Origin of the sequence: Bartonella propinqua, assembly GCF_047263965.1 — a bacterium.
Classification (GTDB): domain Bacteria; phylum Pseudomonadota; class Alphaproteobacteria; order Rhizobiales; family Rhizobiaceae; genus Bartonella.
In genome coordinates, this window is record NZ_JBLEBK010000001.1 from 95,979 (window position 1) to 153,649 (window position 57,671).

General features: G+C 37.5%; 50 protein-coding genes and 2 pseudogenes (1 of these 52 only partly in view). 21 read left to right on the forward strand and 31 right to left on the reverse strand.

Going from position 1 to position 57,671, the window contains the following annotated elements; translation table 11 throughout:
* From ACMFKV_RS00410 to thiD, 3 genes and pseudogenes are all read right to left on the reverse strand, one after another.
* A pseudogene (locus tag ACMFKV_RS00410) lies at window positions 1–1,282 on the reverse strand (hypothetical protein); the annotation flags it as partial.
* Between the two features lie 1,202 nt (window positions 1,283–2,484).
* On the reverse strand, window positions 2,485–2,643 hold the full coding sequence (locus tag ACMFKV_RS00415) for a hypothetical protein (protein ID WP_413154209.1): 159 nt from the start codon (window positions 2,641–2,643) through the stop codon (window positions 2,485–2,487).
* Between the two features lie 1,384 nt (window positions 2,644–4,027).
* The gene (gene thiD, locus ACMFKV_RS00420) at window positions 4,028–4,891 is read right to left on the reverse strand and encodes a bifunctional hydroxymethylpyrimidine kinase/phosphomethylpyrimidine kinase (protein ID WP_413154210.1); all 864 of its coding nucleotides are present in this window, start codon (window positions 4,889–4,891) and stop codon (window positions 4,028–4,030) included.
* A 120-nt stretch (window positions 4,892–5,011) separates the two neighbouring features.
* On the opposite strand from thiD, the gene ACMFKV_RS00425 reads away from it, so the two are divergent.
* The 3 genes from ACMFKV_RS00425 (at window position 5,012) to ACMFKV_RS00435 (ending at window position 8,071) form a co-directional block, all read left to right on the forward strand.
* Window positions 5,012–5,794 carry a lysophospholipid acyltransferase family protein gene (locus ACMFKV_RS00425; RefSeq protein WP_336287570.1) on the forward strand — a complete coding sequence of 261 codons (783 nt, stop codon included), beginning with the start codon at window positions 5,012–5,014 and terminating at the stop codon, window positions 5,792–5,794.
* A 113-nt stretch (window positions 5,795–5,907) separates the two neighbouring features.
* Window positions 5,908–6,984, forward strand: coding sequence for a D-alanyl-D-alanine carboxypeptidase family protein (locus ACMFKV_RS00430; protein ID WP_336287571.1), 1,077 nt, complete (start codon window positions 5,908–5,910; stop codon window positions 6,982–6,984).
* Window positions 6,985–7,003: 19 nt separating this feature from the next.
* Window positions 7,004–8,071 carry a CobW family GTP-binding protein gene (locus ACMFKV_RS00435; protein WP_413154363.1) on the forward strand — a complete coding sequence of 356 codons (1,068 nt, stop codon included), beginning with the start codon at window positions 7,004–7,006 and terminating at the stop codon, window positions 8,069–8,071.
* 217 nt (window positions 8,072–8,288) lie between these two features.
* On the opposite strand, the gene ACMFKV_RS00440 is transcribed toward ACMFKV_RS00435, so the two are convergent.
* The 3 genes from ACMFKV_RS00440 to ACMFKV_RS00450 form a co-directional block, all read right to left on the reverse strand.
* Window positions 8,289–9,017: a murein L,D-transpeptidase family protein gene (locus tag ACMFKV_RS00440; protein WP_336287572.1), complete on the reverse strand. Its 729-nt coding sequence runs from the start codon at window positions 9,015–9,017 to the stop codon at window positions 8,289–8,291.
* A 41-nt stretch (window positions 9,018–9,058) separates the two neighbouring features.
* On the reverse strand, window positions 9,059–10,015 hold the full coding sequence (locus ACMFKV_RS00445) for an acetyl-CoA carboxylase carboxyltransferase subunit alpha (protein ID WP_336287573.1): 957 nt from the start codon (window positions 10,013–10,015) through the stop codon (window positions 9,059–9,061).
* An 82-nt stretch (window positions 10,016–10,097) separates the two neighbouring features.
* The gene (locus ACMFKV_RS00450; RefSeq protein WP_336287574.1) at window positions 10,098–11,036 is read right to left on the reverse strand and encodes a site-specific tyrosine recombinase XerD; all 939 of its coding nucleotides are present in this window, start codon (window positions 11,034–11,036) and stop codon (window positions 10,098–10,100) included.
* Window positions 11,037–11,293: 257 nt separating this feature from the next.
* Between ACMFKV_RS00450 and ACMFKV_RS00455 the strand changes: the two genes are divergently transcribed.
* The 4 genes from ACMFKV_RS00455 (at window position 11,294) to ACMFKV_RS00470 (ending at window position 14,244) form a co-directional block, all read left to right on the forward strand.
* Complete coding sequence (locus ACMFKV_RS00455) at window positions 11,294–11,926, forward strand: shikimate kinase (protein WP_336287575.1); 633 nt, start codon at window positions 11,294–11,296, stop codon at window positions 11,924–11,926.
* Window positions 11,901–13,019 carry a 3-dehydroquinate synthase gene (gene aroB / locus ACMFKV_RS00460; protein WP_336287576.1) on the forward strand — a complete coding sequence of 373 codons (1,119 nt, stop codon included), beginning with the start codon at window positions 11,901–11,903 and terminating at the stop codon, window positions 13,017–13,019. The genes ACMFKV_RS00455 and aroB overlap by 26 nt, the downstream gene beginning before the upstream one ends.
* Before the next feature lie 418 nt (window positions 13,020–13,437).
* Window positions 13,438–13,833, forward strand: coding sequence for an MliC family protein (locus ACMFKV_RS00465; protein WP_336287577.1), 396 nt, complete (start codon window positions 13,438–13,440; stop codon window positions 13,831–13,833).
* 18 nt (window positions 13,834–13,851) lie between these two features.
* On the forward strand, window positions 13,852–14,244 hold the full coding sequence (locus ACMFKV_RS00470; RefSeq protein ID WP_413154212.1) for an MliC family protein: 393 nt from the start codon (window positions 13,852–13,854) through the stop codon (window positions 14,242–14,244).
* 16 nt (window positions 14,245–14,260) lie between these two features.
* Here ACMFKV_RS00470 and mnhG read toward each other — a convergent pair whose 3' ends face one another.
* The 7 genes from mnhG to ACMFKV_RS00505 all read right to left on the reverse strand — a co-directional run bounded on the left by mnhG (window position 14,261) and on the right by ACMFKV_RS00505 (window position 21,014).
* The gene (mnhG, locus tag ACMFKV_RS00475) at window positions 14,261–14,689 is read right to left on the reverse strand and encodes a monovalent cation/H(+) antiporter subunit G (RefSeq protein ID WP_336287579.1); all 429 of its coding nucleotides are present in this window, start codon (window positions 14,687–14,689) and stop codon (window positions 14,261–14,263) included.
* Window positions 14,686–14,967 (reverse strand): K+/H+ antiporter subunit F, encoded by a 282-nt coding sequence (locus ACMFKV_RS00480; RefSeq protein ID WP_332059991.1) that lies wholly within the window; start codon window positions 14,965–14,967, stop codon window positions 14,686–14,688. The genes mnhG and ACMFKV_RS00480 overlap by 4 nt, the downstream gene beginning before the upstream one ends.
* Window positions 14,967–15,449, reverse strand: coding sequence for a Na+/H+ antiporter subunit E (locus ACMFKV_RS00485; RefSeq protein ID WP_336287580.1), 483 nt, complete (start codon window positions 15,447–15,449; stop codon window positions 14,967–14,969). Before ACMFKV_RS00485 ends, ACMFKV_RS00480 begins: the two co-directional genes overlap by 1 nt.
* Window positions 15,446–17,068: a monovalent cation/H+ antiporter subunit D gene (locus ACMFKV_RS00490; RefSeq protein WP_413154213.1), complete on the reverse strand. Its 1,623-nt coding sequence runs from the start codon at window positions 17,066–17,068 to the stop codon at window positions 15,446–15,448. Before ACMFKV_RS00490 ends, ACMFKV_RS00485 begins: the two co-directional genes overlap by 4 nt.
* Window positions 17,068–17,409 (reverse strand): Na+/H+ antiporter subunit C, encoded by a 342-nt coding sequence (locus ACMFKV_RS00495; protein ID WP_336287582.1) that lies wholly within the window; start codon window positions 17,407–17,409, stop codon window positions 17,068–17,070. The genes ACMFKV_RS00490 and ACMFKV_RS00495 overlap by 1 nt, the downstream gene beginning before the upstream one ends.
* Window positions 17,409–20,330: a monovalent cation/H+ antiporter subunit A gene (locus ACMFKV_RS00500; protein WP_413154214.1), complete on the reverse strand. Its 2,922-nt coding sequence runs from the start codon at window positions 20,328–20,330 to the stop codon at window positions 17,409–17,411. Before ACMFKV_RS00500 ends, ACMFKV_RS00495 begins: the two co-directional genes overlap by 1 nt.
* Window positions 20,331–20,537: 207 nt before the next feature.
* A complete protein-coding gene (locus ACMFKV_RS00505; RefSeq protein ID WP_336287584.1) occupies window positions 20,538–21,014 on the reverse strand; it encodes a BA14K family protein in 477 nt (158 codons plus the stop codon).
* A gap of 168 nt (window positions 21,015–21,182) precedes the next feature.
* On the opposite strand from ACMFKV_RS00505, the gene ACMFKV_RS00510 reads away from it, so the two are divergent.
* Window positions 21,183–22,280, forward strand: a complete 1,098-nt coding sequence (locus ACMFKV_RS00510) for a carboxynorspermidine decarboxylase (protein ID WP_336287585.1) — start codon at window positions 21,183–21,185, stop codon at window positions 22,278–22,280.
* A gap of 60 nt (window positions 22,281–22,340) precedes the next feature.
* Window positions 22,341–23,579 (forward strand): saccharopine dehydrogenase family protein, encoded by a 1,239-nt coding sequence (locus ACMFKV_RS00515; protein WP_336287586.1) that lies wholly within the window; start codon window positions 22,341–22,343, stop codon window positions 23,577–23,579.
* 175 nt (window positions 23,580–23,754) lie between these two features.
* Here ACMFKV_RS00515 and lpdA read toward each other — a convergent pair whose 3' ends face one another.
* The 8 genes from lpdA to ACMFKV_RS00555 all read right to left on the reverse strand — a co-directional run bounded on the left by lpdA (window position 23,755) and on the right by ACMFKV_RS00555 (window position 34,894).
* The gene (gene lpdA, locus ACMFKV_RS00520; RefSeq protein WP_413154216.1) at window positions 23,755–25,161 is read right to left on the reverse strand and encodes a dihydrolipoyl dehydrogenase; all 1,407 of its coding nucleotides are present in this window, start codon (window positions 25,159–25,161) and stop codon (window positions 23,755–23,757) included.
* 32 nt (window positions 25,162–25,193) lie between these two features.
* Window positions 25,194–26,408 carry a 2-oxoglutarate dehydrogenase complex dihydrolipoyllysine-residue succinyltransferase gene (odhB, locus tag ACMFKV_RS00525; protein ID WP_413154217.1) on the reverse strand — a complete coding sequence of 405 codons (1,215 nt, stop codon included), beginning with the start codon at window positions 26,406–26,408 and terminating at the stop codon, window positions 25,194–25,196.
* Window positions 26,409–26,440: 32 nt separating this feature from the next.
* The gene (locus ACMFKV_RS00530) at window positions 26,441–29,446 is read right to left on the reverse strand and encodes a 2-oxoglutarate dehydrogenase E1 component (RefSeq protein ID WP_413154218.1); all 3,006 of its coding nucleotides are present in this window, start codon (window positions 29,444–29,446) and stop codon (window positions 26,441–26,443) included.
* Window positions 29,447–29,612: 166 nt separating this feature from the next.
* Window positions 29,613–30,515, reverse strand: a complete 903-nt coding sequence (gene sucD, locus ACMFKV_RS00535) for a succinate--CoA ligase subunit alpha (protein ID WP_336287590.1) — start codon at window positions 30,513–30,515, stop codon at window positions 29,613–29,615.
* Between the two features lie 3 nt (window positions 30,516–30,518).
* Window positions 30,519–31,715 (reverse strand): ADP-forming succinate--CoA ligase subunit beta, encoded by a 1,197-nt coding sequence (gene sucC, locus ACMFKV_RS00540; protein WP_413154219.1) that lies wholly within the window; start codon window positions 31,713–31,715, stop codon window positions 30,519–30,521.
* Between the two features lie 95 nt (window positions 31,716–31,810).
* Window positions 31,811–32,773, reverse strand: coding sequence for a malate dehydrogenase (gene mdh, locus ACMFKV_RS00545; RefSeq protein ID WP_336287796.1), 963 nt, complete (start codon window positions 32,771–32,773; stop codon window positions 31,811–31,813).
* A 309-nt stretch (window positions 32,774–33,082) separates the two neighbouring features.
* A complete protein-coding gene (gene zapE / locus ACMFKV_RS00550) occupies window positions 33,083–34,261 on the reverse strand; it encodes a cell division protein ZapE (protein WP_413154220.1) in 1,179 nt (392 codons plus the stop codon).
* Window positions 34,262–34,345: 84 nt separating this feature from the next.
* Entirely contained in the window at window positions 34,346–34,894 is a 549-nt protein-coding gene (locus ACMFKV_RS00555; RefSeq protein WP_413154221.1) for an AprI/Inh family metalloprotease inhibitor, read from the reverse strand.
* Between the two features lie 240 nt (window positions 34,895–35,134).
* Between ACMFKV_RS00555 and dapF the strand changes: the two genes are divergently transcribed.
* From dapF to ACMFKV_RS00585, 6 genes and pseudogenes are all read left to right on the forward strand, one after another.
* The gene (gene dapF / locus ACMFKV_RS00560; protein WP_336287594.1) at window positions 35,135–35,986 is read left to right on the forward strand and encodes a diaminopimelate epimerase; all 852 of its coding nucleotides are present in this window, start codon (window positions 35,135–35,137) and stop codon (window positions 35,984–35,986) included.
* The gene (mtaB, locus tag ACMFKV_RS00565) at window positions 35,986–37,269 is read left to right on the forward strand and encodes a tRNA (N(6)-L-threonylcarbamoyladenosine(37)-C(2))-methylthiotransferase MtaB (protein ID WP_336287595.1); all 1,284 of its coding nucleotides are present in this window, start codon (window positions 35,986–35,988) and stop codon (window positions 37,267–37,269) included. Before dapF ends, mtaB begins: the two co-directional genes overlap by 1 nt.
* Before the next feature lie 14 nt (window positions 37,270–37,283).
* Window positions 37,284–38,519: a signal recognition particle-docking protein FtsY gene (gene ftsY / locus ACMFKV_RS00570; protein WP_413154223.1), complete on the forward strand. Its 1,236-nt coding sequence runs from the start codon at window positions 37,284–37,286 to the stop codon at window positions 38,517–38,519.
* The gene (locus tag ACMFKV_RS00575) at window positions 38,516–39,202 is read left to right on the forward strand and encodes a septation protein A (RefSeq protein ID WP_336287597.1); all 687 of its coding nucleotides are present in this window, start codon (window positions 38,516–38,518) and stop codon (window positions 39,200–39,202) included. Before ftsY ends, ACMFKV_RS00575 begins: the two co-directional genes overlap by 4 nt.
* Before the next feature lie 70 nt (window positions 39,203–39,272).
* Window positions 39,273–40,033: pseudogene (gene gloB, locus ACMFKV_RS00580) on the forward strand (hydroxyacylglutathione hydrolase).
* A gap of 2 nt (window positions 40,034–40,035) precedes the next feature.
* On the forward strand, window positions 40,036–40,509 hold the full coding sequence (locus ACMFKV_RS00585; RefSeq protein WP_336287598.1) for a hypothetical protein: 474 nt from the start codon (window positions 40,036–40,038) through the stop codon (window positions 40,507–40,509).
* Here ACMFKV_RS00585 and ACMFKV_RS00590 read toward each other — a convergent pair whose 3' ends face one another.
* Genes ACMFKV_RS00590 through rho form a run of 6 tightly spaced genes read right to left on the reverse strand, consistent with a single transcriptional unit; the run spans window position 40,510 to window position 47,443 of the window.
* Entirely contained in the window at window positions 40,510–41,415 is a 906-nt protein-coding gene (locus ACMFKV_RS00590; RefSeq protein ID WP_413154224.1) for a ParB/RepB/Spo0J family partition protein, read from the reverse strand.
* 55 nt (window positions 41,416–41,470) lie between these two features.
* On the reverse strand, window positions 41,471–42,268 hold the full coding sequence (locus ACMFKV_RS00595) for a ParA family protein (protein WP_336287600.1): 798 nt from the start codon (window positions 42,266–42,268) through the stop codon (window positions 41,471–41,473).
* A 6-nt stretch (window positions 42,269–42,274) separates the two neighbouring features.
* Window positions 42,275–42,922, reverse strand: a complete 648-nt coding sequence (gene rsmG / locus ACMFKV_RS00600) for a 16S rRNA (guanine(527)-N(7))-methyltransferase RsmG (RefSeq protein ID WP_413154226.1) — start codon at window positions 42,920–42,922, stop codon at window positions 42,275–42,277.
* Complete coding sequence (gene mnmG / locus ACMFKV_RS00605) at window positions 42,922–44,790, reverse strand: tRNA uridine-5-carboxymethylaminomethyl(34) synthesis enzyme MnmG (RefSeq protein WP_336287602.1); 1,869 nt, start codon at window positions 44,788–44,790, stop codon at window positions 42,922–42,924. The genes rsmG and mnmG overlap by 1 nt, the downstream gene beginning before the upstream one ends.
* A 45-nt stretch (window positions 44,791–44,835) precedes the next feature.
* Window positions 44,836–46,143 (reverse strand): tRNA uridine-5-carboxymethylaminomethyl(34) synthesis GTPase MnmE, encoded by a 1,308-nt coding sequence (gene mnmE, locus ACMFKV_RS00610; protein WP_336287603.1) that lies wholly within the window; start codon window positions 46,141–46,143, stop codon window positions 44,836–44,838.
* 34 nt (window positions 46,144–46,177) lie between these two features.
* Window positions 46,178–47,443, reverse strand: a complete 1,266-nt coding sequence (gene rho, locus ACMFKV_RS00615) for a transcription termination factor Rho (protein ID WP_336287604.1) — start codon at window positions 47,441–47,443, stop codon at window positions 46,178–46,180.
* A 568-nt stretch (window positions 47,444–48,011) separates the two neighbouring features.
* Between rho and ACMFKV_RS00620 the strand changes: the two genes are divergently transcribed.
* The 6 genes from ACMFKV_RS00620 to polA all read left to right on the forward strand — a co-directional run bounded on the left by ACMFKV_RS00620 (window position 48,012) and on the right by polA (window position 54,851).
* Window positions 48,012–48,836 (forward strand): pyruvate, water dikinase regulatory protein, encoded by an 825-nt coding sequence (locus tag ACMFKV_RS00620; protein ID WP_336287605.1) that lies wholly within the window; start codon window positions 48,012–48,014, stop codon window positions 48,834–48,836.
* A 13-nt stretch (window positions 48,837–48,849) separates the two neighbouring features.
* Complete coding sequence (locus ACMFKV_RS00625) at window positions 48,850–49,446, forward strand: Maf family nucleotide pyrophosphatase (RefSeq protein ID WP_413154227.1); 597 nt, start codon at window positions 48,850–48,852, stop codon at window positions 49,444–49,446.
* The gene (locus ACMFKV_RS00630) at window positions 49,439–50,320 is read left to right on the forward strand and encodes a shikimate dehydrogenase (protein WP_413154228.1); all 882 of its coding nucleotides are present in this window, start codon (window positions 49,439–49,441) and stop codon (window positions 50,318–50,320) included. The genes ACMFKV_RS00625 and ACMFKV_RS00630 overlap by 8 nt, the downstream gene beginning before the upstream one ends.
* The gene (gene coaE / locus ACMFKV_RS00635) at window positions 50,317–50,904 is read left to right on the forward strand and encodes a dephospho-CoA kinase (RefSeq protein ID WP_413154229.1); all 588 of its coding nucleotides are present in this window, start codon (window positions 50,317–50,319) and stop codon (window positions 50,902–50,904) included. Before ACMFKV_RS00630 ends, coaE begins: the two co-directional genes overlap by 4 nt.
* 4 nt (window positions 50,905–50,908) lie before the next feature.
* Complete coding sequence (gene dnaQ, locus ACMFKV_RS00640; protein WP_413154364.1) at window positions 50,909–51,616, forward strand: DNA polymerase III subunit epsilon; 708 nt, start codon at window positions 50,909–50,911, stop codon at window positions 51,614–51,616.
* A 328-nt stretch (window positions 51,617–51,944) separates the two neighbouring features.
* A complete protein-coding gene (gene polA, locus ACMFKV_RS00645; RefSeq protein ID WP_413154230.1) occupies window positions 51,945–54,851 on the forward strand; it encodes a DNA polymerase I in 2,907 nt (968 codons plus the stop codon).
* Between the two features lie 6 nt (window positions 54,852–54,857).
* Here polA and ACMFKV_RS00650 read toward each other — a convergent pair whose 3' ends face one another.
* The 4 genes from ACMFKV_RS00650 to ACMFKV_RS00665 form a co-directional block, all read right to left on the reverse strand.
* Window positions 54,858–55,724, reverse strand: coding sequence for an endonuclease/exonuclease/phosphatase family protein (locus tag ACMFKV_RS00650; protein ID WP_336287610.1), 867 nt, complete (start codon window positions 55,722–55,724; stop codon window positions 54,858–54,860).
* A 109-nt stretch (window positions 55,725–55,833) separates the two neighbouring features.
* On the reverse strand, window positions 55,834–56,607 hold the full coding sequence (locus ACMFKV_RS00655) for a Bax inhibitor-1/YccA family protein (RefSeq protein WP_336287611.1): 774 nt from the start codon (window positions 56,605–56,607) through the stop codon (window positions 55,834–55,836).
* Between the two features lie 533 nt (window positions 56,608–57,140).
* Window positions 57,141–57,644 carry a signal peptidase II gene (gene lspA, locus ACMFKV_RS00660; protein WP_336287612.1) on the reverse strand — a complete coding sequence of 168 codons (504 nt, stop codon included), beginning with the start codon at window positions 57,642–57,644 and terminating at the stop codon, window positions 57,141–57,143.
* Window positions 57,641–57,671 carry the final stretch of a TrmH family RNA methyltransferase gene (locus tag ACMFKV_RS00665; protein ID WP_413154231.1) on the reverse strand. The gene runs 818 nt beyond the window's last position, so 31 of the gene's 849 nt are visible here — the last part of the coding sequence; its start codon lies beyond the right edge, outside the window — the gene reads right to left on this strand; its stop codon occupies window positions 57,641–57,643. Before ACMFKV_RS00665 ends, lspA begins: the two co-directional genes overlap by 4 nt.

The window sequence follows — 57,671 nt, forward strand, 5'->3', positions numbered from 1 at the left end:
CATTCAACCCTAATAGGATTTCATTATCCTCGCTTTTCGTAATCTTTATATTATTATTACTTCCAGATGAAAAATCTACTGTACTGCCCGCTTTAACAGCTGTTGAAGTTCCCCCATTAGAAGTTCCCCCATTAACAGAAAGTATCCATTCCCCTCCTCCTCCTTGTAATGCTAATTTTCTTACAGCTTTTAGCTGTGCAACATTTACTGCATCGGTGTCGTTAGTCCCTGCTGCCACACCTATAATCTGCCGTGTCATTTTACCATTCTCACCAACACTAAATGCACCTGCAGTGCTTTTCCATGCAAGTTCCTCACTTGCTGTCAAATTATTCAAGGAGGGATCATAACCCGCAATTTTTTTGGCAGTGTTAGAGATAGATCCCCCACCCACAGCAACACCATCCTCAACAGTTACCTGTGCATTTGCACCAACAGCAACTGCATGAAATTTATCAGTATAAGTATTGGTACCTATAGAAATTGCATCCTTACCAAACGCAAGTGCTTTTCTTTGTGCAATACTATTATCACCAGTAGAGTAACCTTCAGGATCAGTACTACCTATTGCAATAGTACCTTGACTTTTAGCTTCTGCCAGATGGCCTATAGCAATCCCATATTTTCCCTCTGATTTTGATGTTTCCCCTATAGCAACCCCATAGTCCGCCTTTGCATTCGCCCCATATCCTAAAGCGACAGAAGCATAACCCAGTGCCGCTGTACTACCCCCCAAAGCGACAGAAGAAGTACTTTGCGCCACTGCACTTGTCCCTAAAGCGACAGTGTAACCATTCGCTGCCTCTGCACTTTTTCCTATAGCAATAGACAAATTACCACTTGCACTTGCATCAGTACCCATACTAATTGAATCCCCCGATATAGCTCGTGCTTTCCTAATTTTTGCGGGTGCATCATTCACACTAAATACTTTTAAATCATTTCCTACTGCTGGAGATTTACAATCAGTTGCAAAAGCGTAAATACTAAAAATATCGGGCGTAATATTAGCACCATTGCCTGTCAGTACCTCAATATAGCCACCATCACTACTTGTAAGTCCATCACCAGTCAAAGCACAATAATTATCATCATTACTTAAAGTGGGACTGCCATTACTATCTTTAGCATAAATCACATTATGATTACTTGTGCTGTGAATAGCTTGTTCTGTTATAGCATTATTTGCAGAAAAAACAGGAGAGACACTCGATAAGAGTGCAGCCATTGTACTTCCCAACGCAACCGCTTTAACCAAATTGTTTGAATATAATTTTTTCATAAGAACTTTCTCCACCTAAGCCCAACATCATCACAACGCACAAAAACCCTTACGCTTCCTTGCTTTGCGCACCAGAAAAACTAATAAATAAAGACAAAACATCCCCCTCCCTGATACCGACATCCATTACAGCATCATCCTAAAATCTCTGAAAAGACGTTGAATCTATAAAAGTCCCCAACCCTTTTAATTGAAGGGATTCAAGTTAAAAAATGAAGGAAAGCATACAATTTTAAAAATACAAATACTGTATAATCTCCATTCCAAAACATAACGATTTATCTCCTGATACAAACATTGCTCCTACTTAAAGAGCAATTTTATCTTTCAAATAAAGCGGATAAGCAGAATGGCAAGAGTATAAAAATATTTTTTCAGTTATTTATAAAAACATTTCCCAGAAAATACTAAGAAAAGCATTTTATAATATCTGCCCCTATAAGCATAAATTTATGAATTGTTTAAATTATAATACCGTGGGCGAAATACGAAGCAATTATCCTCATCATCGCCATACTCTTAATGTATTTTACCTGCTGCAATCATCATGGTTCCAGTGATATTGTTGGTATTTGCACATCAAACAACGTAACCACAAAAAATTTAACCAGTTTGAGAAAACCCTCTTTCACATTTATTATGAAAAAAGAGCAGCCCAAGCTGCTAAATCTATCAACTTCACAGAACAACTTAAATAAATCCAAAATCAGATGATTTTTGAGACGTTTGACGCTTTAAGTCTGGCAAGTACAGTATAGCTTCTCAATTTATTGCTTCTTATTGAAAAAATTACTACTAAGCTTAAAGCCAAATATCTAAAATAGAATCTCCTCTGAACTCTTGAAAATTCATCCATGTAGACACCATAACGGTTTCAATCGGCATAGTGACTCGCTCATGAATTAAAATTTAGAAAATTTTGTCCAAACCAATCTCAACAATATATTCTTCGATAAAATCCCGTATCTTAACGCAATCACATTCAAAGTTGATGGAATCAATCATGTGGTGAACGTTCATTCTCAATGATCTGATGAATAGCCATGTTGTTCATAGTTACCAGCGCCGATACCTTGTAACAGATCAAATTGTAATTATTACAATATTTGAGCGAGAGCTTACGCAGCTAATTTTCTGTGGCTAAGCGAATACAACCAGTTTTTTGTTTTGTATACCGTATTTGCAATCTCAAATAGATTAATTCAATTATTCGTAGCAGCAAAAATACGATGCGCTCGCAAACGATTAAAAGCTACACCAAGTTGTTTTTTGCAACCACCAACTGTGCACCATCCATTCGTCATTGCGGCAAAAGACACCATTCCAAATTTCAAAACCAGTTGCGATGAAATAACGATCATTACTGTGTAGATCATACCTCAGGAAATTGGAGCACTTGAAAATATCAATTTCCGTTATGTAGAAATCAGCGATTTGTGTGGTATCAATTTTGAGCTGATCTTCCCTTACCATATAATGGACATTATTTGCCCAATCACAGCACATATATACTATATTTTGGGCAATCTTTGTAAGGAACATCGCCTTTAATGAACTGGTCATCAGTCAGGCTGAACTTTCTGTTTCAATGGGCATTGTTATCAACATCAATTGAAGTCAGCAATGGCGCATTTTGTTTTTTGTTTGGCTATTTCCACAAATATGTTGAATACTGGAAAATGGTATGTGGTAAACTTTTTTGCTCTGCCAAGGTCATACTCTGACACGTCATCGCTCGATTAAAATAATATGATAATCCTATTTTTTTGTGATTGTCATAACTTTTTCTCCTGCTAAAATGGATGCTATATATCCGTCTTTTGTGAGATTATACAGTAACTGCCTATAATAATGGGTAGTAATAATGTGATTCATATTTATAATTTATTCAGCCTTAAATATGAGTTTGGGGCACTTTTTGGGTACAACCTGAAAAAAAACTTAAAATCGAACTGGCAAAACGGTTGCATGAAATACGACACATCCTAGGATTCACAGAGTGCAACAGTTTGCCGATCATCTTTTCCTAATATTCGTCGAAAGTACTATCTGTAATTATTATGCAACTGACTTAACTTAAAAAACATCTGTGATGTTATTAAGCTGGCTTATAATTGGCAAAGATGAAATATTTACGGACATGACAAAAGCAAAAGCGGCAAGTTTTAAACTGTCAGCTATTTTCTTTAATTTAATTTCATGAAAACGCTTGAACACGTAGCTCTTATACGATCTATCGTGATTCAAAATAAAGTTCTCTAAGGATATAACAGAGTTAGTGGCAGAAACCTTATGGAAAGCTGCAAGAGCTTGTTTAAAACATCCATGATAGAGAAGAAGTCGAAGCTGCCTTTGCTGCTTTTCAAACTACATTTAAAGCATCAAATTGAAGTTGAAAAAACACATTTAGAAAAGATACAAAATACCGCTTAATAGCCATTGAAAATAAAAAATGAATGTGAAAATCTTTTTGCTTTTTTAGTGATATTTTGTTGATTTTGAAGCTGACTCCACTCTTTCTTCACTCTTTGTTCGATTTTTTTGGTATTAAAATTCTATTTGACAATATACCCATTTAATGAAAGAAATTATGCGTAAAAACAATAGCTTACTATGACTTTCTTTCTAATCCTACTTTTTCCCGCTTAATACAAAACGCTCTGTCAAACTACAACCATTTTAGCGCGTTACCTAACTTGAATTCCTTGAACAATATGTTTTTTTGAAGATTGCTCCTTTTCATCTTCATTTTTCATCCCATAATTCACAAAAATGGTGGACTGGACCGCGCCCTTTTCCCACTTTCAAAACATTTGAAGTTGCTAAAGTATTATTGAGATACTCTTTTGCTCTTTTGACTGCACAAACCAAAGATTCTTTCGGTAAAAGTGCCGCAATTGCAGCCGCAAGAGTACAACCTGTACCATGATCATTGGTAGTTATGAAACGGGGAGCTTCAAGCGTTACAAGACCCTCACAATCACAATAAATATCTGGGCTAGAACTGTCGTGGTTGGTCCCTTCCGTGCGATCAAGAGTGTTTAAGTGCCCACCTTTCAATAAAACTGCACCACAACCAAGTGTTAACAACTGTCTGCCATATTGGTACATAGCATTTAACGACCATTGCACTTTACTTCCCAATAATATAGCAGCTTCAGGCAAATTTGGCGTGATCAAAGTTGACATAGGAACAAGAACGTCACGAATCACTTCAATTGCATCAGATTTTAAAAGAACATCACCACTTTTTGCCACCATCACGGGATCAAAAACGATAAGACGAACCTTATAATAAGCTAAACGTTCTGCAATAATCTGAGCAATTTGAGCATTCGCTACCATCCCAACTTTAACCGCATCAACATGGATATCTTCAAAAACCGAATCAATTTGATCGGCAACAAAAGACGCATCCAATGCGTGAAAAGCGCGTACACCTTGCGTATTTTGTGCAACCACAGCTGTAACCACACTCATGCCATAGGTTTTCATTGCTGAAAAAGCCTTCAAATCTGCTTGCATTCCAGCTCCCCCAGAAGGATCTGTTCCAGCGATAGATAAAATCCGTGGAATAAAAAGTTTATCTTTACCAATCTGTGATGTCATGAATCCTGTCTCTTAACATTTTTAAATATCTAAAAGAAAAATATGTAATTGAAGTATGTTTTTCATGTAAATTGCATTATACATTGGTTTCTTTTTTCAGATACGAAACGGAAAAATACAGTGCTTGTCTTTCGTTCTCTTCTTTTTACATTCGCTTTTTATACAACAACCCTTGTTCAAATGATACTTTATGCACCCTTCTATTTTCTCATGCCACGCAAAAAAGCATGGATTGTACCTAAAACATGGGCACGCGTTACATTATTTTTACAAAAATATATTGCTGGTACCAATTATGAAATTGAAGGCATAGAAAATTTACCAAATGGAGCTTACATCATCGCTCCAAAACATCAATCTGCATGGGAAACCTTTAGCCTTGTACCCCACCTCGATGATCCCGTTCTCATTTTAAAACGTGAACTTACTTGGATTCCCCTTTTCGGCTGGTATATGGCAAAAACGCAAATTATTCCAATCAATCGCACAACCCCTGTTAAATCCCTTAAAACCATAATACAAAAGGCAAAACAAAAAGTAAAACAAGGACGTCAGATTTTAATCTTTCCCGAAGGGACACGTCGCCTCCCTGGTCAACAACCAGACTACAAACCAGGGATTGTTGCCCTCTATAATGAATTGAAGCTTCCTGTTGTTCCCATCGCCCACAATGCTGGTTTATATTGGCCACGCAATAATTTTCGCCGCTATCCGGGAACAATTCGTGTTCGTATTCTTCCTCCCATAGAAGCTGGATTAAATAAACGTGATTTCCTAGATCAATTGATACAAAAAACGGAAAAAGCTTGTGATGAACTGCTCTTACTAGCAGCTCAAGACTCCACTCCTCCCCCTCTGCCTCCCTCTACAATGAAAAAACTACAAACACTCGATCATCATTGAAAATAAACGCGTTTTTAATTAACCACTTGTCCTCTCTTGCATAGACTTAAAATCATTGTATGCTACATTAAAATAATTCTAAATATCTGGTAAAAAGTCATTGGATTTTCTTAATGCGGCAACTATTCTATAACTTGTTTTTGTCTTTCATATTAAGTTTGATGAGCACCCTTACTCTCGCTCATCCCTTTATCTCTGTTGACGTTGCAACTGGACGTATCTTAGAACACAATCAAGCCTTTGAGCGTTGGTATCCTGCCTCTTTAACAAAATTAATGACCGCATATGTCATTTTTCGCGCCATGAGCACAGGAGAAATTTCACCCAATAAACACGTTGTCATCAGTGAATATGCAGCAAAAGCTCCCGCTTACCGTTCAGGTTATAAAGCGGGTTCCATTTTGACACTCGATACCGCTTTAACGATTACTATGGTTAAATCTACCAATGATTTGGCTATTGCCATGAGTGAAGCTGTTGCTGGTTCACAAGAAGCTTTTGTACAACAAATGAATGCTGAAGCTCAGCGCTTAGGCATGTTTGGAACCCATTTTGCTAATGCAAGTGGATTATTTAATCCACACAATTATTCCACAGCACGTGATATTGCTCTTTTAGCAGTTCAAATTCGTCGGGAATTTCCCCAATATGCTCATTATTTTTCCATTCCAGCCATTGATTTTGGTGATAAACGGAAGATTCAGCCTAATTCCAACAATCTCATTGGTCGTTTTGATGGAATAGATGGCATGAAAACAGGATTTATTTGTGCTTCTGGCTTTAATCTTGTTGCTTCAGCAACCCGCAATCAACGCACAATTATTGCTGTTGTTTTAGGATCTCATAACATCAGTGCAAGAGAAAAAAAAGCTGCCCAGCTTCTTGACACAGGCTTCTCACACCAAGGATCGCTCCAGTTAACATTAGCAACACTAGAGCCCTATGGGACAAAAATGGCACAAGCAACCGATATGAGGATACACACATGCACTCCTGAAGCCACAAAAATAAATGTGGATTCTTATGATAATAAAGGAAATATTATCCTTACTTCACCTTTAATCACTGATTCACCTTCTTCCATTCTTCCTTTACCAGTACGACTTATTAGCGCGCCACAAACACATAAAATCAAAGCAAAACCGCTACCACGTCCCAAACCAGTCCCCCCTCCCCTGCCACGAAGATAGAAAACCGTATAAATTAATGATGAATATAAAAACAACGCGCATTCCTATTGCTCTTATTACGGGATTTTTAGGTTCTGGAAAAACAACTTTTCTCAACCGAATGCTGCGAGATCCTCTTTTGGCAGATAGTGCTGTCATCATCAATGAATTTGGTGAAGTGAGTATTGATCATCTTCTCGTTAAAAAAACGACTGAAGGGATCATCGAACTTGCCAATGGTTGCTTGTGTTGCAATTTGCGTAGTGATCTCATTGATACATTGATTGATTTGATTGATCGCATTCATAAAGGACACCTAAAACAACTCAATCGCATTATTATTGAAACAACAGGCTTGGCTGATCCTGCTCCTATTTTACAAGCTATTTTGAGCCATCCTACCTTAATTCAAACATTGTCCATTGATGTTGTTATTGCAACATTTGACACATTAAGCACACTTTCCATACTTGAACGTTATCCTGAAATACAAAAACAATTAGCATTCGCTGACAAAATTATCCTCACAAAAACAGATCTCTCTGACAAAAAAATGCTCTCTGGCACACTCATCAGTGCACTCAAAGCGATTAATCCTACAGCGCAAATCATCGATGCGCATTCTGATCAATGCTTATCAAGTGTATTAATCAATAAAACATTATCAGATGACAAAGGAAAAAATGCTGCACTTAAACAATGGCTTACCACTGCCCCACACGATCACATTCACCATAGAACCATTCGTACCTTTTCACTAGACTGTGATGAACCTATTGATTATGCAACGATAGAAGCTTTTTTAGATACCCTAAAAAACCTTTATGGCGCAAAATTACTACGTATCAAAGCAATTATCGCATTGCGTGATGACCCGCATCGACCATTTGTATTGCACGGCGTACAAACATTTTTTCATCCACCAATAAGGCTTTCAGCATGGCCAAAAGGAATCACACAAACTCGCTTTGTCATCATTGCCGATGGAGTTGAGAAAGAAGCGATACAAAAGCTCTTTGATGCTTTTTTAAACAAACCAGCAATAGATACTGCAGATAAAACCGCTTTATTGGAGAATCCCCTGACTATTCCAGGGATGAAATTTTAATTTTTCCTCAAATTTTTAATGAGTAAAAATTTTTGACAAACATAACAAACATATATGTTATGGCAGATTTCCAAACACGCTCTTCTACGATGATAGCATAAACGCCAAACGCACCCATCCCCTTTTATAAAAAGAAGAAAATATTCTCAAAGAAATAAAGAAACCTCTATCTTTACGATAAAATTACACTCACGGCACTACAGAAGCTGAAACTTTCTTAGTTAGCATCATGACTAAAAATATAACGTTTTTTATTATCAACAGAAATTTTTGGAGGGGTACGCTTCAATTCAAAGAAATCGTAACCTTCCTTTAGCATTACCCAAAACTGATAATGTGGGCTAGCACGATGACGTTCCATATTGGCAGCAGTCATGCGGAAAGGGAAAGCGTGGAACTGAAATTCTCTCTGTCCCCCTCTAAAAGCGTCCCGCGCAAAAGCATAAATCTGTGCCATATTTTTATCACTCATGGCATAACATCCCATAGAACTGCAAGAACCATGAACCATAAGATGACTTCCTGTGCGACCATGCACTTGGTCATAAAGGTTAGGAAACCCTATATTAAAGGAAAGATAATATTTTGAATAAGGATTCATTTGGTCTGCACTAATAGTATAAAAACCTTCTGGCGTTTGACGATCTCCCTCCCTATATTTAGGTCCAAGCTGACCTGACCATTTGCAAATGCCATAGCGAGCGATAAGCACAAAGATCCCTCTACGGTTCTGCTTCCAAATTTCTGCAAAATTTTCTTCCTTAAAAAACCGCATCATAATCGGAGCATATTGATCAACATTGTACAAAATCATTCTATCTTGAACGTCTTGCGGGAGTGGCTGCTCAATTTTATCCTGAACAGAAACTGGTAATCTTACTTCACACGCTGTCAATGTTCCAATCGCAAACAAAATACATATTGCGAAAAATCTGTTTAATATCATCAAATAAAACTCCAATCTCCTAATCTCTCGCAAAAAATGTATTATGCTAGGGATCGGCCAATTTGAAGATATTTCTCCCAACGCTCTTGTCTGATAATTTCACCACTTTTCCCAGCCATAGACTTTAAAGCAGCTGAGATAATATTGCCTGCTGCATCAACCGTATCCTCTTTTCCTCTATGTGCTCCTCCTAAAGGTTCTGGAATAATGCCGTCAATAATCTTTAATTGGTACAAATTTTGGGCAGTAATGTGCATATTCATTGCAGCATCTTTCGCGCGAGTTGAATCGTGCCATAAAATAGAAGCTGCTCCTTCTGGTGAAATAACAGAGTAAATTGAGTGTTCTAACATATACACTTTGTTGGCTGCAGCAATTGCTATCGCCCCCCCTGAACCACCTTCTCCGATAATAACTGAAACAACAGGAACTTTTAAGCGCAAAGTCGCTGCCGTTGATTGAGCAATTGCTTCTGCCTGCCCACGCTCTTCAGCACTCACACCAGGGTAGGCGCCTGCTGTGTCCACAAAAGTCAGCAATGGCAAACCAAAACGATCAGCCATTTCCATGATACGTGCCGCTTTACGATACCCTTCTGGACGTGCAGAGCCAAAATTATAGCGTAAACGTGTTTGCGTATCATGCCCCTTTTCTTGACCTATATACGCAACTGCTTCACCTTTAAAGCGTGCAAAGCCTGCTTGAATCGCTTCATCTTCAGCAAATTTACGATCACCTGCCAAAGGTGTAACATCACTCAATAATCGTGCAGAATAATCCATAAAGTGGGGACGATCAGGATGGCGAGCCACTTGTGTTTTTTGCCACGGTGATAATTTTTTATAAAGATCACGTAACGCTGTTTGAGCACGCATTTCAAGACGCGCGATCTCATCACTCATATCAAGACTGTTTTCTTCTTGAGAAATCTTTTTTAATTCAAGAATCTGCCCCTCAAGGTCAGCAACTGGTTTTTCAAAATCAAGATAATTATACATTGCACCCAACTTACTTGGTATAACTTACATACTCAATAATTAATTTTCTTTATAAAGCATTTTCCAAAATATTACCCTCTTTTTACCCAGCCTCTCGCTCATCAGCAAGTGGATGATGCTCATTAACCAAACGATAAAGCCCTGATTCCAACACATGCGTGTAAATTTGAGTAGTAGAAATATCAGAATGCCCTAACAAATGCTGAACTGCACGCAAATCAGCACCATTTTGCAAAAGATGGCTAGCAAAAGCATGACGCAATACATGAGGAGAAAAGCTATCACTGTTTATCCCAGCTCTTCTAGCAAGACTTTTCAATGCCTGCGCAACAATCTGACGAGCAACATATCCTGTCTGAGAACGAGCAGGAAAAAGATAAAGGCTTTCCGCATCTTTTCCCTGATCGCGCAATATTAACCACTGCGAAAGGACTTGGCGTGCCTTTTTTGATAAGAGCACCATCCGTTCTTTTTTGCCCTTACCACGAACCAAAATACAAGACTCCTTTCCTCGAACAGCCTGCACTGGGAGACTCACCAATTCACTAATGCGTAGCCCTGTTGCATAAAGCATTTCAATCAACAGCTGAAGACGCAATGCGTGGAAATAGTCCTTAGACCCATAATCTGCTTGATTGACTTCCAACTGCGCCAAATCAAGCAATTTTGCTACTGCATCCTCACTTATGATTTTCGGTAAAGGACGCCCTTGACGAGGTGCATCAATACCATGAGAGGGATCATCTACTCTCAACCCCTCTGCATATAAAAATTGATAAAATTGACGCAAAGTCGATAGACGGCGTGCCTGCGAAGACGCGGTAAAACCAAGAGTATGCATGAACGACAAAAGACCAATTAAATCTTCTTTTTGTGCTGAAAAAAGCGAAACAGAATGCGCAGATAAATTATCTTGTGCCCACTGCAAATCACACTGATAAGCTTCAAGTGTATGGGCAGCAGCCCCTCGTTCAGCACTCATCATTTCAAGAAAACGATCTATCACAATATCACTTTTCATTGATTCACTTCCGAAGAAAAACTCAATGAATCCAGAGGAATATCGATATACATATCCACTGTTGTTGGCTCAACCCAAACCACGAGAGAAACCATTATAGTGAAAAGAACAACAAGCAAAATGAAAAAAATCATCAAAAATCTGGTCAATGTTGGCATAAAACAATACACTACCCTTAAAATACTTTACTCTCCTATCATGCCTTATAAAGATTAACAGGAATTGACTTTCACGCAGATAAATACCGAAATAAAATAATGAAAAGCAAACAACTTCAACATATCCCAATGACGCAAATAAAAAATCAAATCTTATCGTCTCTTGAAAAGCGAGCACTTGTATTTGTTGGTCTTATGGGAGCGGGCAAATCAGTGATCGGAAAACATGTCTCTACCATGCTCAATTTACCCTTTTATGATTCTGATAAGGAAATTGAAAAAGCTGCACAAATGACAATTTCTGAACTGTTTAAAATTCATGGTGAATCAGAGTTTCGTGCTTTTGAACAGCGTATTATTCTAAACCTCATACAAAAAAGTCCTCTTGTTTTAGCCACAGGTGGCGGTGCCTACATAAATGAAGAGATTCGAAAAAACATTCATGAAAATGGGATATCCATATGGCTCAAAGCAGATCTTAATACCCTCATGAAACGTGTTTCACGGAACCAAACGCGCCCACTCCTTCAAACAGAAAACCCTAAAGAAATCATGCAAAAACTTATGGAACAACGCTATCCTATCTATGCAAAAGCAAACTTAACAATTAACAGTCATAAAAAAAACCGTCATACCGTAGCTCAAAATGTCATACGGTCTGTACAACAATACTTGTACACAGAAAAAAACTATAGGAATAACAAGCATGCAAGCCAAGACCGTCACTGTTAAACTAGACAAACACTGTTACGATATCATCATTGGCTCAGGTCTGATTACACAAGCTGCTTCACAAATAAAGTACTCTCTTAACCAAAAAGCTCTTCATCAGATGCGCTTGGCTATTGTTACAGATACAAATGTTGCTTCTCTCCATCTGGACACACTACAGGAAGAGTTAACAAAAAATAAAATCCATACTGTTACAATTGTCGTAGAAGCAGGAGAGCAATCAAAATCATTTTCAACCCTGCAAACTGTTATTGATAAAATTTTAGCTGCACGTTTAGAGAGAGGTGACTGTGTTATAGCTTTTGGTGGTGGCGTCATTGGAGATCTTGGAGGATTTGCCGCAAGTATCATACGCCGAGGCATGAACTTCATTCAGATACCCACAACGCTTCTTGCACAAATTGATTCCTCTGTTGGTGGAAAAACTGGGATCAATAGTCAATATGGTAAAAATCTTATTGGTACTTTTCATCAGCCACAATGCGTTATTTCTGATACTTGCATCCTTGATACGTTACCATTACGTGAGTTTCGCGCTGGCTATGCGGAAATAGTCAAATATGGTCTCATTAATCAACCTGACTTTTTTGAATGGCTTGAAAAAAACGGGCAAGAAGTCTTTTCCAATAGCGCAATACGAACCGAAGCCATTGTCCGCTCATGCCAATTTAAAGCCGACATTGTCGCACGTGATGAATATGAAAAAGGCGAACGTGCATTATTAAACCTTGGACACACATTTGGACACATGCTTGAAGCAGCAACTGCCTATGACTCAAACCGTTTAATCCATGGTGAAGCTGTAGCAATTGGAATGGTTTTAGCCCACCAATTCTCTGCGCAATTGAACTTAACAAGCTCCACACTCTCACAGCGCATCGAAACACATCTCAAAGCTGTAGGATTGCCTACACAACTCCAAGATATCCCTGGTACTCTACCAGATGCTGAAAAATTAATGGCTTTTATTGCTCAAGATAAAAAAGTTTCGCAAAACAGTTTGACTTTCATCTTAACACATGGACTTGGTCAATCATTTATTGCGAAAAATGTTTCATCAGATGCAGTTTTGACTTTTCTAAAACAAAAATAAGCGAAAATTGGTTAATTCATATTGAATATAATTGATTCGTTCCTATACTTCCGCTAAAGATAGGTGCGATTGTGTCTGCGTAGCTCAGTAGGATAGAGCACAGGATTCCTAAAGAAATTGGGCGCCTTAAGGAGAAATCCTCAAAGTGGATCTGCTCAAATTCGGGGAAAGCTTCATGGGAAACTATATGCCAATCCCGAGCCAAGCCTCTCTTCAAACGAGAGGAAGGTGTAGAGACTGAACGGGCAGCGCCTAAAAAGTACAAGCTTCAAGGTGAAGAGACAGTCCAGACCACAAACAGTCTATAAAACTGGCGGTGAAAATCGAAGTGGTATGAATCCTGGGGTCGCAGGTTCGAATCCTGCCGTAGACACCATCACATCGGTCACATTATTCTTTTGCTTAATAAGGAAGCATTATGAGAAAAGCTCTACATATTTTAGGATTTTTTGCCACTTTAAATCTATCATTCTTCAACTTAACCAGTACCTTTGCTGGCTCTTTAATCCTTGAGGTACCAGATAATCCAGAACCAATAACGCAAAACCTTACTTATCAATGCGACACAAAAGCAAACAAAGAGCGCATTGAAATCAGCTATTTCAATGCTGGCGATATCTCATTAGCCGATTTCAAATGGAAAGGTGATCGCGTCATAGCTGCCCATGTAACCACCCCCACAGGAAAAAAATACGCAGGAGCACAATATATTTTGTGGAAAACCAGCACAGAAGCCATACTTTATGATCTTGTGCATGACCCAGAAGAAAAGAACCCCCTCCTCTGTAAAGAAGAATCAACGTTATTATTCTAAACAAATCAAGGAAATATTATGAAAAAAACTTCTTGTATTTTACAATTTTTTGCTGCTTTAAGTCTATTACTCTTTGGCTCAATCAGCGCATTTGCTAGCACTTTAGTCATCGATGTACCAGATGACCTAGAGCCAACAACTCAAACTGTTGCCTATCAGTGCAACATGGGAAAAAGTACACAGCGTGTTGAGGCAATCTATCTCAATGCTGGCAATGTTGCATTAGTTGATTTTAAATGGGACGGTAAGCGAATTATTGGTTCTAATGTCATTGCTGCTTCGGGAGCAAAATATGTGGGAGCCCAGTATATTTGGTGGACAACGAAAAATGAAGTTCTCGTTTATGATCTTATTAATGATCCAAAAGAAGAAAAGCCAATTCACTGTGTAGAAGAAGAGAAAAAAAAGTAAAAAAGGCTATTGTACATCAAAAACCGCTCTGGCTTTCATTGCATGATGTTTCTTCTGAAACGGACAATTGTTCTTCCTCCTTATGCAATAAAAGAGCCAGCGGTTTTTCTGAGTATTCTTCTGTTTCTGAGTGTTCTTCTGTATGGTGTCGATAAGCTGCCGCCTGTGACAGCAGCATAGAAGCTACTGGCGCTGTCACAAATAAAAAAATCATCAGCAATATTTCATGAAAAACAAAACGCTGATCCACGAACATTGAATAAAGAAATGATGCAATGAGGATACTGCCAGTCCCCCAACTCGTACTCACTGAAGGCATATGCAAACGCTCATAAAAACTAGAAAAGCGCAACAATCCTATTGTTCCAATCAATGTGAGACCTGAGCCTAATATTAAAAAAACAGTAACAATAATAGCAGCCGCAAGCGATACATCCTCCTTCATTCAATGATTTCCCCACGCATTAGAAATTTTGCTAAAGCGATACTTGAAACAGAACCCAAAAGTCCAATAATGAGAGCTGCTACAAAGTAAATGGTTGTTCCTGAACGAATATCGAACGTAAGAAACAGAAGAATCGTAATAATATAAAGAGCATCCAAACCAATAATCCGATCTTGCGCACGTGGACCACGAATCAACCGAAACAAAGCAAGAAACATTGCCAAGCTTAAAAAAACCTGTGAGAAAAACAGTCCCCAATAAAGGATCACCATACTCATTAAAAAATCTCCAAAAGTAATTGCTCGTATCGTTGTTTAATCAACCGTTGATAATCATATCCATTTTTAAAATTTAATACATGAATCAAAAGCTCACCATTTTTGCTACTATAAGCGACCCAAACAGTTCCTGGAGTTACCGAGAGAATACATGCTAAAACAGCCAAAGCAGTGCGACTTTTAAGCAAAAGCGGCACCACAATAAAACCAGACTGCTGCCCTCGAGACCCCTTTGTTAAAACAAACCAAGCTACTGAAATATTTGAGATTATAGAATCTATAAACACCCGAAAAATGAGACGAAAGACCGCACTCCAGTTTTTAATAGTGACCGTTTCTGGCTCAAGAAGCCGCATCATCCAACCACCAAATAAAGCAATTATAACCCCTAAAAGCAATTGCCCTAGACTAAAACCGTTTAAGATTAGCCACATAAAGGCAATTGCACCACTCAAAAAAGGATAAGGAAAAAAATAACTCATCGATTCATCTCTCTATTTTTTGGAGAAAAATCTGTTAAAACACTCCCAATATAGTTTTGAGGCTCATGCAAATCCTTAGCAGTTTCAGACATATAATGGCTCATAGGACCAGCGAAAATTGTCATAAAAAAACATAACGCAAGGAGAACAGCAATAGGTGCAAATTCTATCACTTGCACACGCGGAACTTTCTCTTCAAGTGAAACCCAAAAAGTTCGGATACCAGTTCGTGTCATAGCAATCAGAGCTGCAAAACCAGATATGGTAACAAAAATCACAAAAAGCCAATCACGGAACATAGGTATAGAAGTAGAAAGCTCTCTTTTACTGTGATTAAAAACTGCCATAAACATCATAAATTTAGCAACAAAACCAGAAAAAGGAGGCAATCCAATAATTAAAATGGCACACATACAAAAACAAGCTCCAAGAATCGCTAAAGTCACGGGAAAATAGGTACCAACTTCCTCTTCCTCTTCCTCTTCATCATCACCATATACTTCCATTGTGACAGCCAAAACATTTGCAGCCACATCTTGGTTGCGTTCAACCAACTCCACTAAAAGAAAAAAAGCACCTAATGCTAAAGTTGAAGAAACAATATAAAAGAGTACACCTGCTATCAATGTTGCATTGCCCATCCCAATCGCTGTTAACAATGTGCCAGAAGATACAAGAACGCTATAAGCTGCCAGACGCACTAAAACTTGGCTAGCTAAAACTCCAATGAAACCAAAGGTCATAGTGGCAAGTCCACCATAAAATAAAATTGTATGACCAAAATTGTTCAAAGATCCGCTTTCAGAACCAAACCATAACAATGTTAAACGTAAAATAATATAAATACCCACCTTGCTCAAAAGCGCAAAAACAGCTCCAACGGGTGCTACAGCTGCACTATAAGTCGGCATCAACCAAAAATTAAGCGGCCACATACCTGCTTTGAGTAAAAAAGCAACACCTAAAAGTGCAATACCTATTTCAAATAAGACAATATCTGCAGAAGCTATATATTTTATTTTAATCGCTAAATCAGCCATATTAAGAGTGCCAACAATTCCGTAAATAAGAGCCGTACCGATTAAAAAAAACAGTGAAGCAACAAGGTTAACCGCTACATAATGCAACCCTGCACGCACACGCAATTGACCTAAACCATGCAAAGCAAGCCCATAAGAAGCTGTTAACATCACTTCAAAAAATACAAATAAATTGAATAAATCGCCTGTTAAAAAAGCGCCATTTATCCCCACCATGAAAAATTGCATTAATGATTGAAAATGTGAACCAGCTTTATACCAATGCGCCCGCGCAAAAACCAGCGCAGCAGTAATCAACAAGCTAGAAAGTAAAAGCATCATAGCGCTTAAACGATCAAGAACCAAAACAATTCCAAAGGGAGGAAACCAATTGCCAAGCCGGTAAACATTGGAAGATGGCGCTACTTCAAGCGCACGCATAATCAATAAAATAGCAATAACAACCGACAATCCTGCTGAAAAAAGACTTATCAATGATTTTAATTTTGAACGACGTTCATCATAGAAAAGAAGGATCGCTCCAGTAATTAATGGCACAAGAATAGGCAAAACGAGGAGATGATGCACCTCTATTTCCATTACTGCACCTCGCGTCCATCAACGTGATCTGAGCCAGTTAAACCGCGTGAAACCAAAAGAATGACCAAAAATAAAGCTGTCGTTGCAAAACCAATCACAATCGCTGTCAAAACCAACGCTTGTGGGAGAGGATCAACGTAATTAGCTGGATTGATCACAGTAGAAGGATTAACAATCGGTGCAGCATTACTGCGCGGTCTACCCATTGCAAATATAAAAAGATTGACCCCATAAGAAATCAAAGACAAACCGAGAATAACTTGAAAAGTTCGTGGACGCAAAAGCAACCAAATACCTGATCCAACAAGAACACCGATACCCAGCGAAAGAATAATCTCCATTAATTTTCCTTCTCTTTTGCATTCGGTCTTTTGCCGATTCGATAACTGCGGATTGATTGATGTGCAAGTGCTATTAAAATAAGAACAGTTGCTCCCAAAACTAAAGAAAACACACCAAAATCAAATAAAAAAGCAGATGCTATAGGCATATTTCCAAGGAACGGAATGTTAATATATTGAAAAAAGGATGTTAAAAAAGGATACTCAAAGAACCAAGATCCCACTCCCGTTATTACTGATAACAATAAACCAAAGCCTATCCAACGCAAAGGCAAAACTCTCAGATGATTCTCCACCCACCGAATATCGCGTGCAAGATATTGCAAAATGAATCCTATCGCTAAAGTCACACCACCAGCAAATCCACCTCCTGGAAGGTCATGTCCCCGCATAAATAAATAAACAGCAAAAGCGATAATAACTGGAAAGAGCCAACACATAATAACAGCAGGCACAGCTAAATAATCCAAGACTGTATCTCCTACATTTCGATCAGGTCGTGTTGTATCAAAGATTGCCTGAATCCGTTGTTGAGAAGGCGCATCAATACTCTCTGGAGCAGGACGAAACCGCCGTAAAAGAGCAAAAACAGTGAGAGAAACACCACCTAAAACGACAACCTCTCCCATTGTATCAAAACCACGAAAATCAACTAACAGCACATTTACAACATTGCGACCACCAGCATCAGAGTAAGCATGCGTTAGAAAAAATTCAGAAATTGTTTTACCTTGAGGGCGCGTCATCACCGCAAAAGAGAGCCATGCTATGCTCGTTCCCCCTACGAGCGCTATAACGAAATCACGAGCACGACGCAAACGCACTAAAAAATGAACAGACTTTGAAGTGGAATCATACAAACGCTTAGGCAACCACCGCAATCCAAGGAGTAATAAGACCGTCGTCACAACTTCAACGACCAATTGTGTTATAGCTAAATCAGGCGCAGAAAGCCATAAAAAGGTCGCGCAAGTCATCAAACCAGCCCCCCCCAACAGCATTAATGACGCAAAACGGTGAAATTTTGCTTGCCAAGCGACTAAAAGCGCACACACTCCGCCAACCAACCATAAAGTAAGAAAAGGAATATCAAGCGGAAAAAGCGGTAACGAACCTGCTAAAATTAAACCATCATACCAAAGTAAAAGACTAACAAATGCAAAACATACCCAAAAAATACAATGCAATTGTGTTTGCAAATGGCGTGTTGATAAAAAAGATTCCACCGCACGTGCCCATTTCCAAGAAATAATTACGAGAATTTGTTCAAAAATGCGTGATCCCTTCAAATGACGAAAAAAGGGAGCTCCATCATCACATGATAAAAAATAACGATGCGCTACAACATAGAGCAATACACCTCCTGATAAAGCAATAAAACTCATAATTAATGGAGTATTAATGCCATGCCAAACAGCTAAATTATAAGGAGATGTCGTTGGTCCTAAAACAGACACAACTGCATTATCCAAAATGGTTCCTATTGTTAAATTGGGTAAAATACCAACTGCCAAACAAATAAACACTAAAAGCTCTATTGGAAGACGCATAAAATGTGGTGGCTCATGTGGAGTTTTGGGTAAATTTACAGGTTTTGGACCTAAAAAGACACCGTGAATAAAGCGTACAGAATAGGTCACACTAAATAAGCTTGCCAGCGTTGCCACATAAGGTGCAACCCAATCTAGCCATGATTCCATATGCGTTTCAACCGCCTCAGCAAAAAACATTTCTTTTGACAAAAAGCCATTCAGCAAAGGGACACCAGCCATTGCTGCACTTGCCACTAAAGCTAAAGTTCCTGTAATAGGCATAAAGCGAAAAAGTCCCGTCAACTTACGCATATCGCGTGTCCCTGTTTCATGGTCAATAATACCAGCAGCCATAAATAAAGAAGCCTTAAAAGTAGCGTGATTAGCCATATGAAAAATTGCCGCAACACACGCAGATGGGCTACCAAGACTCAAAAGCGTCGTAACCAATCCAAGATGACTAATGGTTGAATGCGCAAGCAACCCTTTCAAGTCTTGCTGAAACATGGAAAAATAAGCGCCGAGAAGGAGTGTTGAGAGACCAGAAAAACCAACCAGCCAAAACCAAGATTCTGTCCCAGATAAAACTGGCCATAAACGAACAAGTAAGAACAATCCTGCTTTCACCATTGTTGCCGAATGCAAATAAGATGATACAGGTGTTGGAGCAGCCATTGCATTGGGCAGCCAAAAATGAAACGGAAATTGTGCACTCTTTGTTAATCCCCCCAACAAAATACAAATAAGAACAGGATTATAAAGAGGACTCGATCGGATCATCTCCCCAGACTGCAAGACTTCATCCAAATCAAAACTGCCAACGATATAGCCAATTAACAAAACTCCAATAAAAAGAGCAAAACCACCAAAACCTGTAATCGTTAGCGCCATACGCGCACCCTCACGCGCACTCGCATTATGATACCAATAGCCGATCAACAAAAAAGAAAAAATACTGGTGAGTTCCCAGAAAATAACTAAAAAGATAAGATTACCTGACAAGACTATTCCTGTCATTGATCCCATAAAGGCAAGAAAAAAGGAAAAAAAACGCGGGACAGAATCTGCTGGATCCATATAATAACGCGCATAGACAACAACAAGCAATCCAATCCCTGTAATTAAAAGACAAAAAAGCCACGACAAACCATCCATACGGAGGATCAAATTACTTCCCCATTCTGGAAGCCAAGCAATATCCAAACGCAGCACACGGTTTCCACGAACCGCTGGATAAAGCATCATTGTGAAAAGAAAACTGATAAGGGCAACAATCCCCGCAAACCACGCTTCATTATTTTTTGCTGTCGAACGAAAAAAACCAACAACAATACTTCCACTAAAGGGAAGCAAAACCAGCAATATCAACATTGCTTCCCATGTTGCCATTCTTTAAACTCCGCCCTGTCTTAACATTCTGTCATCAACAAAATGAAAGCTCTATATTATCATCATTACCATCTTTCCAGTTTTTTATGTACCATAATAAGATTTAATAAAACTTAAAAATATGTAAAATTCTCATACCATAATCATTGTGTGAAGAAAAACTTATATCACATAAAGTGCCTAAAAGATTTTTATCTTTAACATTTTTTACCCTTTAAAAACGCTAGAAAAACACTGCTTTCGAGGACCATGAAAAGGCTGATAACTATTGTCATTTTTATTGTAAGACCGATAACGTGCCATACAAGATTTAATATGTTGTTTAAGCATCCATGGCTTTCTTTCCTCTGAAACTGCCCTTTTTTTAAAAGCTGCTGCTGCTTTTCGTGACACATGCTTTGCATCTGAATGTGGAAATGTAACAAACGCCATTTCAGGATACCACCAATCATCACTATATCTACGATAACCACGACGATAATGACGATATCCTTTAAAACCATTAAGCTCTCTACGCCCCGTAACGGTCAAAGGAAGCAAATTTTCTTGGATAGAAGATTGATGAGATACCTTAACTTCAGTATCATTTCTTTTTGCAAAACCAGTAATATTGGTTATTATCATGAAAACATTTCCAATAAGCAAAATAACCAAAACATAATACAAATTCTTCGTCACAAGCATAACACAAATCTCACAACAGCTGAATTACAATTAAATTACAAACAACCTCTCCCTCGTTTAACGAAAATAGATTCTCCTTTAGGATTTTTTCGCTTGAGACAAGCTGTTACTCCATGTACTAAACGTTAATCTTAAGAATAAGATCCTTCAAAAAAGAATGGATAAACAATGATTAAAACTCCCTATTATCTTATCGATAAATCTAAGCTCATAAGGAATATGGAAATCATCGCCCGCCTACGAGAAATGTCGGGAGCAAAAATTTTGCTGGCTTTGAAATGCTTTGCCACATGGAGTCTTTTTGATTTTATGTCTGAGTATATGGATGGAACCACATCATCGTCCCTTTATGAACTGCGTTTGGGAAGAGAAAAATTTGGCAAAGAAGCCCATGCCTATTCCGTTGCTTGGGCAGACAATGAAATTGATGAAGCCTGTAGCTATGCAGATAAAATTATTTTTAATTCAATCCAGCAGCTTCAGCGTTTTTCCCACGCGACAAAAACCATTCAACGAGGCTTAAGATTAAATCCAAGGATCAGCGCATCGAATTTTGATCTCGCAAATCCTTCTCGCCCTTTCAGTCGCTTAGGTGAAACCAATAAAGACGCTATTAAAGAAATTTTGCCTCTCATCAATGGTTTAATGATCCACAATAATTGTGAAAATGCTGATTTTGATCTTTTTAATCAAATGCTCAATCACATGGAAGAACAATTTTCAGAGCTTTTCGCTGCAGTTGACTGGATAAGCCTTGGTGGCGGCATCCATTTTACGGCTGAAAATTATCCTTTAGAAACTTTTGCAAAACGTTTAAAACATTTTTCAAAAACCCATGGCGTCACTATTTTCCTAGAACCAGGAGAGGCTGCCATTACCAACAGCACCACACTAGAAGTAAGTGTTCTTGATACGTTATATAATGAAAAAAAACTTGCCATTGTTGATAGCTCAATAGAAGCGCATATGCTTGATCTTTTAATTTATCGCGAAAATGCCAAATTAGAACCCAATCAAGGCTCTCATGAAATTATGGTTTGTGGAAAATCTTGTCTTGCTGGTGATATTTTTGGAACATTTCAGTTTCCCACTCCCTTGAAAATAGGGGATAGATTATCTTTCCAAGATGCTGCAGGCTATACAATGGTGAAGAAAAACTGGTTTAATGGCGTTGCAATGCCTGCCATTGTCATCAAAGAATGTAGTGGAGCTCTAACAATTCAGCGTCAATTTAACTATGATGATTATCAAAAGAGCCTTTCATAACTCAAATGATACACAAAAAAAATCATCATACGGCAATATTAATAGGGAGATAACCTCAAAATGAAGAAAAATGTTCTCATTATTGGTGCTGGAGGTGTTGCACAGGTTGTTGCGCACAAATGCGCCCAAAACAACGATATTTTGGGTGATATTCATATCGCTTCACGGACACTCCAAAAGTGTGAAGCGATTCTTGCATCTATTAACGACAAAAAAACAATGAAAGTGAAGGGTGTTCTTCAAAGCCATGCACTCAATGCAATGAATGTTGTAGAAACTGTAAAGCTCATCCAACAAACAAAATGCGAAATTGTTATCAATGTTGGCTCCCCTTTTCTTAATATGTCTGTTCTTTCAGCTTGTATTGAAACTAAGTGTGCTTATATTGATACCGCTATTCATGAAGACCCTTTAAAAATTTGTGAAACACCTCCTTGGTATGGCAATTATGAATGGCTCCGACGTCAAGAATGTGAAAAAGCTGGTATAACTGCCATTTTAGGAGCAGGCTTTGATCCTGGTGTTGTTAATGCTTATGCTGCATTAGCGCGCGATGATTATTTCGACACAATCACTGACATTGATATTATTGATATTAATGCTGGAAGTCACGGTCGTTGGTTTGCCACCAATTTTGATCCAGAAATTAATTTTCGAGAATTTACAGGACAGGTGTGGTCTTGGCAAAATAAAAAATGGACTTCCAATCAAATGTTTGAAGTTAGCCATGAATGGGATCTACCCGTAGTTGGAAAACAAAAAGCTTATATGACAGGACATGATGAAATTCATTCATTATCTAAAAATCTTGATGTTCAAAATATTCGCTTTTGGATGGGATTTGGTGAACGCTATATTACTGTTTTCACCGTCCTGAAAAACCTTGGACTTTTATCCGAACAACCCATTAAAACAGCAGAAGGTCAAGAGGTTGTCCCTTTGAAGGTTGTGAAAGCTGTGTTGCCTGATCCAGCTTCTTTAGCACCTGACTATACAGGAAAAACCTGTATTGGAGATCTTATTAAAGGCGAAAAAGATGGTAAACCAAGAGAAATGTTTATCTACAATATAGCTGACCATAAACAAGCCTTTAATGAAACTGGTGCACAAGGCATTTCTTATACAGCTGGCGTCCCAGCAGCAGCAGCAGCCATCCTTATTGCTACTGAAAAATGGGATGTTAAGACCATGGTTAATGTAGAAGAATTACCACCGCGCCCCTTCCTGCAATATCTTAATCACATGGGTCTTTCTACCTGTATCAGAGAACAACAAGAAGATAAAAAATTACAGTTTTAAATTTGTTCTTTCTATAAGATGAAAAACACAGGAAAATCATCTCAATAAGGGATGCAAAAAAAACCGCCTCTCAAAAGGGCGGTTTTTTCAAAAATACATAAATCCATTAAACTGTAAAAATAAAAGGCACCCCATGCTTCTTCAAGAAGTACCATGAATCCTTTTAAAAACTTCTCTAGATATGAAGTGGTTTAGCAAATGTTGCTAAAGCAGCTTCTCGCACTGCTTCTGACAAAGTAGGATGCGCATGACAACAACGCCCCAGATCTTCTGATGAACCACCAAATTCCATTAAAACTGCAATCTCATGAATCATTTCACCAGCACCAAACCCAAGAATATGTCCACCCAAAATTCGATCGGTCTTTTTATCAGCAAGGATTTTAACAAACCCATCACTTTTTTGCATCGCACGTGCACGACCATTAGCCATAAAAGGAAATTTTCCAATATTATAATCAATTCCAGCAGCTTTAAGCTCTTCTTCTGTTTTGCCAACACTGGCAATTTCTGGCTGTGTATAAACAACGCTAGGAATAACATCAAAATTAACGTGCCCTTTTTGACCTGCCAAAATCTCAGCCACAGCAACACCTTCTTCCTCAGCCTTATGCGCTAACATTGGTCCTTTAACGACATCACCGATCGCATAAATTCCTGGAATATTTGTCTGCCAATGCGTATTGATTGCAATAAAGCCACGCTCATCCAATTGAATACCAGCCTCTACCAAACCGAGCCCTTCCGTATACGGAGCACGTCCAGTAGCAATTAATATAATATCAGCTTCTAAAGTTTCAGATGCACCACCCTTGACAGTTTCAAAAGTCACCTGCGCAGTTGAACCAGACTGCGTTACAGCTGTTACCTTTGCACCCATTTTATATTCGATGCCCTGTTTTTCCATTAATTTTTGAAACTGCCGTGAAACTTCACCATCCATCGATCCTAAAACTTTATCAAGATATTCAACAACAGTTACTTTAGCACCTAAACGGCTCCAAACTGAACCAAGTTCTGAACCAATAACACCAGCACCCACAACAATCATGCGCGTTGGTACTTTTTCAAGTGCCAGTGCTCCTGTAGACGACACAATAACCTTTTCATCAATTGCAACATTGACACCTGGAATACCCGAACTCTCTGAACCCGTAGCAATAACAATATTTTTGGTTGCAATCGTTTGTTGGCTACCATCTTTGAGGGTAACTTCAATTTGACCTGCACTTAAAATTTTTGCTGTACCAAAAAAAGTGTCAACTTTATTTTTTTTCATCAAAAAAGAAATGCCACTTGTATTGGCTGTTACAACAGTTTTTTTATGCATCATCATTTGTTCAAGGTTAAGTTTAGGCTTTGAAATAGAAATGCCAAGCGTTTCAAAACCATGCTGTGTTTCAGCAAATACCTCTGAAGCATACAATAATGCTTTAGAGGGAATGCAACCGACATTAAGGCATGTACCACCTAATGTCACACGCTTTTCAATGATCGCTGTTTTAAGCCCCAGTTGTGCTGCTTTAATTGCTGCTACATACCCACCTGGACCTGCCCCAATCACAACCACATCATAAGACATCCACTTTTCCTTTCATCCTGAAAACTGCACTTTTACAAGTCAAGAACAAGGCGTTCTGGATCTTCTAAACTTTCCTTAACACGCACAAGGAAAGTCACAGCTTCCTGTCCATCTACAATACGGTGATCGTAAGAAAGTGCCAAATACATCATGGGGCGGATTACAATTTGCCCCCCAACAACCATTGCCCGTTCTTTAATTGCGTGCATTCCCAAGATACCAGATTGTGGTGCATTCAAAATTGGTGTTGACATCAATGACCCATAAACACCCCCATTGGTAATAGTGAAAGTTCCACCTTGCATATCAGAAACTGCTAATTTCCCATCACGAGCAAGACGCCCTAAGCGACCAATTTCCTTTTCAATTTCCGCAAGTGACATCTGATCTGCACTACGAACCACAGGGACAACAAGACCTTTATCAGTTCCAACAGCAATTCCAGCATTGACATAATTTTTGTAAATAATATCTGTTCCGTCAATTTCTGCATTAACAGCAGGAAGCTCTTTTAATGCATGGCAAACAGCCTTAGTAAAAAATCCCATGAAACCAAGCTTAACACCGTGTTTCTTTTCAAAAAGATCCTTATAACGTTTGCGTAAATCCATCACTGCAGACATATCAACTTCATTAAATGTAGTTAACATTGCCGCTGTATTTTGTGCATCTTTAAGACGACGCGCAATTGTTTGACGCAATTTCGTCATACGAACCCGCTCTTCACGCATTTCACGAACAGGTGCTGCCGAGGAGACAGAAGAAGCAGAAGCAGAATCAACAGAAGCTTTTGTTCCTTGTGCTAACATACCAAGAACATTTTCTTTGAGAATTTGTCCACGCTTTCCAGAACCTGAAATATCACTTTTTTCAATATTATTCTCAGCCATCAATTTTGCTGCTGAAGGTGCAGGAGGCATTGTACTGCTTGACGAAGAGTGCTCTAATCCAGATACCGCAGTTGGAACAGACGTAGCAGAAGTGGAAGGCGATTGAGAAACACCGACAGCTCCAGCCTCCAAAGCTCCTAAGAGAGCATTTACTTCAACTGTATCACCTTCCTTTGCAATGATCTCAGATAATTTTCCTGCAACAGGTGAAGGAACCTCAACTGTTACCTTATCAGTTTCTAATTCAACCAAAGGTTCATCCACAGCTACAGTTTCACCAATTTTTTTAAACCATTTGCCAACTGTTGCCTCAGTAACCGATTCGCCCAAAGTAGGAACACGAATTTCAGTAGCCATAATATTTTTCCATACGTCAGAGTAGTAATAAATTAAGAACTTAACGCATCTTCAAGAAACGCGGCAAGTTGTTCAAGATGTTGTACCATCAACCCAGTAGCTGGTGATGCACTTGCAGGTCGCCCTACATAGCGTGCACGTGAAGATTGCGCATTAATACGAGTCAAAACCCATTCCAAATAAGGTTCAATAAACGACCACGCCCCCATGTTTTTTGGCTCTTCTTGGCACCAAACAATTTCTGCTTGCAAAAAGCGTGATAGCACATTCACCAAATTGTTTGCAGGAAAAGGATAAAGCTGCTCAATACGCAGCAAATAAATATCATCAATTCCTCTTTTTTCACGCTCTTCATAAAGATCATAATAAACCTTTCCTGTACAAAGAACGACACGGCGAATCTTACTATCTTTCTGCAATTTAATAACAGAATCTTTTAAACATTCTGCATCATCAAGCAACAAGGGGTGAAAACGAGTTTCCCCTTCCATTTCACGTAAAGAAGAAACAGCACGCTTATGACGCAAAAGTGACTTTGGTGTCATCAAAATTAACGGTTTACGGAAGTCGCGTTTAATTTGCCGACGCAAAATGTGAAAATAATTTGCAGGAGTTGTACAGCTAGCAACCTGCATATTATCCTCCGCACAAAGTTGCAGATAACGCTCTAACCGCGCTGAAGAATGTTCTGGACCCTGACCTTCAAAACCATGAGGCAATAAGCACACAAGACCCGACATACGCAACCACTTACGCTCTGCAGATGAAATAAACTGGTCAAAAATAACCTGTGCACCATTGGCAAAGTCACCAAATTGCGCTTCCCAAAGGGTCAAACCATGCGGTTCAGTAAATGAATATCCGTATTCAAAACCAAGGACTGCTTCCTCAGAAAGCATGGAATTTACAACTTCATAAATTGCCTGTCCCTTTTTCAAGTTGTTTAAAGGGATATAACGCGCTCCATTTTCTTGATCATAAAGAACTGAATGGCGTTGCGAAAAAGTTCCACGTTCAACATCTTCACCAGAAAGACGAACTGGTGACCCCTCTAAACAAAGTGAACCAAAAGCTAAGGCTTCAGCCGTTGCCCAATCAACACCTTCACCAGTTTCAAAAATTTTAGCGCGATTATTCAAAAAACGCTGAATCGTTTTATGAACATGAAAATCTGATGGAATTTTGATGAGTTTCTGACCAATTTCCTTTAAAGTTTTTAACTCAACACCCGTCGTTACACACTGTTGCTCATCAACATCACTAGAAGATTTAAGTCCCGTCCAACACCCATCAAGCCAATCTGCTTTATTGGGTTTATAAGAAGTACTCGCCTCAAACTCCATTTCAAGCTTATTGCGCCACAGATTTTTTTTCTGCTCAATTTCTTCTGAAGAGACGACACCCTCTGTCACTAACTTTTCACTGTAAAGTTGAAGAGTCGTTTTATGGTTACGGATCGCCTTATACATAAGAGGCTGTGTAAAAGAAGGCTCATCACCTTCATTATGCCCAAAACGGCGATAACAAAACATATCAATGACCACTGGCTTATGGAAAATTTGACGAAATTCTGCCGCTATTTTTGCACTAAAGAAAACAGCCTCAGGATCATCACCATTCACATGAAAAATTGGTGCATCGATCATTTTTGCTACATCTGATGGGTAGGGTGAAGAACGCGAAAAACGTGGATCAGTTGTAAATCCAATCTGATTATTGATAATCACATGAATAGAGCCTGCAACGCGATAACCTTTTAGACCTGAAAGACCAAAAGTTTCTTGAATGACACCTTGTCCTGCAAAAGCAGCATCACCATGAATAAGCAGTGGTAAGACTTTTGCACGCTCACTTAATGGAATAACGTCAGTACGTGTAGGACCCACAAGTTGATCCTGTTTAGCACGTGCCTTGCCAATAACAACTGGGTCAACAATCTCAAGGTGAGATGGGTTGGGCAAGAGTGATAAGTGAACCTGTTTGCCATCAAACTCAAGATCAGCTGAAGTTCCCAAGTGGTATTTTACATCACCAGATCCCTCTACATCATCAGGTTTATAAGATCCCCCTTTAAACTCATGAAAAATAGCGCGATGCGGTTTAGCCAAAACTTGTGAAAGAACATTTAAGCGACCACGGTGCGCCATTCCCAAAACAACTTCCTGCACGCCCAAAGCACTACCGCACTTAATAATCTGCTCAAGAGCAGGGATCAGCGCTTCACCACCATCAAGACCAAAACGCTTTGTTCCTTTATATTTTGTATCTAAAAACTGCTCAAACCCTTCCGCTTCAATAAGTTTATCGAGAATAGCCTTCTTATCTTTCTGCGTAAGAGCAGTTTGCTTATCTTGTCCCTCAATCCGCTCTTGAAGCCATGCTTTTTGAGCAGGATCAGAAATATGCATATACTCTACACCGATTGTTGAACAATAGGCACGATTGAGAATTTCAAGAATCTGCGGAATAGTCGCATATTCTAGTCCTAAAACATTATCAAGAAAAATTGGACGTTCATAATCAGCAGAAGTAAAACCGTAAGCTTCTGGAGATAATTCCTGATAATCTTCTAGCTTTTCTGCCAACCGAAGAGGATCAAGCTGTGCGTGAAGATGCCCACGTGCTCGGAAAGCACGAATCATCCTAAAAGCATGCATAGAATCACGTGTTGCTTGAACGATGTCTTGTTCATGAGAACTTGCTTTTTTTTGTGCAACACCAACAGCTGCTTTTGCTTTGTCCTTTAATTTATCACCAATATGTTTTTCAAGAACAGACCAATTGCCATCAAGAGCAGAAATTAACTCTCCGTTTTCTTTTAATGGCCAGTTATCACGTTGCCATGTAGCTCCTTCAGCATTTTTGAGAACATCCTCTTTGTTATCTTGAAGAGTTTCAAAAAAAGCACGCCACTGTGAATCAACATTAGTGGGATTTTTTTCATATTCGGCATAAAGCTGGTCTATATAATCTGCATTTCCACCATATAGAAATGACGTTTGTGCAAAAAGACCATTCATCTCATCTTGCCTTGCCATATATCTTCTCCGGAATATCTCTTCCGTCTCCTTATATACTTTTTCGACCTTTAAATGCTTACAAGGCAAATGAGGGTCGAAAAACTGCAAAAAAGTTTTTACTTTTTTATAACCCAATGCTTCATCTGAATAAGGATATAAACCCTTATCCAGACAAAGTTTTTTCTTACCCTTTTAAAACCGACATCAAGGTTTTACCTATCTGTGATGGTGAAGGAGAAACACGAATCCCTGCAGATTCCATTGCAGCAATTTTATCTTCTGCCCCACCTTTACCACCAGAAATAACTGCACCAGCATGACCCATTGTACGTCCTGCAGGAGCTGTACGACCAGCAATAAAGCCAGCCATCGGCTTTTTACGACCTTTTTTTGCTTCATCTTTGAGAAACTGTGCTGCTTCTTCTTCAGCAGAACCACCAATTTCACCGATCATAACAATAGACTCGGTTTCATCATCAGCCAAAAACATCTCCAACACATCAACAAATTCAGTACCCTTAACAGGATCACCACCAATGCCAATAGCAGTGGTCTGCCCCAACCCTTCCTGACTGGTTTGAAATACAGCTTCATAAGTTAAGGTTCCTGACCGCGAAACAACCCCGACAGATCCCTTTTTAAAAATAGAGCCAGGCATAATACCTATCTTACATTCATGCGGTGTGAGAATTCCTGGACAGTTAGGACCAATTAAACGCGACTTTGACCGCCCTAATTTAGCCTTAACCTTAACCATATCCATAACCGGTATACCTTCTGTAATACAGACAATTAAACCGATCTCCGCTTCAATAGCTTCTATAATGGCTTCCGCAGCTCCTGCAGGAGGAACATAAATAACAGAAGCATCAGCTCCTGTCTTTTCTTTACCTTCCGCAACACTTGCAAAAATAGGAAGCGTTTCACCCTTTGATCCCTTCCATATTTCACCACCTTTTTTAGGGTTAATGCCGCCAACCATTTTCGTACCATGATAAGCCAGCGCTTGTTCCGTGTGAAAGGTTCCTGTCTTCCCCGTAAGCCCTTGAACCAGTACTTTTGTATCCTGATGAATAAGAATCGACATGGCTTAAGCTCCTTTCACTGCTGCAATAATTTTTTGCGCAGCATCATCTAAATCATCAGCAGAAATAACATTCAAACCACTTTCACTGATAATCGCTTTACCCTGTTCAACATTCGTGCCTTCAAGTCGAACAACTAAAGGAACTTTTAAACCAACTTCCCTTACAGCAGAAACGACACCTTCAGCAATGATATCGCAACGCATAATGCCACCAAAAATATTGACCAAAATGCCTTTAACATTTGGATCAGCAGTGATAATCTTAAAAGCAGCAGCCACTTTTTCTTTTGAAGCACCACCACCAACATCAAGAAAATTTGCAGGCTCAGCGCCATAGAGTTTGATAATATCCATTGTTGCCATAGCAAGACCTGCACCATTTACCATGCAACCAATCGTACCCTCAAGAGCAACATAAGCAAGATCATGCTTTGACGCTTCGATCTCTTTTGAATCTTCTTCTGAAACATCACGCAATTCTACAATGTCTGGATGACGAAACAAAGCATTATTATCAAAAGAAACTTTTGCATCAAGAACGCGCAAATGACCATTTTTCATCACAATAAGCGGATTGATTTCAAGAAGGCTCATATCTTTTTCACAAAACGCTTTATAGAGAATTGGAAAAAGTTTTTCACCATCTTCCCGTGCGCTATCACGCAACTCCAATACATCACAAAGCTTTGTACAATCGGCAGAGGTAACGCCCTGTGCAGGATTAATGGGAAGAGTTAATATTTTTTCCGGTGTTTCTTCAGCAACCGCCTCAATATCCATTCCCCCTTCCGTTGAAACAACGAAAGCAACCTGACCAACCGTGCGATCAACCAAAAGTGAAAGATAGAGCTCTCGCTCAATATCAGCACCATCTTCAATATAAAGGCGATTAACCTGCTTACCCTCTGGACCAGTTTGTTTGGTTACCAAAGTTTTACCAAGCATTTCTTTCACATTCGCAACAACTTCTTCAACTGATTTTGCGAGACGAACGCCACCCTTTGAATCAGAATCAAGTTCTTTAAATTTTCCTTTACCACGACCACCAGCGTGAATCTGACTTTTAACCACATAGAGTGGTCCAAGCAACTTTTTTGCCCATTGTTCAGCTTGCTCTACAGAATAAACAGCAACACCATTTGCAACCGGCGCTCCATACTCATGAAGCAGACGTTTAGCCTGATATTCATGGATATTCATTCATTTGTCCTTTTCTTTTACGGATCACATTATTGACCCTAGAATCTTCACAATACTTTAAATACTCTGTTTTAATAAACAGAATCTTACTCAATTCATTTGAGACTAGGTGCAATAGTAACACAAGTTTCACAAAGTTTTTGTACTGCATTCACAGATTGTTCAAAAGCAGCTCTTTCCTCTTTATCAAGATCGATTTCAATAATCCGCTCAACGCCACCCGCACCAATAACAACGGGAACACCAACATACATATCTTGAACCCCATATTCACCTGAAAGATAAGCTGCAACAGGAACAACACGTTTAGTATCCTTCAAATAAGCTTCAGCCATAGAAATAGCAGAAGCAGCTGGTGCATAGAAAGCGGAACCTGTTTTTAATAGACTAACGATTTCTGCGCCACCATCACGGGTACGCTGAATGATTTGATCAATCTTTTCCTGTGTCGTCCAACCCATTTTTACAAGATCAGGCAAAGAAATACCACCAACCGTTGAATAACGTACTAAAGGCACCATTGAATCACCGTGCCCTCCTAAAACAAATGCTGTTACATCTTTAACAGAAACCTTAAGCTCTTCAGACAAAAAATAACAAAATCGTGCCGAATCAAGAACACCAGCCATACCGACAACTTTTTGTGTTGGAAGACCTGAAAATTTTTGCAGTGCCCACACCATCGCATCAAGAGGATTCGTAATACAAATAACGAATGCTGAAGACGCGTATTTTTTAATCCCAGCACCAACCTGTTCCATCACCTTCAAATTAATGCCCAAAAGGTCATCACGGCTCATACCAGGTTTGCGTGCAACTCCTGCTGTTACGATAACAACATCAGCGCCTTCAATTGCCTCGTAAGCATTAGCACCTACCAAACCAACATCAAAACCATCAACGGGTGAAGATTCAGCAATATCAAGAGCTTTACCCTGTGGCATTCCCTCTGCAATATCAAATAAGACAACGTCACCGAGCTCTTTTAGTCCAATGATATGTGCTAAAGTGCCACCAATCATACCCGAACCAATGAGAGCTATTTTCTTTCGTGCCATTTCATTTTTTCCTAACGTTAGATAATTCAGCACACAATCACTCACATCAGCATACTGAATATTTTCCTTAACCTTAGCCATATTTTCAACAATGTCACCAAAGGAGGATGGCATAAAACCCATCAAATTCTTCTCCTTACAGAAGAAAAAATCCCCCAAGGAAACGACTATTAGAAACTTGCCATGCAGTGTATCGATAAAATGAATTTGAAAAAATTACAACAGAATTATTACACCGTATTTAAATTCCAAAGAGTTCTCTTCTTTACTGCTTACATAAAAATCACACAAAAAAAGGCAAAGTAATAATTATCCTTTTCTTTCTAAAAGAAATCGCTCCGCCCAAATATTCAAATAATCCTGACTTTGCATTTCAAAAAGACGCGATTGTGTTCTTTGAAACTCAAATGTTTCCGTTGTTTTTGCGTGTCCCTTATATAAATTTTCAAGTTTTTCTGCTGCCGACATAAATAATCTTATATGACGTTCATAAAGAACATCGATAAATAAAATAAACCGCTTCACTTCATTGCGACACGTATCATCCATCACAGGTACATTATCAACAAAAATTGTATGATAATGCTCCGCTAACGCTAAATATTCAGCTGCTGCCAAAGGATTTGCACATAAATCTTTATAATCAAAGCGCGCACAACCTGCTCCAGAGCGTGGAATATGAATAAGACGCCCCCTTATGGAAAATTCATCAGGCATCTCCTGTTGATCTTGTAATACAAGTGCCCATGCCTGATCCATACACTCATTTGCCTCTAACCCCAACGGTGTTATGTACACATGTTGCGGATTTGATTTTTCAAGGCGATAATCCGTTTTTGCATCAAGATTGACAACACGAACATGTGCTTTTAGAGTTTGAATAAAAGGTAAAAAAAGCTCTCGATTCAAACCATTATAATAAAGATCATCGGGAGCAACATTTGATGTCGCAACAAAAAGAACTCCTTCATCGAATAAAGCAGATACAAGACGCCCTAACACCATAGCATCAGCAATATCTGTTACACTAAATTCATCAAAACAAAGCACTTGTGCTTCTCGTGCAAGGTCTTTTGCAACTGCTAAAATAGGATTATCTTGTTCAGTATTTTTTGCTGCTTGACGATAAATGTTAATACGTTCGTGCACATCAGCCATAAAATCATTAAAATGTGCACGTTTTTTACGACCTTGCGGCAAACAAGAAAAGAACAAATCCATCAACATGGTTTTGCCTCGTCCCACTTCACCATAAATATACAATCCCTGAAACAAGTTATCAGCACAACCTTGTTTTGAAATACAAGCATAGGTTTGTTTTTTTCTCTTAAAGAAATGCCAAAATGCCCAAGATCGAGAAACTTTTTGTTTCGAAATATTTTGTAATAAACGATCAAAATGCTGCTCTATTAAAGCTAATTGAGCTGGATCCAAACTGATTTCTCCTTTGGATACCAGCTCTTTATAGCGTGTTGAAACTAAAATCATCCAAACAACCTTTTTTCACACCTTCCTTAATGAAATTCAAATTTTCTTGCAGATCTGTACATATTATAAAAAGATAAAAATGACCTAACGACTTAAAACAACTAGCTGGTTATCAAATGTACGTCCCTCAAAACGATTAATATTGGAAGAATAAAGAGCAACAGTAGCACGACCTGAATTATCATAAAAATATAATTTTTTTCCTTTAATAGCCCAAGAGTTTATCCGAGAAACGATTCTTGGACAGTGTAAAGGAGCAGCACGATATCCTTGACCAAATTTTGTTTGTGGCGTTGCAATTCGGCAAAACTTACCACCAACAGAAAGATTCCACACTCCAGCAATACTCGCGGGAAACAAATCAATGGCGTTACTTGGTAATTCAAGATTCGCCATTTGTTCACCACTATGAGAATTTTCTTTTTCATATGCCGAAGCATCTACCGCTTCAGATTCTGACGAATAAAATGTTTCTGGATCAGACATCATTTCAAATGTTGACATTTGCTGAATAGGATAAAAAACTTTTAATGAGTTACCTTGATTTTTATTCTCAAACCATGATGTTGAACAACCATTTAAGGTAATTACAGCTAATATTGTAACGAAAAATGAAGTTTTTGAAAATGTCATATCTATACTCTTTCCCACGACAACAAATAAGCTCACTCAAAGAAGAAATAGGTAAATATTTATTATATGGCATATTACAAAGATAAATTAACAAATTAAGAAAAACAGAATAAAAATTCTCTCATTCGAATGATAATAATTTTTCCACGAGTTTTATATTCATTAAACACTGGAAATTTATAAGATTTTCAGTCATATATTTTTTTACGGATAATCATTTACCAAAAATAGAGAAGTTGCATGAAAATACCATTCAGTAAAATGAACGGTCTTGGAAATAAAATTATTGTTGCTGATATGCGTGAAAGTACACATGCTCTCACAGCTCAAGCAATTTCTACCTTAATGGCAGACCCCGAAACACATTTTGATCAACTTATGGCTATTCATCCACCAATCAAAAATGAAACTGACTTCCGCATTGAAATATGGAATGCTGATGGTTCAATGGCTAAAGCTTGTGGAAATGGTACCCGCTGCGTAATTGCGTGGCTTACAGACCACAATCTTGGTGAAAGCTTTCTGTTGGAAACACCCGCTGGAATCATTAAAGGTAAGCGCCAAACTAATAATCTTATCTCTGTTGATATGGGGGTCCCACATTTTAATGCAAAAGATATGCCTGTTTCACGTGAAATAGTCGATACAAATCATGTAGACATTACTGCTGGTCCATTGAAGGATGCTTGCCTTGTATCTATTGGAAATCTCCATGCTATTTTTTTTGTTGAGAACAATATTCAACACATTCCATTAGAAAAATATGGACCAAAACTTGAACATGATCCTCTTTTTCCAGAACGGTGCAATATTTCAATCGCCTATGTAACATCAAAAAAAAGCCTAAATTTACGGACATGGGAGCGAGGAGCTGGATTAACAAAAGCATGTGGTAGTGCTGCTTGTGCTAGTGCAGTGGCTGCTCATCGACGTGGATTAACAGAACGCCATATTGATGTAAATTTACCAGGGGGAACACTTAATATTTTTTATCAAGAAGACGATCATATTGTCATGACAGGTTCAATCACATATGAATTTAGTGGTTTTTTTAATCCTTTAACAGGGATCTATAAAAAGGATCACTTTTGATGGCAGTAAAAATTATAACATTTGGTTGTCGACTCAACAGTTATGAATCGGAAATTATACGCAAAGAAAGTGCTTCTTCTGGACTAAATCAGCTTAAAGATGGTGCTATTGTCTTTAATACTTGCGCTGTCACTGCTGAAGCCGTGCGACAAGCAAAACAAGCTATCCGAAAAGCGAGACGTGAAAATCCTCATGCCCGCATCATTGTAACAGGATGTGCTGCACAAACAGAGGCGCAAAATTTTGCCGATATGACAGAGGTAGATCTTGTTTTAGGAAATGAAGAAAAGCTCCATGCCCATTCCTATCGCCAGCTCCCTGATTTTGGCATCAACCATGATGAAAAAATACGTGTCAATAATATCATGGAAGTGCAAAAAATTGCCCCACATATGGTCAGTGCAATGGAAGAACGTACGCGCGCCTTTGTGCAGGTGCAAAATGGATGCGATCATCGTTGCACATTTTGCATCATTCCTTATGGACGCGGACCATCACGCTCAGTCCCTATGGGTACCGTCATTGAACAAATTAAACAGCTAACAGGCAATGGTATTCAAGAAATAGTCCTAACAGGTGTTGATCTCACAAGCTATGGTCATGATCTGCCTGGAAAAACAAATTTAGGAAAATTAACTTCAAAAATTTTGCATCACGTTCCTGATTTGCCTCGATTACGTCTTTCATCTATTGATTCTATTGAAGCAGACGAAGAACTCATCGATCTTTTGGCTTATGAAAAAAGAATAATGCCACATTTGCATTTATCTTTGCAAGCGGGCGACAACATGATTCTAAAGCGGATGAAAAGACGGCATCTGCGTGAACATGCAATTCAATTTTGCCAAGATTTGCGTGCTAAACGTCCTACAATGATTTATGGTGCTGACTTAATTACTGGCTTTCCCACTGAAACAGAAGAAATGTTCCAAAATAGCCTTGCTTTGGTAAATGACTGTCATTTAACACATCTCCATGTTTTTCCTTTTAGTCCAAGAGAAGGAACACCTGCCGCACGTATGCCACAAATTAATCGTAGAGTGGTTAAGATGCGTGCGGAAAGATTGCGCAAAGCAGGTAACGAGGCTTATCAAAAACATCTTGCTCATTTACAAAATACTCAGCAAACAATTCTCGTTGAAAGAGATGAAATCGGACGAACGGAAGATTATACTCTTGCACAAATAAAAGGTGCAAAAGCGGGAACAATTGTTCAAGCTCTCATCATTAATCACGATGGTGATAAATTGATTGCTGTCCTCCAAAAATTGAATGCAGCCTGAGCAGGAAAATCCATATGACGAAATCTTTTATCAAAAAAATGTTCTCTTTTAATAAGCCTAAAGAGCAGGAGATACAACAAGTTCCCGCCTCTTATGAAGCCGATGAGAGAAAAGAAAATAAGCATGAAACAATAAACAATGGTCAATTTTCTATAGACGTTGAAAAAGGTGAACAAACAGAAATACAAAATACAGAAAGTACAGCATCTGCAAAATCTGGTGAAAAAACTCGACCTTTTGAACTACATTCTGGAAAAGTAATTGTCACAAATACAATCAGTGAAAAAAAATTTGAAGAATTTTTGCCTGTCTCCTCTGTTGAACAGAAAAAGACAGCGTGGTTTTGGCGGCTAAAAAAAGGGTTATCTCTTTCTTCACAGCGCTTAAATGAATCGATTAATGATATCTTCGTTAAAGGAAAACTCGATGAAGATACATTGCAAGAATTGGAAGATATTCTTATTCAAGCTGATCTTGGTGTGGAAACAGCGACACGCATTATCAACATCTTAGCTTCTAACCGTTACGGAAAAAACTTATCTCTAGATGACATTCATACCATCGTGGCAGATGAAATAAAAAAAGTTCTGGAACCTGTTGCAATTCCACTAGAGCTTGATCTTAATCATAAACCTCATGTTATTTTGCTGTTAGGTGTAAATGGTAGCGGAAAAACCACAACTATCGGAAAACTTGCAGCTAAACTAACTGCAGGAGGGCTAAAAGTTATGCTCGCTGCAGGTGATACGTTTCGCGCTGCAGCTATTGAACAATTGCATATTTGGGGAGAACGTACAGGAACTCCTGTTATTTCAACCAAATTAGGTGCAGATGCTGCTAGTTTAGCGTTTGATGCTTATGAAAAAGCCAAAAAGGAAAACAGTGATGTATTGATTATTGATACAGCTGGACGCTTACAAAATAAAATTGAACTGATGGACGAATTAGCAAAAATTATTCGTGTTTTAGGCAAACATACGCCCCACGCACCACACACAATACTTCAAACGCTTGATGCAACTACTGGACAAAATGCTCTCAACCAAGTAGAAATTTTCCGCAATATTGCTGGCGTTAATGGCTTGGTTATGACAAAACTCGATGGTACTGCACGAGGAGGAATTCTTGTTGCCATCGCAGCAAAATATAAATTACCAGTTCATTTTATCGGTATAGGAGAGAATATTGAGGATCTTCAGCCTTTTTCTGCTTCTGATTTTTCCGAAACTATCATAGGAAAACACTCATGACGCAACCTTTTTCTGAACATAATTCATATAATAACCCCAATTTGAGGAATAACAAGAATCAAAAACCTCCTCTTTCACCAACACTTAAATTTTTTCTAGAAATGGGGCCTCTCGTCATCTTTTTTCTTGCCAATTATAAGGGTGAATGGCTGATAAATAATTTTGAACTTTTTAAAGGCTTTCATAAACCTATTTTTCCTGCAACAGCTCTTTTCATGGTAGCAATCATTGCTGCTTTAAGCATATCTTGGATCCTTGCACGAAAAATACCCATAATGCCCCTTATCTCAGGGATATTTGTTCTGTTTTTTGGATTTTTAACTCTTTGGCTTCATAATGACACTTTTATCAAAATGAAACCAACAATTATTAATAGCTTATTTGCTTTTATTCTCTTTTGTGGCATGTTTTTTAAAAAACCACTCTTGCGTTATGCTTTTGATTCTACTTTAAAACTTGATGATTTAGGATGGCAAAAACTTACCTATCGCTGGGCATTTTTTTTCGTTTTCCTTGCGCTTTTGAATGAAATAATTTGGCGGAATTTCAGTGATAACTTCTGGACCAGTTTTAAAGTATTTGGCGTTATGCCTATCACAGTTCTATTCATGTTCACACAAATGCCTACTATTATTAAACATTCAAAGGGTCTTTTGAAAAAAGAGGACAAATCTGATTTTTAAATATAGAGTGCTACCATTATAAATTATTTTGTAGATTTACCACTAAACACGCTGTTCATGGAGGAAATATATGTTGATTGAACAGTTTATTTGTCGAGAAGATAACTTTGGTATACTCATTCATGATGAAAAAAGCGGTTATACAGCTGCAATTGATGCACCTGAAAGCAAAGCTATACAAAGTGCTCTGAAACGTCGTAATTGGACGCTTCAGACTATTTTTGTTACTCATCATCATAATGACCATGTGGAAGCGCTAGAAGAATTAAAAAAAACTTATAATGCCATAGTTATTGGACCAGAAGCAGAAAAAGAAAAAATTCATCATCTTGACCAAACACTTCAACCTGATGAAAGTTTTTTTTTGGCACACGCATGCTTTTAGCTCTTTCAACACCTGGTCATACGCTAGGTGCGTTATCTTATTACTTTCCTCAAGAAAATTTACTCTTTGCTGGAGATACACTTTTTTCACTTGGTTGTGGATATCTTTTTGAAGGAACTCCAGCACAAATGCTAAACTCTTTAAAAAAGCTTCGTCAACTTCCTGACGAAACACTTCTTTATTGTGGTCATGAATACACAAAAACCAATGCTCTTTTTGCATTAACTATTGATCCACACAATCAAAAACTGCATAAAAGGGTAGAAGATGTTTTTTTATTACGCGCAAAAAATGCCATGACTTTACCTGTAACTTTGGGGCAAGAAAAAGCAACGAATCCTTTTTTTCGCTGGGATGATCCTACCTTACAGAAAAACCTTGCAATGGAAAAAAAAACAGATGAAGAAATCTTTGCTGAAATTCGGAAAAGAAAGGATAATTTTTAACCATGTTTAAATTGACATTGCGTTTATTTTTCTCTTTTCTTTTTGTAATATATGTTCAACTAACAACAGCAAAGGAAACAAATGATAATTTTGTTTTATCACCTATCAGCAATCAAAATATTATTGCAAATTATCCCTTAACAGAAAATTTACTTTCAAAAATAGAACAAATTCAAAAAGAAATCGAGAACCTACCTTCAGCATTAGAAATACCCAATACTGGAAATGATAATAGTATTGAAGGACTTATAGCTTCTGTCTCTAGTCAATCGAAATTAAGTAATATTTTAAGAAAAAACAATCTCACACCTAAAGACTATGTTATTGGTCTTATGACACTTCAGGCAACATTAGCTGCAATAATAGCCCTTGAAGATAAAAAAATTTTTTCTGATGAGAAAAATATTGTATCTCCAAATAATTTGAAATTTGGTCAAAAAAATATCAATAGAATCCGTGCTATTTTAGATCATTGATTAGCCTTGCAAACGCCGACAAATATCATCTAATTGTTCTAGTGAAGAATAATGTATTTTTAAATCGCCACCTTTTTTTCCATGTCGAATAATTACTTTCATTCCAGTAACATTTGTAAGTAATTTTTCTAAAGATTTTGTTTCTGCATCTTTTTCCACAGAAATTCGTTTTTTAACTTTTGGATTTGTCTGCTCATGCGCAAGTATTTCTGTTTGACGTACAGAAAGCCCTTCACGAATAACTCTTTCAGCCAAATCCTGTGGATTCTCGACAGTTATAAGACAGCGTGCATGACCAGCTGAGAGTTTTCCATCAATTAAAAATTGTTGTACTTTTGGTGGAAGTTTTAACAAACGAAGCGTATTTGCAACATGACTTCTGCTTTTTCCAATTACTTGTGCCAAATCTGCTTGGGTATATTCATGTTCATTAAGCAAAACTTCATATCCCATTCCTTCTTCAATAGGATTAAGATCGGCACGCTGAACATTTTCAATAATTGCCAATTCCAAAGCTGTTTTATCATCTACATCACGAATAATAACTGGCAATTGACTTAAATTAGCTCGTTGTGCAGCACGCCACCGTCGTTCACCAGCGATTAACTCAAACTGATTAAGATGATTACGTAAAGGTCTTACAACAACAGGCTGAACAATACCGTGTTGACGAATTGATTGAACTAAATTATCCAATTCTGTATCGGTAAAATGGCGTCGTGGATTACGTGGATTACGCGAAATAGATTCAATAGATACAAATTTTTCAAAAGAAGGAGAATTTGTGCTAAATTCTGTTGATTTTTCAGCATTTGATGAATGTGCAAGATTGTTATTTAAACTGATATCCCCAATCAATGCCGCTAACCCACGCCCTAATCTTTTTTTTGATTGATCGTCATTCATAACTTTACTTTTCTTTTTGAATTTTTTTTATAAAAATTGTTTTTTCCTACATTTTTTAAGCAGCAGCTCGCGCTTGCTTTTCACGTTGGATCACTTCTGATGCTAAACGCAAATAGGCTTGGCTACCAGCACATTTAAGATCATAAAGCAATACTGGTTTACCGAAAGACGGAGCTTCAGACACACGCACATTCCGTGGAATAACTGTACGATAAACTTTATCTCCCATAAAAGAGCGTACATCCTCAACAACTTGATTTGAAAGATTATTACGTCCATCATACATTGTTAAGACAATACCTTGAATTTTTAAAGATGGATTAAGAACGGACTGTACTTGTTTTACTGTTTCAAGCAATTGGCTTAAACCTTCAAGTGCTAAAAACTCACATTGCATAGGTACCAAAACAGAATCTGCAGCACCCATAGCATTCAGTGTTAAAAGATTAAGTGATGGAGGACAATCAATGAGAATATAATTGAATTTTTTATTCATTTTTGGATCATCACAGAAAGCTTTACGCAATCGTTGGATTCTATCTTCTGATGAAGCAATCTCCATTTCCACACCTAAAAGATCAAGCGTAGAAGGTACAATGTATAAATTGGGCACAGCTGTTGTCAAAGCTGCCTTTGTAATTGAAGTTCCTGAAACTATAACATCATAAGATGATAATGGACGACTATTACGATCAATTCCCAATCCTGTACTCGCATTACCTTGTGGATCAACATCCATAATAAGAACATTTTCACCAATGGCTGCTAAAGCTGTTGCAAGATTAATTGCCGTGGTTGTTTTTCCAACTCCACCTTTTTGGTTTGCAATAGCGATAATCCGTGTTTCGCTCATTTTGCTTTACCCTTTACGTGATCGAACATGAGAAATTTCTAAAATAACAGAATTCTCATTAATTTTACTCTTATATTTTAACAGATCAAAGTGCCAATTGGCAGAGGCATTTTTTATTTCAGTAGAATAATCCCTACCTTTTTGCAAAAGAGCTATTGTTTTTTCTGTTAATAAAGGAAAAATAAGCTGCAAAAGCTTATCGAGTGAAGCTAATCCTCTTGCTGTTATAATGTCTGGTTTAGCTATTTTTTGATATACATTTTCAATTCTACAATGATGAACTGTTGCTGGAAGATTAAGTTGAGCAATAACTGTTCGTAAAAAAGCTATTTTTTTTCCATTACTTTCAACTAAATCAATATGCCCTGTTTTTTTTTCCTTCATAAGAATAGCAACAACAATTGCAGGAAACCCTCCTCCTGATCCAAGATCACACCAGTGTAAAAAATTACTGTGTAAAGGGTAAATTTGTGCTGAATCTAAAATGTGACGTGTCCATAAAACTGATATTGTTGCAGAAGATATCAAATTAATATGCCTATTCCATTGCATTATCAAAGATTCAAATTGTACTAAATCTTCTACCGTTTCACGTGAAACAGAAGGGACAATATTCAAAAGCATTTGATATTTTTTTTCTGTAGAAACATCCATTAAGCTATTTTAGCCTTTTCACGACGTTGACGTTGAATATAAGTGATAATAAGTGACAACGCTGCTGGTGTCATACCATCAATTTTTTGTGCATCAGCAATTGAACGCGGTGATATTTTTTGAATTTTTGTTTTTAATTCATTTGAAAGACCTGAAATTGCCTGAATATCAAGAGAAGAAGGAATTTCTAAACGCTCATCTCGCTGAAGAGCAGCGATATCCTGCGCTTGTTTTTCTAAATAGACTGCATATTGTGCTTCGATTTCTAAAGATTCAACTGTTTTAGAATCTATTGATTTTAATTCTGACCAAAAATATGAAAGACGCTCTATAGTTATATTAGGATAAGCAAGAAAATCATAAGCAGAACGCCGAATCCCATCGTGATTCACTTGCAATCCATGAGCAGATGCTTCATTAGGAGTTAAAAAAAGTTTTTGGCACATTGATCGTGCTTGATCAAGACGTTGCTGCTTTTTCTGATAACAATCCCAACGTGCTTTACTAATAATCCCCCATTGCTGTGCCAAAGGTGTCAAACGAGCATCAGCATTATCAGATCGCAGAGACAAACGAAATTCAGCACGTGATGTAAACATTCGATAAGGTTCACAAACCCCACGTGAAATTAAATCATCTATCATAACACCAATATAAGCTGTAGAACGACTTATAATAACTTCGTCTAATTTACCCACTTTACGTGCAGCATTCAACCCAGCCAAAAGACCCTGTGCTGCTGCTTCTTCATATCCTGTTGTACCATTAATCTGACCCGCTAAAAACAACCCTGATAAAGAACGTAGCTCTAAAGTTTTAGTAAGTTGTTGTGGATTAACAAAGTCATATTCAATAGCATACCCTGGTTGTAAAATTGTAACATTTTCCAACCCTTCAATAGTTTTTAATAAAGAAACCTGTACATCTTCAGGAAGAGAAGTAGAAAGACCATTTGGGTAAACCGTATCATCATTTAAGCCTTCTGGTTCTAAGAAAATCTGATGCCCATCACGTTCCCCAAATTTAATAATTTTATCCTCAATTGAAGGACAATATCGTGGTCCTAATCCTTCAATATTTCCAGAATATAAAGCAGATCGATGAATATTTTCACGGATAATTTTATGCGTTTGTGCATTTGTACGTGTAATAGCACATTCAATTTGAGGCTGTTCAATTTTTTCTGTTAAGAGAGAAAAAGGAACAGGATCTTCATCAGCTTGCTGTTTTGGAAGTACACTCCAATGAATCGTTTTTTTGCTAAGACGAGCAGGAGTTCCTGTTTTTAATCGACCAAGATCTATACCATATTTTTTTAAACGTTCAGCAAGTTGTACACTTGATCGTTCCCCCATACGTCCAGCAGCCCATGTTTTATCACCAATATGAATAAAACCATTCAAAAATGTACCTGTTGTTAAAACAACAGCACCAGAAAAAAGAGTTCCTTGTTTTTTTAAAAGGACACCTGAAACACAATTATCTTGAACAATTAAATCGACAGCTTCATCTTCAATGATAATGAGATTATCTTGTTCTTGTAAAAACTTTTGAATTGCTTTTTTATATAATTGTCGATCTGCTTGTGCACGCGGTCCTCTTACTGCCGGTCCTTTACGTCGGTTAAGAAGCCGAAATTGAATTCCAGCAGCATCTGCTGCTTTCCCCATAAGACCATCTAAAGCATCTATTTCACGAACAAGATGTCCTTTTCCAAGACCACCAATAGCAGGATTGCATGACATTGTCCCTAATGCTGATATTTTATGTGTAACAAGTGCTGTCCGTGCTCCAGCACGCGCTGAAGCTGAAGCAGCTTCGCAACCAGCATGACCACCCCCAATAACGACAACATCATATAATTGCATCTAATTCATTCCATATAAAATCATTCTAATGTTTCACGTGAATCATTATTTGCCAATGCAAAATTCTGAAAAAATAATATCAAGTAAATCTTCAACATCTATATCTCCCGTAATTCTCCCAAGAAAATCACTCGCACGACGAAGATGTTCCGCCCGTAAACTTAAATCAAGAAAATTATAATTTATAGAATTTTCAATCTCTTTAACAGCCTCTTTTAATAACTGAAGTTGTCTTTTACGTGCTGGGACAAGATTTCCAATGTCAGAAATACGACGAAGACAAAAAGATTCGAGTTCTTTGATAAAAGAATCAAAATTTAAACCAGTTAATGCAGAAAATTGTATAAACCAATGTGTCTTATTCTCTTCATAAAGATCAAGTTTATTGCCTACATGCCATATTTCAGCTGATGTTTCTGGTAAATCAACTTTTTTAGGGTTATTCATATCATAAACTAAAATAACCAAATCAGCATCCATAACATGCTGTTTTGCGACTTCTATTCCCAGTTTTTCAACTTTATTTTCTGTTTCTCTAAAACCAGCAGTATCCGTTAAAAAAACTGGCAAACCATTGAGAACAAGCCTAATTTCCAAAGCATCACGTGTTGTTCCTTCTTCTTCCATCACAATAGCAACAGGTCTTCCAGCCAAACGATTCATAATGCTTGACTTTCCAGAATTTGGAGCACCCACAATAACAACCTTTAACCCATCACGTAATATATTTGCACGTTCTCCTTCAGCAATATGTTCTCGAAGAGAATTACAAAGTTTCTCTACATCTTTCCAAATTTTATCAGATACTGAATTTTCAACATCAGCTTCATCAGAAAAATCAAGCTCTGCTTCGATAAAAGCACGTGCTTTTATAAGTTTATGGCGCCAATCACGATAAAGCGTTGTTAAACGCCCACTTGTCCCCATAACCGCTAAACGTCGCTGACTCTCCGTTTCTGCCTCTATTAAATCAGCAAGACCTTCTGCTTGGACAAGATCTAATTTTCCCTCTCTAAATGCACGACGCGAAAACTCACCTGCCTCTGCAATACGACATCCAGTAAATGTAGATAATTCATCGAGAAAACGATTAACAACTGCTTTACCCCCATGTAAATGAAATTCTGCACAATCTTCTCCCGTAAAACTGTGAGGAGCAGGAAAAAAAACAGTTAAAGCAGAATCCAAAAAACTACCATCACGAGCAGTAAGATTTCCATAATGCATAAACCGCGCCTTAGGTAAGCAACCACAAAGCGTTTTAACAATACTCACAACATGAGGACCGGAAAGTCGAATAACTGCAACCCCCGAGGGCAACAATCCACTCGAAACAGCAAAGATTGTATCCACAGGATTACCCCTAATTGAAAACCTTAATATTTCTCTAAGTATTCATTGAATCAAAAAACTCACTGTTATTTTTTGTTTGTTTTAATTTATCAATTAGAAATTCAATTGCATCTGTTACATTCATAGGCGCCAAAATACGACGAAGTACAAAAATTTTATGCAAATCTTGTCGTGCTACTAAAAGCTCTTCTTTACGCGTTCCCGATTTCAAAATATCCATAGCTGGGAAAATACGCTTATCAGCAACTTTACGATCAAGAACAATTTCTGAGTTCCCCGTTCCTTTAAATTCTTCAAAAATAACTTCATCCATACGGCTACCCGTATCAATTAAAGCTGTTGCAATAATAGTTAAAGAACCACCTTCTTCAATGTTACGTGCTGCACCAAAAAAACGTTTTGGGCGCTGTAGAGCATTCGCATCTACACCACCCGTCAAAACTTTACCTGATGAAGGAACAACCGTATTATACGCACGTCCAAGACGTGTAATAGAATCGAGAAGAATAACAACATCACGTCCATATTCAACTAAACGTTTGGCTTTTTCAATAACCATTTCAGCGACTTGCACATGACGTATTGCTGGTTCATCAAAAGTAGAAGAAACCACCTCTCCTTTTACTGAGCGCTGCATGTCAGTGACTTCTTCTGGTCGCTCATCGATTAAAAGCACAATAAGATAACATTCAGGATGATTAGTAGTAATAGAATGAGCAATATTCTGTAATAGAACCGTTTTCCCCGTTCGAGGAGGTGCTACAATTAATCCTCTTTGACCTTTTCCCAATGGAGATATTAAATCAATCACCCGTGACGACATATCTCTGTCCGTAGGATTCTGTATTTCCATTTGAAAACGTTCATTTGAATAAAGGGGAGTAAGATTATCAAAATGAATTTTATAACGGATTTTTTCAGGATCTTCAAAATTAATTGTATTAATTTTTAGAAGAGCGAAATAACGCTCTCCTTCTTTTGGACTACGTATGGGACCTTCAATAGTATCTCCTGTTTTTAAAGAAAACGATTGGATTTGTGCAGGAGAAAGATAAATATCGTCAGGTCCTGGAAGATAATTAGCGTCAGCAGATCGTAAAAACCCGAATCCATCTTGTAAAACTTCAACAACTCCCTCTCCGATAATTTCTACATCTTGCGAAGCAAGCTTCTTTAAGATAGCAAACATTAATTCTTGCTTGCGCATTAGGGAAGCATTTTCGACTTCTAATGTTTCAGCAAAAGAGACAAGTTCAACGGGATTTTTACTTTTAAGTTCTTGTAGTTTCATTTCTTGCATGAAATATATTCTTCATTAAATGGGGAAATATTTTTTGAGATTAAACTATGGAAAAATAAAGAAAAGAGTAGAATATTCCTATAAGACAACAACATTGTACACTTAACTTTCTTAAACTGCAAGCGTCATTCACACGAATTATCTTCGTGTAATAGTTCAATAATCATATAAAAAAATCTTACGTAATATATCAATTAAAAAAAACATTAAAACAGAAATTATCTTTTAAATTTTATAAAAGATAATTGCATTTCATTTTTTATTTTTTCCAAAGTTTTTTGTATTAATAAATTTAGAAAAGTTAAGATTTTTCTTATTATAAGTCTGTGTTTAATGTGGATTATTATTTATACTTTATTTATCCTCAACTTTATCCACAAAAAAGTGAAGAAAAAAATGAAGTATAGCTATATCTTAGAGTTCTTATTCCCATTTTTTCTTATAAGAAAAATTTTTTTATACAATTACTAAATTTGTGAAAAAATAAAGGGAAAAAACTCTTTAATTTTATCCTTATAAAAAATGAACAGTGTATATACACATTTATTAACAAGGAGTTAAAATTTTTGTGATAAGAGAAAAAAAATCTTTTCATTTGCATATGCTTTCTGATGCAACGGGGGAAACATTAATCTCTGTTGGGAGAGCTGTAGCATCACAATACACGATGTATCAGGCGACAGAACATATCTATCCAATGATTCGCAATAAAGTACAGTTGCAGAGAGCTCTTGATGAAATACAACAAGATCCTGGTATCGTCCTTTATACAATCATTGATAAAAAAAACAGACTCCTTCTTAAGAGAGAATGTGAAAAAATAGAAGTTCCCTGTATTGATATATTACATCTTGTTTTGGATGCTTTTCAGTCTTACCTTGGAACGCCAACAAATTTACGCGCTAGTGCACAACATGAACTTAATGCAGATTATTTTCGTCGTATTGAGGCATTAGATTTTACAATAGAGCACGATGATGGGCAATCTCCTAGTAGTTTATTGGATGCAGATGTCATACTTGTGGGAATCTCAAGAACTTCTAAAACACCAACAAGCATCTATTTAGCAAATCGCGGAATCAAAACTGCTAATGTACCTCTTATCCCAGGGATTGATTTGCCAGAAGCTCTGCTAGAGGCAAAAAATACTTTGATTATCGGTTTGATTGCTTCAGTTGAAAGAATCTCACACATTCGTCAAAATAGAGATTTGGGAAATGATTTTGCTATTGAAAGTTACACTGATCGTATCAGTATAGCTGAAGAGTTGACTTATGCAAAACGTATTTGTGAACGTTTTAATTGGCCTATAATTGATGTCACAAGACGTTCTATTGAAGAAACTGCTGCAGCAATATTTGAACTTTTATCACGATTTCGTGAAGGAAAATGAAAGAAGATCTCCCATGGCAGCCAATATGTTAATATTAGCATCTCTTAGTTCTTATCGTGCACAATTGTTGAAAAAAGCAGGCTTAAGTTTTTTAATTGAAGGAGCTTCTTTTGATGAAAGAGAAGTAGAAAAAACAGCAAAGACAAAGAATCCTAAAAAAATAAGCTGTTTTCTTGCAAGTGCAAAAGCAAAAAATGTTTCCGACCGTTTTCCTGATGCCTTGGTCATTGGTTGTGATCAAGTACTTGATTTAGAAGGTGAGATTCTTCACAAAGTTACAAATAAGAGAGAGGCACATCAGCGTTTGCGTGTTCTATCGGGAAAAACTCATTTTCTTCATAGTGCAGTAGCTTTATTTCAAAATGGTCAAAAAATTTGGGTTGAAGTTTTTAGTGCCCATATGTCAGTACGTCCTCTCTCAGAGGAGTTTATTGAACGTTATTTAGCACGTGTCGGAACAGATGTTCTCAATAGTGTGGGGGTATATCAAATTGAAGGAGAAGGAATCCATCTTTTTGAAAAAATTGATGGAGATTTTTTTACCATTGTTGGTTTACCTTTATTACCTTTATTCATGAAGTTGCGTCATTTTGGATACATTAATGATTGATTTGATGATAAAGTACAAAAAAGCAATTTATCCATGTGCTTTTGTTGTTGGTTATCCTATTCATCATTCAAAATCGCCAAGAATTCATAATTTTTGGCTCAAACAATATGATTTACAGGGTGAATATCTGGCACAAGAAATAATATCTGAAGAATTTAGTAATTTTCTTGCGTCTATACAAAAAAGAGGTTTTTGTGGAGGGAATGTTACTTTACCCTATAAACAAGAAGCTTTTCGTTTAGCGGATCATAAAGATGATGTGGCAACAATGATTGGTGCTGCTAATACACTGTGGTATGAGGGAGACAAACTTTGTGCCACAAATAGTGATGCTTATGGTTTTAGTGCTAATCTTGACGATTCTACCCCTGATTGGGTTGGAGAAACAGCTCTTGTTTTTGGTGCAGGTGGTGCTGCACGTGCTATCATCTATGCCTTAAAAAAACGTGGATTTGAACGTATTTGTTTGCTTAATCGTACAAAACAACGGGCGGATAATTTAGCCGAACATTTTGGAAAACCTATCGAAGTACATGATTGGTATAATGCTTGTGAAATAGTTTGTCGGGCTGATTTGATTGTCAATACAACTTCTGTGGGTATGACAAATTCATATGAAAAAAAGAATGATTGTTTCTTTTTGGACTTTCATAAAATAAAGACGACAGCTTTAGTGACAGATATTGTTTATACTCCATTGATAACTCCTTTTTTAAAAAAAGCAAAAGCTTACGGTTTAAGGACGGTCGATGGGCTTGGTATGCTTTTACATCAAGCTGTTCCTGGTTTTGAACGATGGTTTGGAATAAGACCACAAGTAACAAAAGCTTTACGAGAAGAAATTTTAAAGGATATGGGTGAAAATAAGGGATGAAAATCATAGGGCTAACTGGATCTATCGCTATGGGAAAATCAACAGTTGCTGATTTTTTTAAACAAGCGGGTATTTCTGTTTTTAGCGCTGATGAAGCGGTACACAAACTTTACAATTGTGAGCCAGCTTTATCTCTTATAAAAAGTGTTTTTCCTAGTGTTATTGAAAATAATAAAGTTAATCGCCTAAAACTTTCTAAAATTTTGATTAATGATAATGAAAAATTACAAATGCTAGAAAAAATGATTCATCCTTTGGTTCAGAAAAAAGAAAAAGAATTTATTGATACAGCGCGCCAACAGGGGAAAAAATTAGCTGTTCTTGAAATTCCACTCCTTTTTGAAACAAATGGTGAAAGTCGTGTGGATAGTGTGGTTGTTGTATCTGCTCCACAAGCAATACAAAAAGAGCGTGCAATGATTCGTCCGAATATGAGTGAAAAAAAATTTTTATTTATCAATGCTAAACAAATGTCCGATAAAGAAAAACGAAAACGTGCTGATTTTATCATTGATACGGGAAAAGATTTGGAAAATACACGTCAACAAGTTCTTTTCGTGATAAAAAATTTGCTAAAGAATTAAAATGATACGTGAAATTATTTTTGATACAGAAACAACAGGTTTGGATAAAGAGAAAGATCGCATAATCGAAATCGGTTGTGTAGAAATGGTTGATCGTTATCTTACAGGGCGCAGATTCCATGTTTATTTGAATCCGCAAGATGTTATTATCCCTGATGAAGTTGTGAAAATTCATGGATTGACCAATGAACGTTTAAAGAATGAAAAAAGCTTTAGTGATATTGCCGATGCGTTTTTAGAATTTATCAATGGTGCAACAATGATTGCACATAATGCAAGTTTTGATATTGGTTTTCTTAATGCAGAATTAAGGCGGGCAAATAAGCCACTTATTAGTGTTGATAATATTCTTGATACGTTGGCTATGGCACGACGAAAATTTCCCATGGGTCCTAATTCTCTTGATGTTTTATGCAAACGTTTTGGAATTGATAATAGTCATCGTATTTTTCATGGAGCTTTGCTTGATGCGGAGATTCTCGCTGATGTTTATATTGAATTAATTGGTGGAAAGCAGGGCGTATTTGGTTTTGATAACAATGATAGCACTGATATGGATACCCAAAATAATAATAACGCTCTCTATGCAGTTAAATCTCGTCCACAAACTCTATCTTCAAGGATAAGTGTACAAGACAAAAGTATGCATGCCGATTTTATCAAGAAAATAGGTAAAAAAGCTCTCTGGAATTCTTTCAAAATTTATCAATAGTAAGAAATTTTCTTACTTTCTTAAAATAATTCTCAAAAAATTTTAAAAGGCTTTATAAAAAATATGGTCGTTGTGGGGAGGGGAACACCACAACGACCATGTCGCTACATTGTACCTCAGCTATCATAGGAGGAGCAAAATGAAAGCTATTATATCCCGTAACAGCAAAGAAAAGCTCTAGGTACTGAATATAAAGCGTAACGACATTTTGTTTTATAAAACCAAAAAAATGGCTTTTTAGAGGCGTTTAAATAAATTTAAAAAATAAGATAAAAAAAAATATATAAGAGTAAATTGTTTTTGGCTAAAATGGAGAAATAAAATTTTCATGAAAACAAAAGATCATCTTTTTTTGGTTGATGGATCGGGCTATGTTTTTCGTGCTTACTATGCTTTGCCGCCTTTAAAGCGTAAAAAGGACGGGCTTCCTGTGGGAGCTGTTGCAGGTTTTTGCAATATGCTATGGAAACTGCTCTGTGATGCTCGCAACACAGATTCTGGTGCTGTTCCAACGCATTTTGCTGTTATTTTTGATTATTCATCCGATACATTTCGTAAGCAAATTTATCCTCAATATAAAGCGAATCGGGCAGATCCTCCTGAAGATCTTATTCCTCAATTTTCTTTAATAAGACAAGCAACAAAGGCTTTTAATTTGCCTTGTATCGAAAAAAAAGGATTCGAAGCGGATGATTTAATTGCTACCTATGCACAATTGGCAACAAAGGCTGGAGCAAAAACAACCATTATTTCTTCTGATAAGGATCTTATGCAGTTAGTGGATACACATGTGTCTTTGTATGATGGAATGAAAGACAAGTATATCGGTATTTCCGAAGTTATAGAAAAATGGGGTGTAACACCTGAAAAAATGGTTGATTTACAAGCTTTGACAGGAGATTCAACAGATAATGTGCCAGGTATTCCAGGTATTGGTCCCAAAATCGCAGCCCAATTGCTGGAACAATTTGGTTCTCTTGATCTTTTGTTACAACGCGTTGCAGAAGTCAAGCAAACAAAACGACGTGAAAATATTCAAGCTTATAGTGAGCAGGCGAAAATTTCTCGTGAATTAGTTCGGTTGAAAAGAGATGTGCCTGTAGACAATGATTTAGATGATTTTATTTTGGAACCACAAGATGGTCCACGCTTAATCACTTTTCTCAAAGCTATGGAATTTACGACACTAACGCGTCGTGTAGCAGAGGCAACAGCATGTGATGCAGCAGCTATTGATGCACTTGATATAAATGTTGAGTGGGAAAAACCTATAGATAAGCGTGATTCTCATATCAAGAAAACTGATATAATATCCTCTCATGATTTTTCTGAAAATTCCCCACAATTATTGGCACAAAAACGTAGAGATCAAGTTCTTACCCAAAGAATTACAAGAGATGCTTATACGACTATTCTTGATGAAGAAATTTTAAAGAAGTGGTTGTTGGAAGCACAAGAGCAGGGCTTTTTTGCTTTTGACACTGAGACAACGTCACTTGATCCTATGCAAGCAAAGCTTGTTGGTTTTTCATTGGCATTACAGCCAGAAAAAGCAGCCTATATACCATTGGAACATCTTGAGGGAGGAGATGATCTTTTAGGAGGGGGACGCATTGTCGGGCAAATTGAGACACAAAAGGCTTTAGCACTTTTAAAGCCGATATTAGAAAACCAAGCAGTGTTAAAAATTGGTCAAAATATAAAATATGATTGGTTGGTGATGAAGCAATACGACATTGTGATACGCTCTTTTGATGATACAATGCTTTTATCATATAGCTTAGATACTGGAACTTTAACACATAATATGGATGCTTTGTCTGAACGTTGGCTTGGGCATAAGCCGATTGCTTACAAAGATTTAACGTATAACGGAAAAAAGATTACTTCTTTTGCACAAGTAGATTTGAAACAGGCAACCCTTTATGCTGCGGAGGACGCTGATATAACGCTACGCTTGTGGCAAGTTTTGAAACCACAGCTTGTAGCTCAAGGAGTTACAAAAATTTATGAACGTCTTGATCGCCCGTTGATAGAAGTTCTTGCGAGAATGGAAGAACGTGGGGTTCTCGTTGATCGGCAGATTTTATTGCGTCTTTCAGGAGAGTTGGCACAGGCTGCTTCTATTTTGGAAGAAGAAATTTATCAGTTAGCTGGTGAGAAATTTAATATCGCTTCACCAAAGCAATTGGGTGATATCCTTTTTGGTAAAATGGGATTGCTGGGAGGTGCTAAGACAAAGGGTGGGCAGTGGTCAACTTCTGCACAAACCTTAGAGGAGTTGGCTGCTGAAGGTCATATTTTGCCGCGTAAAATTATTGATTGGCGTCAACTTGCAAAGTTAAAATCCACCTATGCAGATGCTTTGCCTTCTTATATTCTACCAAAAACAGGGCGTGTTCATACGAATTATTCTTTAGCAACGACATCAACAGGACGGTTATCATCATCTGAGCCCAATTTGCAAAATATTCCAGTGCGAACTGCCGAAGGACGCAAAATCCGAACAGCTTTTGTTGCTCCCAAAGGACATGTCTTGATATCGGCTGATTATAGCCAGATTGAATTGCGCATTCTTGCGCATATTGCTGATATTACAGCGTTAAAAGAAGCTTTTTCACAAGGTCAAGATATTCACGCTATAACTGCATCGCAAATGTTTGGGGTTGCGATAGAAGAAATGCGTTCAGATATACGGCGACGTGCAAAGGCAATTAATTTTGGCATTATTTACGGTATTTCAGCTTTTGGATTAGCTAACCAGTTAGGTCTTTCGCGGCAAGAAGCGAGTCGCTATATCCAACTTTATTTTGAAAGATTCCCAGGAATTAAAGACTATATGGAAACAACAAAAATATTTGCACGACAAAATGGTTATGTGGAGACTATTTTTGGACGTCGTATCCATTATCCAGAGATAAAAGCGGCTAATTTGCAAGTTCGTGCTTTCAATGAACGGGCTGCTATCAATGCACCGATTCAAGGGTCAGCAGCGGACATTATTCGTCGTGCTATGATTCAAATGGAAGATGCGTTGAAAAAAGAAAAACTGTCAGCAAAAATGTTATTACAAGTGCATGATGAACTGATTTTTGAGGTACCAGAAGAGGAGAGTGAGAAAACCATGGCTCTTGTTAAAAAGGTTATGGAAAATGCAACAATGCCAGTACTCTCTTTGTCAGTACCGCTTGAAGTAAAAGTAATGGCTGCTCAAAATTGGGATGAGGCACATTAGTTTGTTTCAATTATTTTTTTTAAGAATAGTCATTGCATTGGCAAGGTCAAGATAAGCTTTAATAGGTAAATGATCTGATGCAATGCGTGCAAGTGGTGAATGATGATTTTCGATATTTGTTACCAACTGATGGGGAAAAGCGAAAATTCTATCAAGAGCAAGAAAGGGGAAGCGAGAGGGAAAGCTTGGTACAGTTCCAAGAGTTTTATCAAAATAGGGAGACAAATGATTTAAAGATGAGCTTTTTCCTCTCCGCCATTCATTAAAATCCCCAATAAGTAGTGTGGGCATAAGGGGGCGTTTTTGCAGAAGTGCAAGAAGCATTTTTATTTGCTGATTACGAGAATGGCGTAATAAACCAAAATGGGCGGCAACGACACGAATAAGACCAGTTTTCATTGCCAACTCTACAATCACTGCGCCACGTGGCTCAATACCAGGAAGAGTAATTTGTAATATGTCATGCACATGTCCCTGTCGCAAAAAAAGAGCGTTACCATGCCAACCATGACCATGAGGAGACATAGTATTCAAAGGGATTGGAATTAGACCCGTTTCTGCTTTTAATAATTGAAGATCAATCAAACCAATGCGTTCACCAAAACGCTTGTCTGCTTCTTGAATGGCAAGAATATCAACTTGCAGTTCAGTAATAACACGTACAATACGTGTAGGATTAAAAATTTTATCAACGCCTATGCATTTGTGGACATTATAGGAAGCAACAGTAAGATCATAATTATCATTTTGGTTGATTATGTTCGTTTGATGATTGGAACGTTTGTGTATAGCATTTAAAAGAGGACTTTGGATTTTTTTCTGGATAAATGCAGTCAACCAAGGAAATTTTTGCTTATAGGGTTTCTTGATCATTTAGTGTAGTGTGCCAAAAGGATAAGGGAGAGACGCTTGCGTTAAAAAATAAAAAAACCTTGTTTCTTGAGGGAAACAAGGTTTTAAAATTAAACGATGATTGTTGCAATCAATCACGGTTTGAGCCAAGAAATTGTAATAAAAAGACAAACATATTGATAAAATCAAGATAAAGGTTTAATGCACCCATAATAATCTTACGACCCCGAGTGTCATTTGCATCCCCTTCATAATACATCAATTTTATATTCTGTGTGTTGTAAGCTGTCAGACCAGCAAAAACAAGAACACCGATTATTGAGATAGCAAATTGTAAAGCGCTTGATCCAAGAAAGATATTAACAATCATAGAAAACATCAAGCCAATCAAACCGATGAAAAGGAATGATCCCATAGCTGTGAGATCACGCTTTGTCGTATAACCATAAAGTGATAGAGCACCAAAAGCTGCAGAGGTAATGACAAATGTTTGCACAATACTTTCTGTTGTATAACGCAAAATGATCGAAGACAGCGAAAGCCCAACAAGGGTTGCATAACCAAAAAAGAGGCTGCGAGCCGTACTTGTACTCAGTGTATTAATTTTGAAACTGAGGAATAATACCGCTACAAGCGGTGCAAACATAACAACATAGGAGAATGGCGATGTGTAAAATGTTACTCCGAATGAAGTTAAGTAAACACTGTTGCTGATTTGAGCGACTGCTTGGCTCATATCTGTTGTCGTTGCTAGTGATGCAACTACATAAGCGGCAGCAGCTGTAATAAGCAAACCAATGGCCATTGTATTATAGACGCCCAGCATATAGCTGCGCAGTCCTTGGTCAACTGATGCATCAGCATGAGAAACAGATGCCGAACGTAAATTTTTAAAGTCAGCCATAATATAAAATCCTTTAGTATATGTTCTGTCAGCTATTGGGTTAAAAGGGATCTGTACCTTTATACAGAAAGCTTTTACTTGGCAAATATAAATCAGCTCAAAGTCTCGATGGCTGACAGATACCTTCCCTTATTATGGGGATTTATGAAAAAATTACAAGACACTTTTGTTAAGAGAAAAGCTTACAAATTGGTAACAAAAGAATCCATTTTTATCAAAAATGTTTAAGCTATTTTAGAACAGTTTGTGCGAAATAAAGAATTAAAATGCAAGATTTTTTCTCCTTTGAACGTGTAAGCAGAAAAATACGCAAAGAAGGGTAAAAATGAAATTGAGGAAAAAATGAGTAGAGAAACATTCCATCATAACAATTGCAGCATTTTTAAAAGTGATATTAAGAATTAAGAGAATTGAAGAAATGCTGTTTTCTAAACAAAAATTATTACGAAAAATGTAAAGAAAGAATGTCTAAAAAAGTGGGTATGAAATATGTTTATATAAAGTGCGAATACCTAAGGCGAATCAACAGGTACTTATTTAGAAGATGTATGATTTGAATGATGTTTTTCTTTAATCCAGATAAGTATTTCTTCAATAAGAAGAGCAATAACACCGAAGGTGATAAAAGTATCTGCAAGATTGAAAATAGCAAAATAAAAGATATCATCAATATAAAATAGTATAAAATCAATAACATAGTGAAAACGGATACGATCGATAAGATTGCCGATTGCTCCGCCAATGATAAGGGTGAGACCAAAGCGCGATAAATATCTGCTATCTTTAGTGTTGTTCCACAGCCATAAAAGAAAAAAAATAATGATAAGTGTGAGAGCAATGAGTCCCCAGTGAGAAAAGGAAGAAAAAAACGAAAATGCAATACCAGAATTATGTACGTGATAGAGGGAAAGGAAGGGGAGAAGCGGGATCTCTGTTTCTAAAAATATATTATGCATCACCCAATATTTAGCTGTTTGATCAATCCCTATTATAAAAATCAAACCAAGAAGAAAAAAAGAGAATGATTTGTGTGTCATATTCTGTCATCACATGCTTCTAGTGTT

Excerpts from the sequence above, each read along its gene's own strand:
- ACMFKV_RS00530 (WP_413154218.1), bottom strand. The coding sequence starts at position 29,446 with ATGGCAAGGCAAGATGAGATGAATGGTCTTTTTGCACAAACGTCATTT.
- ACMFKV_RS00590 (WP_413154224.1), bottom strand. The coding sequence starts at position 41,415 with ATGAATGACGATCAATCAAAAAAAAGATTAGGGCGTGGGTTAGCGGCA.
- mnmG (WP_336287602.1), bottom strand. The coding sequence starts at position 44,790 with ATGCAATTATATGATGTTGTCGTTATTGGGGGTGGTCATGCTGGTTGC.
- mnhG (WP_336287579.1), bottom strand. The coding sequence starts at position 14,689 with ATGAAGGAGGATGTATCGCTTGCGGCTGCTATTATTGTTACTGTTTTT.
- mtaB (WP_336287595.1), top strand. The coding sequence starts at position 35,986 with ATGGCAGTAAAAATTATAACATTTGGTTGTCGACTCAACAGTTATGAA.
- ACMFKV_RS00415 (WP_413154209.1), bottom strand. The coding sequence starts at position 2,643 with ATGATCGTTATTTCATCGCAACTGGTTTTGAAATTTGGAATGGTGTCT.
- ACMFKV_RS00655 (WP_336287611.1), bottom strand. The coding sequence starts at position 56,607 with ATGGCTGACTTTAAAAATTTACGTTCGGCATCTGTTTCTCATGCTGAT.
- ACMFKV_RS00515 (WP_336287586.1), top strand. The coding sequence starts at position 22,341 with ATGAAGAAAAATGTTCTCATTATTGGTGCTGGAGGTGTTGCACAGGTT.
- thiD (WP_413154210.1), bottom strand. The coding sequence starts at position 4,891 with ATGACATCACAGATTGGTAAAGATAAACTTTTTATTCCACGGATTTTA.
- ACMFKV_RS00445 (WP_336287573.1), bottom strand. The coding sequence starts at position 10,015 with ATGTATAATTATCTTGATTTTGAAAAACCAGTTGCTGACCTTGAGGGG.
- polA (WP_413154230.1), top strand. The coding sequence starts at position 51,945 with ATGAAAACAAAAGATCATCTTTTTTTGGTTGATGGATCGGGCTATGTT.
- aroB (WP_336287576.1), top strand. The coding sequence starts at position 11,901 with ATGCAAGCCAAGACCGTCACTGTTAAACTAGACAAACACTGTTACGAT.
- rsmG (WP_413154226.1), bottom strand. The coding sequence starts at position 42,922 with ATGGATGTTTCTACAGAAAAAAAATATCAAATGCTTTTGAATATTGTC.
- ACMFKV_RS00470 (WP_413154212.1), top strand. The coding sequence starts at position 13,852 with ATGAAAAAAACTTCTTGTATTTTACAATTTTTTGCTGCTTTAAGTCTA.
- ACMFKV_RS00440 (WP_336287572.1), bottom strand. The coding sequence starts at position 9,017 with ATGATATTAAACAGATTTTTCGCAATATGTATTTTGTTTGCGATTGGA.
- lspA (WP_336287612.1), bottom strand. The coding sequence starts at position 57,644 with ATGACACACAAATCATTCTCTTTTTTTCTTCTTGGTTTGATTTTTATA.
- ACMFKV_RS00465 (WP_336287577.1), top strand. The coding sequence starts at position 13,438 with ATGAGAAAAGCTCTACATATTTTAGGATTTTTTGCCACTTTAAATCTA.
- ACMFKV_RS00455 (WP_336287575.1), top strand. The coding sequence starts at position 11,294 with ATGAAAAGCAAACAACTTCAACATATCCCAATGACGCAAATAAAAAAT.
- odhB (WP_413154217.1), bottom strand. The coding sequence starts at position 26,408 with ATGGCTACTGAAATTCGTGTTCCTACTTTGGGCGAATCGGTTACTGAG.
- mdh (WP_336287796.1), bottom strand. The coding sequence starts at position 32,773 with ATGGCACGAAAGAAAATAGCTCTCATTGGTTCGGGTATGATTGGTGGC.
- ACMFKV_RS00625 (WP_413154227.1), top strand. The coding sequence starts at position 48,850 with ATGGCAGCCAATATGTTAATATTAGCATCTCTTAGTTCTTATCGTGCA.
- ACMFKV_RS00510 (WP_336287585.1), top strand. The coding sequence starts at position 21,183 with ATGATTAAAACTCCCTATTATCTTATCGATAAATCTAAGCTCATAAGG.
- ACMFKV_RS00575 (WP_336287597.1), top strand. The coding sequence starts at position 38,516 with ATGACGCAACCTTTTTCTGAACATAATTCATATAATAACCCCAATTTG.
- ACMFKV_RS00450 (WP_336287574.1), bottom strand. The coding sequence starts at position 11,036 with ATGAAAAGTGATATTGTGATAGATCGTTTTCTTGAAATGATGAGTGCT.
- ACMFKV_RS00495 (WP_336287582.1), bottom strand. The coding sequence starts at position 17,409 with ATGGAGATTATTCTTTCGCTGGGTATCGGTGTTCTTGTTGGATCAGGT.
- sucD (WP_336287590.1), bottom strand. The coding sequence starts at position 30,515 with ATGTCGATTCTTATTCATCAGGATACAAAAGTACTGGTTCAAGGGCTT.
- ACMFKV_RS00490 (WP_413154213.1), bottom strand. The coding sequence starts at position 17,068 with ATGGAAATAGAGGTGCATCATCTCCTCGTTTTGCCTATTCTTGTGCCA.
- ACMFKV_RS00555 (WP_413154221.1), bottom strand. The coding sequence starts at position 34,894 with ATGACATTTTCAAAAACTTCATTTTTCGTTACAATATTAGCTGTAATT.
- lpdA (WP_413154216.1), bottom strand. The coding sequence starts at position 25,161 with ATGTCTTATGATGTGGTTGTGATTGGGGCAGGTCCAGGTGGGTATGTA.
- ACMFKV_RS00500 (WP_413154214.1), bottom strand. The coding sequence starts at position 20,330 with ATGGCAACATGGGAAGCAATGTTGATATTGCTGGTTTTGCTTCCCTTT.
- ACMFKV_RS00595 (WP_336287600.1), bottom strand. The coding sequence starts at position 42,268 with ATGAGCGAAACACGGATTATCGCTATTGCAAACCAAAAAGGTGGAGTT.
- ACMFKV_RS00630 (WP_413154228.1), top strand. The coding sequence starts at position 49,439 with ATGATTGATTTGATGATAAAGTACAAAAAAGCAATTTATCCATGTGCT.
- ACMFKV_RS00480 (WP_332059991.1), bottom strand. The coding sequence starts at position 14,967 with ATGAGTATGGTGATCCTTTATTGGGGACTGTTTTTCTCACAGGTTTTT.
- ACMFKV_RS00650 (WP_336287610.1), bottom strand. The coding sequence starts at position 55,724 with ATGATCAAGAAACCCTATAAGCAAAAATTTCCTTGGTTGACTGCATTT.
- ACMFKV_RS00505 (WP_336287584.1), bottom strand. The coding sequence starts at position 21,014 with ATGCTTGTGACGAAGAATTTGTATTATGTTTTGGTTATTTTGCTTATT.
- ACMFKV_RS00585 (WP_336287598.1), top strand. The coding sequence starts at position 40,036 with ATGTTTAAATTGACATTGCGTTTATTTTTCTCTTTTCTTTTTGTAATA.
- ACMFKV_RS00435 (WP_413154363.1), top strand. The coding sequence starts at position 7,004 with ATGAATATAAAAACAACGCGCATTCCTATTGCTCTTATTACGGGATTT.
- sucC (WP_413154219.1), bottom strand. The coding sequence starts at position 31,715 with ATGAATATCCATGAATATCAGGCTAAACGTCTGCTTCATGAGTATGGA.
- rho (WP_336287604.1), bottom strand. The coding sequence starts at position 47,443 with ATGCAAGAAATGAAACTACAAGAACTTAAAAGTAAAAATCCCGTTGAA.
- dapF (WP_336287594.1), top strand. The coding sequence starts at position 35,135 with ATGAAAATACCATTCAGTAAAATGAACGGTCTTGGAAATAAAATTATT.
- coaE (WP_413154229.1), top strand. The coding sequence starts at position 50,317 with ATGAAAATCATAGGGCTAACTGGATCTATCGCTATGGGAAAATCAACA.
- ACMFKV_RS00485 (WP_336287580.1), bottom strand. The coding sequence starts at position 15,449 with ATGAGTTATTTTTTTCCTTATCCTTTTTTGAGTGGTGCAATTGCCTTT.
- ftsY (WP_413154223.1), top strand. The coding sequence starts at position 37,284 with ATGACGAAATCTTTTATCAAAAAAATGTTCTCTTTTAATAAGCCTAAA.
- ACMFKV_RS00430 (WP_336287571.1), top strand. The coding sequence starts at position 5,908 with ATGCGGCAACTATTCTATAACTTGTTTTTGTCTTTCATATTAAGTTTG.
- zapE (WP_413154220.1), bottom strand. The coding sequence starts at position 34,261 with ATGATTTTAGTTTCAACACGCTATAAAGAGCTGGTATCCAAAGGAGAA.